The sequence below is a fragment of the Kitasatospora sp. NPDC002543 genome (assembly GCF_053594915.1).
In genome coordinates this window covers 1-56581 of sequence record NZ_JBSFWR010000011.1, presented here as the reverse complement: position 1 = coordinate 56581, position 56581 = coordinate 1, and the positions used below count along the sequence as shown (strand labels likewise).

The following is a 56581-nucleotide window of genomic DNA, read 5'->3' as shown; positions in this document are numbered from 1 at the left end:
CCAGCGGCTCGCCACCAGCGGCGGCCGGGTGCCTTGGCAGAGCCCGGAGTTGGCGCTCGGAGGCACCGGCACCCCGGCCTTCACGGAGGCGGTGACCGCCCTCGCCGCCGCGCTGGCCGCGGAAGCCGCCCCGACCGCCGAAACCGAAGCCGATGCGGCGGCCGAGGCCGAAGCCGAACCCGCGGCCGGGGCCGAGCCGTCCGCCCGCCCCGCCACCGTCCACGTGGTGCACGGGGGCCGGGCCACCTGGTCCACCCACCGCGTCCGCCCCGTCGGTGGCTGCGAGGTCTGCCACCCGCTGCCCGCCGACACGCCCGAAGCCGCCCGGCTGCCCGCCACCCCCCGCCCGCTGCCCGACCCGGCCGTCCTGCGCGGCCCCAACGACCGCACCGGAGCAGGGCGGTTGCGGGCCGAACTGTACGACGAGCGGTTCGGCCCGGTCCGCCGGCTGTTCCGCACCGAGGACTCCGCCTTCGCCCTCACCACCGCCTGGGTGACCGACGGCCGGGCACTGGACGACGGCGGGTACGGGCGGGCCGCGGACTTCCGCTCCAGCGAACGGGTCGCGCTGTTCGAGGCGGTGGAGCGGTACGCGGGCATGCGGCCGCTCGGGCGCCGCACCGCGCTGCGCGCCTCCTACGCCGAACTGGCGGACCGGGAGGGCCCGGACGCCGTCCTCGACCCGGTCCGCCTCGGCCTGCCCGACGACACCCGGCCGGGGCGTCCCGCCGTGGCCACCGTCCCGTACACCCAGGAGCTGGCGCTCGACTGGGTGTACGGCTGGTCGCTCACCCACCGCCGCCCGGTCGCCGTCCCGGAGCACGTCGCCTACTGGGACGTGCCCGGACGCGACCGGCCCCGGGTGGTCTACGAGTCCTCGAACGGCTGCGGACTCGGCAACAGCCCCCAGGAAGCCGCGCTCTACGGCCTGTTCGAGGTCGCCGAGCGCGACGCCTTCCTGATGGCCTGGTACGCCCGCACCCCGCTGCCCGGCGTCGCCGTCCCCACCGAGGACCCGCGGATCGCCGAACTCGCCGACCGGGCCCGGCTGCTCGGCTACCGGCTCACCCTGCTCGACGCCACCAACGACCTCGGCGTCCCCGCCGTGATCGCCCTCTGCCGCCACCGCGGCGACCATCCCGACGCCCCGCGCACCTTCCTGGCCGCGGGCGCCCACCACGACCCGCGGACGGCGATCCGCTCCGCCGTCGCCGAGGTGGTCACCAACGTCCAGGAGGCGCCGCACCGCGCCGCCGCCCCCGGCGGGCCGCGCGACCCGCGTCGGCTGCGGCCGATGCTGGACCGCCCCGAGCTGGTCGTCACCCTGGACGACCACGTCGGCCTCAACGCCCTGCCCGAGGCCCAGCCCCGCCTCGACTTCCTCTTCGCCGGCCCGCCGCCGGTGCCGTGGCGGGAACGCTGGCCCGGAGCGCCCGAGCCGGTCACCGACCTCACCGGGCTGCTGGAGCGGACGGTGGACCGGCTGGCCGGGGAGGGCCTGGAGACCCTGGTGGTCACCCAGGACGAGCCCGGCGCCCGCGGCCGGCTGGGCCTGCACTGCGCCAAGGTCGTCGTCCCCGGCACGCTGCCGATGACCTTCGGCCACGCCAACCGCCGCACCCGCGGCCTGCCCCGCCTGCTGGACGTCCCGCACCGGCTCGGCCGTACGCCGGCGCCGCTGCGCCACGACGAACTGCCCCTCCACCCGCACCCGTTCCCCTGACCCCCGGAGAGCACGCGATGACCACCCACGCGCCGTCGGTCGCCACCTGGCGCAGCCTGCACCTCGCCCTGCCGCTGTCCGCCCGCGAGGCCGACGCCTTCCTCACCGAGGATCTCGCCCCGCTGATGGACGAACGTGTCGGCGCCGACTGGTTCTTCATCCGCTACGGCGAGGGCGGCCCCCACCTGCGCATCCGCTACCGCGACCCGGGCCGGGGCCGGGCGCCCGCCTCCCCCGCCGCCGAGCTCACCCGCCTCGCCACCCGCCGCACCCCGCTCGACGCCCCGTTCGCGGCCGGGCACGGCGAGGTCACCGAGGTCCGGTACGAGCCCGAGACCGAACGCTACGGCGGCGCGGCCCTGCTGCCGATCGCCGAGGAGGTGTTCACCCACTCCACCCGCACCGCCCTGCGCGCCCTGCACGCCCTCGGCGCCCGGGGCACGCAACGGCTGCCGCTCGCCCTGGACCTCGCCCACACCACCGCCCACGCCCTCGGCCTCGACGAACTCGAAGCCTCCCGCTGGCTGCGCGGCCACGCCGCCTCCTGGCGATGGGTCACCGAGTTCCGGCCGCTGCCCGGGGCCGCCGTGCACGTCCGGGTCAACACGGTGTTCGCCCGCCAGCGGACGGCCCTGGCCGGGCGCGCCCGGGAACTGCGCACCGCGCTGGACGCCGGAACGGCCGCCCCCTGGCTCGCGGCGTGGGCGGCGCGGGTCGCCGAGGCCGCCGCCCGGATGCGGGCCGCCGCGCCCGACGGGGCCGAGGAGCGGCTCTCCTGGGTCTGGGCCTCCCAGCTGCACATGCTGTTCAACCGGATCGGCGTCGGCCCGGACGAGGAACGGGCGGTCTGCCGGCTCGCCGCCCGCACCCTGCTGGAGACCGGGCGGCCGTTCACCTTCTTCCCCGCCGACCACCACGCCCCGGACCACCAGTACCTGGAGCGCAGCAAGTTCCAGATCGGCCGCGGCGAGGACACCGCCCTGCGCGACCTGCCGCACCACCCGGTCCCCGCTCCCCGCCCCGGCGACCACCCGCTGCCCGCCGACCCGCTGCCGGCCGTCACCCTCGCCGACGCCCTGCGCACCCGCCGCTCCACCCGGGGCCCGCTGACCGGCCCGCTCACCGCCGGCGCCCTCGGCGGCCTGCTCTGGCACGCCTTCGCCCCCGACGCCGCCACCGGCCACCGCCCGTACCCCAGCGCCGGCGCCCTGCACACCGTGCGGCTGCGGTTGCTCGCACTCGCCGTGGACGGCCTGCCCGCCGGCACCTACCAGTGCCTTCCGGAACACCGCAGCCTGCGCCCGCTCGGCCCGGCCCCCGCCCTGGACGACCTCAAGGCGCTCTCCTCCTACCTCTCCCGCCCGGCCGAGGACCCGGACGCCGTCGGCATCGACCGGGCCCCCGCGGTCCTCGCCGTGTACGTCGACCTCGCCCACCTCCGCCGCCGCTACGGCCTGCGCGCCCTGCGCCTGGGCCTGCTCGAAGCAGGCCACCTGGCGCAGAACCTGCTGCTGACCTCCGCCGCCTTCGGCCTCGGCACCACGCCCCTCGGGGGCCTCCAGGACGACCTGGCCCACGAACTCCTCGGCCTGGACGACCTCGGCGAGCCGATCCAGTACCTGCTGCCGCTCGGCCGCCCCGGGGCCGCCCCGGCGGTCACGGGGTGAGTACCCTCGCCCCGTGACCGACCGCGGCATCGCCGCCCCTGACCGGCCGGGGGACCGGAGTCCCTAGGAGATCCGTCCGCCGAAGAAGACCTGCACCTCCCGGATCAGCCCGTCCCGCACCGTGATCGCCTCGACGTTGCGGTAGCGCTCGCCGGTGGTCAGCTCGTACTCGTAGTGGACGAAGACGAGTTCCCCGTCGGCGGGGGTGACGTGCAGCAGCCGTTGCTCCGTGAAGCGGTCGGCGGTGGGGAAGCACCGGGCGAAGAACGCCTCCTTGCCGATGCGGTCGTCCTGGGGACTGGTGAAGGTGAAGTCCTCGGCGTACAGCGGCAGGGCGGCCGCCCGGTCCTGCGACCGGTAGCAGCGGAACGCCGTCTCGACGACGCTCGCGGGGGTGCCGTTCATGTGCTCTCCGGGGTTCGGGCTCAGTCCGCCAGACCCAGTGGGTCCGGTGCGGGGCCGAGCAGTTCGGGGCCGTTGTTGCGGACGCTGTTGACGGTGGTGGGGACGGCGCGGACGCGCAGGGCGCCGTCGGCGGGGCGGCGCAGCAGGTGGTGGAGTTCGGCGGGGTCGGTGTGGGCGGGGGAGAGCCAGGTGGGGAGGTCGTCCGGGGCGATGGTGAGGGGCATCCGGTCGTGGACGCGGCCGGCGGAGTCGGTGGCGTCGGTGGTGATGACGGTGGCGGTGGCCAGCCAGGCGAGCGGGTCGTCCTCGGGGCGGGTGCGGTCGCGCCAGAACTCGTAGAGCCCGGCCATCAGCATCACACCGCCGGTGCTGAGGAAGTACGGCTGCTTGTACTTCTTGTGCTCGGCGGTGGCGGGGACCTCGCGCCACTCGAAGTAGCCGTCGGCGGGGATCACGCAGCGGCGGGCGGTGAAGGCCTTGCGGAAGGCGGGCTTGGTGTCGACGGTCTCCGAGCGGGCGTTGATCATGCGGGCACCGCCGGACGGGTCCTTGGCCCAGGACGGGACCAGGCCCCAGCGCAGCGGCCGCAGTTGACGCAGCAGCTCGCCGGTCTCGTGGTCGAGGCGCTCCAGGACGGCCGGGACCGGGTCGGTCGGGGCGACGTTCCAGCTCGGCGCGAAGGTCTCGGCCGGGTCCCACCGGAGCTCTCCGAGCAGTGAGACGAGGTCCTGGGGCGTGGTGGTGGAGACGAAACGGCCGCACATGCCCCCAGCCTCGCACGCCGCACCGACAACAGGGGTCGGCGCGTCCACCGGTACCCGGGTCGGGATCTCCGGTATGACGATCATCCAAGTTCTTTCATATCTGCTACGGTCGTTTTCAGAACGAACGATTGGTGAGTGAGCGATATGAGGATCTTCGGCAGGCCCCGCCGCCGACTCTGGGTGCCGCTGCTGGCCGTGGCCGTCCTGCTGGCCGGCGCGGGCGGCTGGGTGGTGTACCAGAACGAGTACGACCTCAGGGAGGAGCGGGTCGTCGTCACCGGCGGCAAACAGCCGCTCCAGGGCGTGCTGGCCCGTCCCACCGGCGGCCGCGGCCCGTACGGACTCGTGGTCTTCGTCCACGGCGACGGGCCCACGGACGCCACCCACGACACTTTTTACCGGCCGCTCTGGGAGGCCATGGCGAAGGCCGGGTACGCCACCCTCTCCTGGGACAAGCCAGGCGTGAACAACGCCCCCGGCAACTGGCTGGACCAGAGCATCCAGGACCGCGCCGACGAGACCCTCGCCGCGATCCGCTGGGCCAAGTCCCAGGCCGGCATCGACCCGGACCGGATCGGGCTCTGGGGCGCCAGCCAGGCCGGCTGGGTGATGCCAAGGGCGGCCCGGCAGTCCCCGGACGTCAGGTTCCTGATCGCCGTCGCACCCGCCGTCAACTGGCTCCAGCAGGGCCGCTACAACCTGCTCGCCGAACTCCGGGAACGGCACGCCTCGCCCGAGGAGACCGCGGCCGCCGTCGCCCGCAGCGACCGCGACCTGGCCGCCCTGAAGGCGAGTTCGACCTTCGAGCAGTACCGCGCCGCCGGCGGCGACACCGAGGGGCTGACCCCCGAACGGTGGGCGTTCAACAAGCGCAACCATTCCTCCGACGCCACCGAGGACCTCGCCGCCCTCCGGGTTCCGGTGCAACTGGTCCTCGGCGGCCGGGACGTCAACGTCGACAGCGACGACACCGAGGCCGGCTACCGCCGCCTGGTCACCGCCCCCGGCCTGCTGCGGGTCCTGCGCTTCCCGGACTCCACCCACAACATGGTGCCCAAGGACGTCGAGGACTCCGAGCTGCGCAGCACCCTCCTGGCCGTGGCCGCACCCCGCTCGCTGTTCACCCCCGGCTACCTCGACGGCATGCGCGACTTCCTGGCCTCGCTGGACCACCGCTCCCCGACCACCGCTCACCCGACCACCGGAAGGGCTGACCCGCGATGAGACTGCTCGCCCTCGGCGGCGCCGGCGCGATGGGCCGGGTCGCCGCCCGGGTCGCGGCCGCCCTGCCCGGTGTCCACGAACTGGTGGTCGCCGACCGCGACCTCCACGCCGCCCGCCGCGCCGCCGCCCTGCTCGCCGCCGGCTCACCGGTGCCCGTGCGCGCGAGCCGGGTCGACGTCACGGACGGACGGGAGCTGCACGCCGCCCTCGCCGAGGCTGACGCCGTGCTCAACACCGTCGGCCCGTACTACCGGCACGGCCCGGACGTGCTGCGCGCCGCGATCCGCACCGGCACCCACTACCTGGACATCTGCGACGACTGGGAACCCACCGTCGCGATGCTGGAGCTGGACGGCGAGGCCCGCGCCGCCGGGGTGCGCGCCCTGCTCGGGATGGGCGCCAGCCCCGGCGTCAGCAACCTGCTCGCCGCCCGCGCCGCCGCCCGCCTGGACACCCTGACCGACGTGCACACCGCCTGGCCGGTCGACGTCGGCCCCCAGCCCGACACCTCCCTCCGGGACGCCGCCGGCACGGTCTCCGCCGCCGCCGTGCACTGGATGCAGCAGCTCAGCGGCACCGTCGCGGTGGTCGAGGCCGGCCGGCCGGTCCGCCGGCCGCCGCTGCGCCCGGTCGCCCTCGACCTGCCCGGCGGTCACCGCGGCACCGCCTACACCGTCGGCCACCCGGAGCCCGTCACCCTGCACCGCAGCCTGCGGCCCGGCGGCGACGCGGCCTGCCTGATGGTGGTGTCCGCCGGCACCGCCGCCTACCTGGACGTCCTGCGCGAGGACCTCGACGCCGGGCGGCTGACCAACGAGAGCGCCGCCGCCGACCTCGACCGCCCCACCGTGCGCCGCACCCTGCGCGCCGCCGCCCGCGCCCCCCGGCTGCGCGGCCCGGGCACCCTCCCGCCGTTCTTCGCCGCCGCCACCGGGACCCGGGACGGCCGCCCGGCCGCGGTCCTGGTCCGGCTGGACGGCGCGGACCGGCTGCTCGCGGACATGGCGGAGGCCACCGGGGTCCCGGCGGGGCTGGGGCTGGCCCAGCTGCTGGACGGCACGGTGCGCCCGGCGGGGGTGCACCCACCGGAGGCCGTGGTCGACACCGAGCGGTTCTTCGCCGACCTCGCGCGCGCGTGCCCCGGGGTGGAGGTGGTGGAGGAGCTGTAGGAACGGCGGCCCGGGGCGTGCGCGGCACGGGGGTTTCAGGACGTGTCGCCCGCCGTCCACGGGCGCAGCTTCTCCGGGTTGCGGACCGCCCAGATGCGGGTGATCCGGCCCTGGGAGAGTTCGAACGCCGCCACGGTCGCGGTGCGTCCGCCGCTCCGGGCGACCAGGCCGGGGCGGCCGTTGACGGAGCGCTCCAGGAGCGTCAGCCCGGGCGCCCGCTCCGCGAAGTGGACCAGGTACCGGGCGATCCGCTCGCCGCCCACCACCGGCCGCAGGGCGGCGCCGGCCAGCCCGCCGCCGTCGGCGGTCATCGTGGCGTCGGGGGCGAGCAGGCCCACCAGGGCCGCGATGTCCCGGGCCTGCCACGCCTCCTTGAAGCCCCGCACCAGGGCGGCCCGCTCGCCCGCCGGCACCGCCGGGGCCCCGGCGGCCCCGACCCGGCGGCGCGCCGAGGCGGCCAGCTGCCGGCAGGCCGCCGGGGTCCGGCCGACGATCCCGGCGATCTCGGGGAACGGGTAGCGGAAGACGTCGTGCAGGACGAACGCCACCCGCTCGGCCGGGGTCATCGTCTCCAGGACGACCAGGAGGGCCATGTCCACCGACTCGTCCAGGGTGACCCACTCCGCCGGGTCGGCCGGCCCGCCGCGGCCGGCCCACTGCGTACGGTCGGGCAGCGGCTCTGGCAGCCACTCACCCACGTAGCGCTCCCGCCGCACCCGCGCCGAACCGAGCAGGTCGAGGCAGATCCGGCCGGTCACCGTGGACAGCCAGGCGCCCGGGGAGGCGACGGCCGCCCGCCGCGGCCCGGACAGCGCGTACCAGCGGGCGTACGCCTCCTGCACCGCGTCCTCGGCCTCGGCCAGCGAACCGAGCAGCCGGTACGCGAGGTTGACCAGCTGCCGCCGCTCGCCGAGGACCACGCCCGGGTCCGGCGCGGCCGCGCCGCCCGCGGCCGGGGCCGCCACCCGCGTCTGCTCGTCCGTCATGGAGCCTCGCCTCACACTTCGCCGCGCTGTGTCGTCGGATCACCGGACACTACCGATCAACCGCCGCGAGGCAGAAGAGGAGACCACCCATGGCGATCGGAACGACCGCGGGGACGACCGGGACGGCGGAGACCGGAGCGCGCACCCGCGCCTTCCTCAGGGTCTCCGTGGTGCTCCAGACCGTCGCGGTCCTCTTCCAGGCGGCCACGGCCGGCCTGCTGCTCTCCACCTCCTACGGCGAGACGCTGCACGGCGTCGGCGCGCGGGTGATGTACGGGGCGTCGATGCTCTACCTGCTCGCAGCCGTGCTGGCCTGGCGGCCCGGGGGCGGCTCGCTCCGACCGGTCCTGCACGCCTCCGGCTTCCTGGTGCTGGCCTCGGCGCAGGTGGTCCTCGGCATCGCGCACGTGCCGTCGGTCCACGTCCCGCTGGGCGTGGTGATCTTCGGCCTGAGCGTGGCGGTGCTGGTCCGGATGCCGGCCGCCCGCTCTGTGCGCCGGACGGCCGGCACGGGAGCCCGCCCCGCTTCCGCCCGGAGCGAGCGGGGTGAGCGGGGCGGCGCGGTTTGACGGTGCGGCACGGACGGGCTGGGCGGGGTCAGCAGGCCACGGTGGTCGAGACGGTCGAGGTCGATGGGGCCCAGCCCGGCTGGCTCACGCTGAACGCGGCCGTCACGTGGGTGCCGCAGGGCACGGTGGCGGTGAGGGTGCCGACGCTGGTCTCGCTCGCTGTCACCAGGACGGTCGCGCTGAGGTTGCTGACGTTCGGGGCGCCGATCCCGGTGCCCGACAGCGTGAAGCCGATCTGCTGGGCCTGCCAGGTCGCCGGGCTGGTCGGGGTGGCGAGCCCGCTCAGGTACACCTGGTTGCCGGAGACTCTGACACAGGCCCGCAGTGACAGGTGGCCGGGCGCGCCCGGCGAGCCGCAGACCGGGCCGGTCGGCTCCGTCGCGGGCTGGGCGGCGAGAGCACTCGGGCTGCCGGTCAGGGCCAGCAGGGCAGCGGCGCCGGCCAGCACGGTGGCAACACGTTTCATGGGTTCCTCCTGGGTCTGCTGCCCTCGGCGATCACCGAGGGAGGGTGTGAGGTGTCACACCTCACACCCCACGCCTCGCAGCATAGGCAGGCGGGTGGAGCGGGGCCAGGGGTCCGGGCGGGGAGGCCGGTGCCCGACCCGGAATGGCGCGAACGGCCTGTCATGGCCGGTCCGGAACCGAACTCGCCCGGGGCGCACGGTGATCAGTGTGTCCATGGCGCGACGTCCCGGGAGGGTGCCCGCACCCGGGCCCCCGGGCCCCCGGGCCCCCGGGCCCCCCCGGGACCGACGGTGCCGACCGGCGCCGTCCCTCGCCGGGGTCCGGCCGAGGTGTCCGCGAAACCCACATGTCGGGCGCATCGACCGGGAGACTCACGGACGGCGGCCGTTCTCTCGTGCTTCGTGACTCGACACCTCGAAGCGCGGAGAACGGCCGCCTCCGCTGTCTCGGGAAGAACCGCAGATCAGCGGGTCGGGTGACCCGTGAGGTCGAACGCGAGGCTCAGGACCCGAGGGTCCAGCGCTGGCCGGTGGCCGGGCGGGTGGTGACGGGGGTTCCGGCGGTGCCGGCGCCCGCGTCGAGGGCGAGGCCGGTGGCGACGTTGGTGACGGTGACGGAGCCCGTGGCCTGGTCCTGGGTCAGCTTCCACTCCTGCCAGGGGTTGCCGGGCGACGGGTCCAGCAGGTAGGCGCTGTAGCCGGACGAGTTCCCGGCGGAGAGCACGGTGTGGCGGTGGGTGGCGGTGTCGCAGCCGTCGCTGATCCGGACGGTGCCGTCCGGGTTGCTGGTGAAGGTCCACCGCTGCGCCGGGTCACCCGGGCGCACGGCCTCCAGGTCGGTGATCGAGCCGAGCGGCGCGGTGCAGGAGCCGAGCAGGGACAGCGCGAGGCCGCCGCTGCTCAGGGAGTGGTACGCGCCGTCGTCGACCACGCCGGAAGGCCCGCCGGTGCCCTGCTTGGCGAGCCGGTAGAGGGCCGCGCCGTGCGGCGGGAGGGAGGCGCTGATCGGGCCGGTGATGGTCGAACCCGCCCCCGTCCACAGCTCCTTGGCCTGGTAGCCGGATCCGCCGAGGCCGAGTTCGGCGAGGCTGGTGGCGACGGTGCGGCCGGCCGACGGGTCCTGGTTGACCAGCAGCACGGCGGTGTCGCCGTTGGCGAGCTGCCGCTTGAGGACCACCGGGGCGTGCCCGTCGGCCGGCTTGGCGCCGACCAGGGTGGCGGGCTTCGCCAGGCCGTCCTGGTCGACGGCGATGACGTCCTTGTTCTTGAGGATCGCCAGGCTGGTGTCGCTGATCCCGGTGGACCAGGTGTAGCCGCGGTCGCTGTGCTGGGACTGCGCCGCGGTGCGCAGGTCGGCCCCGGAGATCAGCGGCGCGGCGAGCATGGCGAGGACGGAGGCCTCCGTCCTCGACTCGTCGTCGGTGAACGGCTTGTGGCAGACGCACGTGTCGGTGGTGCCCCACAGGCCGTAGACGTCCTGCCAGCCGGTGAACATCATGTCGAGGTCGTTCCAGCTGCCCGGGCGGACGTTGCCGGGGTACTGCAGCGCGGTCTGCAACTGCCCGTTCCAGAGCACCCCGTCGAGTTCGCTGTCCCGGTCCCCGCCGATCCGGCACAGGTTGGCGACCTGGCCGCACCAGACGCCGGTGGGCGCGTACCCGGGGGCGTGGAAGGGCGGCGTCCCGGCGGTCTGGACCACCGGGTCGGTGCGGGCCGGGTCGTCGGCGGCGAGCAGGTACGGCAGACCGGTGTGGACGGGCTGGGCCGAGACGCTGAGGGTGACCTTCGGCCGGCCCTGGGCGGCGGAGGCGGCGTCCAGGGCGCGCTGGAAGGTCTGCACCCGGGCGTAGACGGAGCGGGTCAGCTCCTTGCCCTCGCCCTGCGTCCCGTAGTCGTGCCCGTCCGGGCCGGTGATCGCCGGGCCGTACGGGCAGTCGTCGTACTTGACGAAGTCGACGCCCCAGGAGACGAAGTCGGCCGCGTCGGTGGACTCGTGGCCGAGGCTGCCGGGGTGCATCTGGCAGGTGAGGTAGGTGTCGGTGGCGTACAGACCGAACTTCATGCCCTTGCTGTGCGCGTACTGGGCCAGGTACGCGATGCCGTTGACGGTGTGCCCGCCCACGGTCTGCGACGGGAAGTGGTCGGGGCGCGGGATCAGGTGGCCGGAGGTCGGGTCGGCGCCGGTGCCGTCGGTGCCGCTGACCGGGTTCCCGGCGGCGTCGTACAGCTGCAGGCCGCCGTCGGCGTTGCGGACCAGGTCGGTGCTCTGGCCGTCGCGGTGCCAGAGCGACCAGCCGTCGTCGATGGTGACGGTGTCGTACCCGGCCGCCACCAGGCCGTTGGCGGCCATGAAGTCGATGGTCTGGACGACCTGCTCCTGGGTGACCTCGGTGCCGAGGGAGTTCCAGGAGTTCCAGCCCATCGGCGGGGTCAGGGCGTTGCCGTTGCCGAGCGCGGCGGCCGGGGCGGCCGTGGTGAGGCCGGCGGCTCCGAGTCCGGCGGTGGCGAGGGCGAGGGAGAGCAGGGATGCCGCGAGACGGCGGCGGGTTCGGCGCATGTGCGCCCTCCTGGGGGTGGTGGGGGATGTGACGACACGTCAGGAAGCCTCGTGGGAGAGGGGAGTGCGGCCGGCCGGGGTGGGGCCCGGCCGGCCGCGGTGGTGCGGTGTGGGGGTCAGTCGGTGACGGCGACGGTCGCGGAGCGGCCGGGCGCCAGGGTCACGGTGGTGAGGGTGTGGGTCGTGCCGTCGACGGTCGCGGTCCGGGCCTCGCGCGGCTCGCCGTCGACGGTGAGGGCGGCGTGCGCCCCGGGGAAGCGGGCCTCCCAACTGATGGGCTCGGTACCGGTGTTGGTGACGGTGCTGCGCCGCGCGCCGTCGTGCCGGACGGTCACCGCGCCGCCGCCCACCGGGATGCCCGCGACCTGGAGCCAGCCCATCGAGGCGGGCAGCCGCGGGGTGGTGGCGAGCGCGTGGCCGGCGGCGTCCGGGGCGACGCCGAGCAGGCCCTGGACGGTCTGGGAGAGCAGGGTGAACGGCACCTCGGGGTAGTCGCCGTTCAGCATCGCGCCGCTGGTGTGCGGCTCGCCGGTGCTCTCGTAGACGTGCCGCATCCACTTCCAGGCGGTGGTGGGGTCGTGGCCGGCGAAGAAGGCGTCCGGCAGGTAGGTGTAGGCCTCCAGGTTGGCCGAGCGCTCAGGGCCGGAGTCGGCGGCGTCGATGGCGGCGAGCTGGCCGTCCAGGCGCGGGCCCGGGTCGAGCAGCCGCTTGACCGGCATCAGCACGCTCGCCTCGTAGCCCCAGCCGGTGACCGGCTTGCCGGCGGTGTCGTAGCCGTGGACGATCTCGCCCGGCTGCGAACCGTCGACGCTCCAGGTGGAGTTGACGTATGCGTGCAGTCGGTCGGCGGCCGTCCGGTAGTCGGCGGCGGAGGCGGCGTCGCCCCGGGCGTCGGCCAGTACGGCGGCGGCGAGGTAGGCCTGGTACTGGGAGCCGACCGCGTCCCCGGCCTCGGCGTAGGTGCGGGTGGCGTTCTCGGCGTAGCTGGCGGTGCCGGCGAAGATGGAGCGGCTGGTGGCCTGGGGGATCGGCACCCCGCCGTTGTCGACCGGGCCGGGGCGGGCGGTGATGAACGGGCCGAGGGTGTTGCGGACGTACCGGCCCAGGCCCGGGTCCTCGGCGTAGTCGCGGTCGCCGGTCCAGCGGTAGGCCTCGCCGGCCTGCTGGACGAGCTCGAACGGCGCGGGCAGCTCGCGGACGAAGCGGTCGGGGCCGCGGTAGTCGATGGCCAGCGGGTTGCGGGCGTCGAAGTCGAGCGCCCAGACCGGGTAGAGCTTGTTGACCTCGGTGGCGGAGGCGGCGAAGCCGCGCAGCATGGTCTTGTTCTCGGCGTCCAGGCCGAGCAGGTGGGCGCCGACCAGCTGGTGGGCGAAGTCACGGCTGTAGAAGCCGGAGCGGAACGGGTAGCCGGCCCAGTAGGTGGCGTCGTAGGTGGTGGTGCCGGTGCCGCCGGGGTGGTTCTCGTCCTGGTCCAGCACGCCGGTGGAACCGGCCTGCTGCACCCAGCTGTTGGCCTTGGTCTTGGCCCAGTCGAAGAGCGCGACGAGCTCGGGGTCGGAGGAGTCGGCGACCGGGTCGTTGGGGGCGGACGGCGCGACGGCGGCGTCGTCCACGTTGACCCAGCCGGTCGGGGAGGACCCGATGGTGAGGGTCAGCCGGTCGCCGGGGGCGACCGCGATCCGGGGCAGGGTGTACTTCGCGTAGGTGGACTGCTCGGGCAGCGGGAGGGAGCGGACCCGGGCGCCGTTGACGCTCACCGAGAGGCTGCCGCCGGCGCCGCCGGTCGCGATCCAGGCGGACAGGTCGTAGGAGCCCGCGGTGACGGCGGTCACCTGCTGGCTCACCGCGTACCCGGGGCCGGCGTCGAGGTAGGCGAGGCGGGCGCCGCCGTGCGGGTTGTTGCCGGCGGTCCCGGTGTGGGCGGTGAAGGTCCAGCCGCCGGCGCCGTTGCCCTGCTCGAAGCCGGGGTCGGCGAGCACCAGCGGTTCGGTGCGGGTGAGCGTCCAGCGGTGGGCGGGGCGGCGGTCGCAGTGGCGGTCCGCCGGGGCCGGGTCGGCGGTCAGACAGCCGCCGGTGGCGCGGGTGGTGAGCGTGTAGGTGCCCTGCGGCGCGCGGGAGACGGTGAAGCGCTCGGCGGCGGGGTCGCTGCCGCAGTCGGCGGTGGCCGGGCGCCGGCCGGGGCCGTCGAGGGTGAGGCAGCGGCCGCTGGCCGCGTTGACCAGCAGGTAGTCGGTGCCGCTGCGGCGCAGCTGCCAGCGCTGGCTGAGCAGCCGCCCGCAGGCCGCGCCGACCACCGGGGTGCCGGCGGCGGGCTCGGCGTACCGCGGGCCGAGGCAGGAGCCGTCCAGGGCGGAGCCGAGCCGGTAGGCGCCGCCGTCGACGAGCGCCGTTCCGGCGGTGGCCGGGGCCGGGGCCGGGGCGGCGGCGAGGGCCTGGCCGGCGAGGACCGCGTGGGTGGTGAGGACGGCCAGGAGGGCGAGACCGGCGGGTAAGGCGCGGGGGCGGGGCGGCATGGCGGAGCTACCTCCGGTCGGTGGGTGGGGCTGGGGGATGTCGGGCGGGGTTTGAACGTTCAAATGCGGCTGTGGCAGGCTATGGTGAGTCGCATGTGATGGGTGACATTTCACATGGTGAAACCCGGGCTCGTCAACGGGTCGTGCGGTGACGGCTTCCGGGAGGGTTCCGGGAGGCGGCCGGGAGAAGCGGTGAAGGCCCCCGCCCGACGGGGGTGGGCGGGGGCCTTCACGGACGAGGTGCCGGCTCGGCCGGGGGCGCCGGGCTCAGCGCCGCAGGGCCGCCAGCGTGTCGTCCAGGCTCGGGGCGCCCGGGCGGGGCCGGTTGTACGGGAGCTTGGAGAGCATCGAGCCCATCGCGCAGGTGTTGGACAGCGCGGAGAAGGCCAGCCCGCCGCCGACGGCGGCGGAGAGCCAGCGGGCGCCCGGCAGCGCGAGGTCGACCAGCACGCCGGCCAGCACCAGCGAACCGGCCACCAGGCGGACCTGGCGGTCCAGCGCCCACACCCGGCGGGCGCCGGCCACCTGCTCCAGCGGCCGTCCGGCGCCGGCCCAGGCGTTGGTGCCGCCGGTCAGGGTGAGGGTCGGGATGCCGGCCTCGGCCAGCCGGCCGCAGGCGTTGGCGGCGCGCGGCCCGGCGGCGCAGACCACGGCGATCTCGCCCTGTCCGGCGGTCTGGCGCAGTGCGGGCAGGGCGCGGTCGAGCTGGTCGAGCGGGACGTTCAGCGCGCCGGGGATGTGCCCGGCGGCGTACTCGCCGGGGGAGCGGACGTCGATGAGGGTGAGCTGCCCGAGGCGGGGCTGGAGCTGCTCGACGGTCAGCGGCGTGGTCATGGGGTACGGGTCCTCTCGGGTGGGGCGATCAGTGGGGGAGGGGAGTCGGGGGTGCTTCGCGATCGGCTCGGCGTGCCGGCCGGGCGTGGTGATCGGCGTGGTGGGCGGCGGCTGCGCGGGGCGCGCGGCTCGGTGCGGCGGTCAGCTCAGCGTGGTGACGAGCATCAGGGCGGCGACGGCGAGCAGGGCGATGGCGAAGGCCTTCCGGAGGGTGCTGCCGCTGAGCTTGTCGGCCAGCCGCTTGCCGTCCCAGGCGCCGAGGATCGCGGCCCCGGTGAAGGGCGCGGCCACGGCCCAGTCGATGGCGCCGGTCGCGCCGAGGCGGGGCAGCAGGGCGGCCAGCGAGTTGGCGGTGATGACCAGCAGGCTGGTGCCGACGGCCTCGGCCATGGTGAAGGCGAGCACCGAGACGAGGGCGGGGACGGCGAGGAAGCCGCCGCCCACGCCGAGCAGGCCGGTGACGGCGCCGAGCCCGGCGCCGGCCGCCGTGGAGCGGCCCGGTCCTGTGGCGGAACGTTCCTGCGCCTGCGGCTTGGGCGGCATCAGCATCCGCCAGGCCGCGAGCGCCGCCAGCACCGCGAAGGCGCCGGTGAGCAGCGCGCCCGGTACGTGCGCCGACAGCGCCCCGGCGGCCATCGCGGCGGGTAGTCCGGCGGCGGCGAACAGCGCGCCGGTGCGCCAGCGGACCCGGCCCGCCCGGGCGTGGGCGAGCAGCCCGGTCAGCGAGGTCGCGGCGACGATCACCAGGCTGGCGGTGGTGGCCAGCGCCGGAGTGAAGCCCAGCAGGTAGACCAGCGCGGGGACGGCGAGCATGCTGCCACCGCCGCCCAGTCCGCCGAGGGCCAGGCCGACCACCGCGCCGGCGGCGAGCGCCAGGAGCAGGGTGGTCATATGACGTGCCCGGTGCCACCGCCGGGCGCGGCGACCGGAAGCCCGGCCAGCGCCCAGGCGTTCATGCCGCCGATCACGTTCAGCGCCTCGACGCCGCGCTGCGCCAGCAGTTCCGCCGCTCGCTGGGAGCGGTGGCCGGAGCGGCAGATGGCCAGCACGGTGCGCCCGGTGGCCCCGTCCGGCAGCGGGACGCCGGCGACCAGGGCGATCAGCGGCTGGTGCAGTGCGCCGGGGGCGTGCCCGGCGGTGAACTCGGCGGCCTCCCGGACGTCGAGCAGGACGGCGGCGCCGGTGCGGGCGAGCTCCTGGGCCTCGGCGGGGGTGGTCCGCCCGGGGGCGCCGGGGCCGTGGGGCCCGTGGGCGTGCGGCGGCAAAGGCATGTGGTGTCTCCAGTGGTGCGGACCGGACGGTGGTGTCCGGCGGATCGGGGGCGGCGCGGGCGCTCGTACGGGCTCGATGGCCCGGAACGGCGGCCTGACCGGCGCGTTCTCGGCCCCGCCCGTCCCGGTTCGGTGCCCGGTGCGGTGGCGGCGGCTGTCCCCCTCGATCTCCACCATAGTACCCCGGGGGGTATTATCGAAATCGTTCGGCATACCCCCGCCCGTATCGGCCTCCGTGGCCGTATGCTCGTAAATATACCGAGGGGGGTATCACGATGGCGCTGTGGCGCCCGACGTCGCCCAGGAGGGTTCCCCGTGTACTTCGCCCAGTTCTACCTCGACTGCCTCTCCCAGGCCTCGTACCTGATCGCCGACGAGCGCACCGGCCGTGCCGTCGTCGTCGACCCGCGCCGTGACGTGGACGAGTACGTCGCCGACGCCGCGGCCCGCGGGTTCACCGTCGAGGCGGTCGTCAACACCCACTTCCACGCCGACTTCCTGGCGGGCCACCTCGAGCTGGCGGACCGCACCGGTGCCTGGATCGGGTACGGGCAGCGGGCGGAGACCGACTACCCCATCCGCAAGCTCGCCGACGGCGAACGGATCGAACTCGGCGACGTCACCCTGGAGATCATGGAGACCCCCGGGCACACCCCCGAGTCGATCAGCATCCTGGTCTTCGAGCAGCCCGACGACACCGTCCCGTACGGCGTGCTCACCGGCGACGCCCTGTTCATCGGCGACGTCGGCCGCCCCGACCTGCTCGCCTCCGCCGGCGTCACCGCCGAGGAACTCGGCACCATGCTCTACGACAGCGTGCACCGCAAGCTGATGGGCCTGCCCGACGAGACCCTGGTCTTCCCGGCCCACGGCGCCGGCTCCGCCTGCGGCAAGAACCTCTCCACCGACCGCCAGTCCACCATCGGCCGCGAGCGCGCCACCAACTACGCCTGCGCCCCGATGGACGAGGCGACCTTCGTGGCCCTGGTCACCGAAGGCCAGCCCACCGCGCCCGGCTACTTCGGCTACGACGCGGACCTCAACCGGCGCGAGCGCGAACTCTTCGACCCGGCCGCCGTCCGCGCCCTGACCGGCGCCGAGTTCCTGCGCCTGCGGGCCGGGGGCGCCCTGGTGGTGGACGGCCGCGACCCGGCCGCCTTCGCCGCCGGACACCTCGCCGAGTCGCTCAATGTCCCCGCCGACGGCCGCTTCGCCGAGCAGTCCGGCACCGTCCTCGAGCCCGACCGCGACCTGCTGGTCATCGCCCCCGAGGAGCGCGGCCCGGAACTCGTCACCCGCCTGGCCCGGATCGGCTTCGACAAGGTCGCCGGCCACCTCGCCGACCCGGAGGACGTCTTCGTCGCCCACCCCGAGCTGATGCGCCAGGGCGCCCGCCTCACCGTCCACGCCCTGCGCGCCGAACTCGCCGGCGCCCGGCCCCCGCTGGTCGTCGACGTCCGCGGCGCCGGCGAACGCGAGAACGGCGCCATCCCCGGCTCCCTCCACCTCCCGCTCGCCGAACTCCCCACCCGCCACGGCGAACTGCCCACCGACCGCCCCGTCGTCCTCCACTGTGCCGGCGGCAGCCGCTCCTCCATCGCCGCCAGCCTCCTGCGCCACCACGGCCACCCGCACACCTACGACCTCATCGGCGGCTACGGCGCCTGGGAGGCCGCCCCGGAGGAGGCCTGACCCCACCCGCACGGCCCGGCCCGGCGGCCGGCACCCACGTGCCGCGGGGCCCGGCGCCGCTCCGCCCGTGAGGCGAGGACCCCACTCCGGTTCCCGGCCGCGGCGGCGTGTGCGCACCGGGCTCCGGGCAGGCGGTGCCGGACTCCCAGGACGCGCCCCCTCTCGTCACCGGCCCTTCGCCGCTCCCGGGCCGCGCGTCACCGCTCCTCGCGCCACGCGGCCCGCCCGCCGGCGGCGGGTCGGTCGGGAAGACGCGGCCCCGCGGCGAGCGGGACGCCGAGGCGCTCGGACTGGGCGACCGAGGCGGGCGAGTCCTGGCTCCGGGCCGCCTCCGTCGGGATCCGCGGAGGGGAGGCCGGCCCGTCCGGGGGCGGGGTGTAGCCGGGCAGGCGGACGGTGCCCCACACGTACGGGTCGGCCTGGGCGCTGCCGAACGGGGACCAGGCCAGACGGCTCTTGCCGACCTTGTCCGTGGTGTCGGAGTCGTAGACGAGGACGTTCGCGGTCATCCGCTCGGGGTCGACGACGGCCGGAAGGCCCGACAGCGGGATCCGCACCTCGACGGTGTAGCCGCGGTAGGGCGCGGTGACCCGGGAGGCGACGGCCAGCCCGGGGGAGGTGACGTCCGCCGGGCCCTGGTGGTTGTCGCCGTCGCGCTCCGCGCAGGGGCCACCGCCGTTCGCGGTGAACGGCAGGACGCCGGTCTTGAACGTGGTCGAGGTGTCGTCGGAGTCGCCGCGCGGATCGATGCCGATCTCGACGGCGTCGGTGCGCCAGTGCCGCTTGCAGTCGTTCCGGGCGTCCAGGGCGCTGCCCATCAGGTCGTCGTCGACCTGGACGAACACGTAGAGGCCGTCCCCGTGACGGGAGAGCCGGGCGGTCGCGGAGCAGTCGCCGGGGGCGCAGTCCGGGCCGGCCCAGTGCCGCAGCGGGAGTTCGGGCCCGGGATACTCGCCGGGGCCCGCGGTGCCGTCGACGACGGGCGGACGGTCGAGTGCCGGGACCTCGGTCGCGGGAGCGGCGGGGTAGTCGGGCTGGGCGCCGTTCGCCAGCCAGGGCATCCCCACCCGCCGGGTCCAGTCGCGGAACTCGGCGTACAGCGGCTTCAGTCCCGACTGTTCCCGGACGGTGGCGGGGAGCGGTGCGCCGGCGCGGGCGAGGACGGTGAACCACTCGCACGGCAGCCGTCCGGGCGGGGTGTCGACAGTGGCGGGCAGCGAGCCGAGACCCTGGGTCACGTACCTGCGGGCGGCGTCGCGCTCCACCTGCGCGAAGGTCTTGCCCGAGGAGCGGGAGCGCGCGCCGGTCCACACGCCCTCCACGGGCAGCCCCGTGTGGGGATCCGTCAGCCGGGCGGTGGCGCAGGACGGACCGACGGGCCCGTCGAACCCCCAGTTCTGGGCCAGCAACCGGGAGGGCCGCCACGGCCTGTACCCCTCATCGGTGATCTGCCCGGGGAACGCCCTCGGGTCGCCGGCCAGCCGGAACGCCTCGACGGCCAGGCGGGCGGCCTCCTGGTGCCCGCCGTGCTGGTCGAAGGGACGCGGGTCCATCGTCACCACGGTGGCCGGGGTGGTCGCGCGGAGCAGCCGGACGATCCGCTCGAGCGTGTCGGTGGGCGGTCCCGGTGCCCGGTTCCAGACGGAGGAGGTCAGGGGCGCGGAGAGGGTGTACCAGAAGTCCGGTTTGTCGAGGTAGAAGACGTTGTCGATCCCGGCGAGGCCGACGGCCTCCCGTTCCTCCGTCTCACGGATCAGGCCGAGCCGGGCGCCCTCCTCCGGCCCGACGGCGTTCCCGCCGCCCTCGCCCCGCGTGACGGTCACCAGCCCGGTGCGCCGCCCGTCGCGCTCCCGCCACTGGGCGAAGGTGGCCAGCGACTGGAACTCGTCGTCCGGGTGGGCCCCGATGAACACGACGTCGGTGTGGGCCGGATCCCGTGGGACGGGAGCCGCGCCATCGGCGGCGGAGCGGCCCGCCGCGTCCTGCGCCGGCACGGCGAAGGCGCAGGCGCAGGCCATGGCCGTGGCGACGAGGGCGGCCGACCAGGACCGCCGGAACAGGTTCTGGGTCACGGTGCGTGCGTTCCTTTCCCTGCGGCCGTCGCGACGCGGCCGGCTCGTGGACGGGTGGGCCGGACTCCTCGCCGACGGCTTCACCGACGGGCGACCATTTCGCAAGCCTGATGTGTCGTCAAAAACCTTACGGGAAGAAGGAGTCAGCCCGGGCGGCGCCCGGACGCGCCTACCCCGGTTCGACCAGCCCGCACGCGTACGCGAAGATCACCGCCTGTACCCGGTCCCGCAGATCCAGCTTGGCCATGACCCGGCCGAGATGCTTCTTCACCGTGGGTTCCGCGAGACCGAGGGCGGCGGCGAGTTCCGTGTTGGTCAGGCCGCGGGCGGCGCCCAGCAGGACCTCCCGCTCGCGCGCGGTCAGCACGCGCAGCCGCTCCGCGGTGCCCCCGCCACCGTCGCCGCCGGCGGGGAGCCGGTGCGCGAAGCGGTCCAGCAGCCGCCGGGTCACCCGGGGGGAGACCACGGCGTCCCCCCGGGCCACGTCGCGGATCGCCCGCAGCAGCTCCTCCGGCCGGCTGTTCTTCAGCAGGAAGCCGGATGCCCCGGCCCGCAGCGCGTCGAAGGCGTACGCGTCCAGGTCGAAGGTCGTCAGCACCAGCACCCGCGTCCCGGGCAGCTCGCGCAGCAGCTGCCGGGTCGCCGCGATGCCGTCGGTGCCCGGCATCCGCACGTCCATCAGCACCACGTCCGGCCGCAGCCGCCGCGCCAGTTCCACCGCCGCCGCCCCGTCGGCCGCCTCCCCGACCGGCTCCATGTCCGGCTCGGCGCGCAGGATCATGCCGAACGCCAGCCGCAGCAGCTCCTCGTCGTCCACCAGCAGCACCCGCACGCTCACGGCGCGCCCCCGGGATCCAGCCGTACGAAGACCCGCCAGCCGCCGCCCGGCCGCGGGCCCGCCTCCAACACCCCGCCGAAGGCCGCGGCGCGCTCCCGCATCCCCGCGAGACCCCGCCCGGACCCGGCGGATCCCGGTCGCCCCGTCCCTCCGGCCCGCCCGTCGTCGGTCACCTCGACCGTGACCGCCCCCGGCGCGCAGGACACCCGCACCTCGGCGCGCGCCCCCTCCGGCGCGTGGCGCAGCGCGTTGGCCAGCGACTCCTGGACGAGCCGGTGCACCGTCAGCTGCGCCGCGGCCGGCACCCGGGCGGCCTCGCCGTCCACCCGCAGCCGGGTCACGAGGCCTGCCGCCTCCGTCCGTTCGCACAGCGCCCCGAGCTGCTCGATCCCTGGTGGCGACCGCCGCTCGTCCCCGGGCCCCGCGTCGGGACCGGCGTCGGGACCGGCGTCCTGGAGCAGGCCCAGCGCCCGCCGCATGTCGGTCAGCGCCTGCCGTCCGGTCTCCGCGATCCGGGCCGTCACGGCGGAGGCGTCGGCCGGCCGCGCGTGCCCGAGCGCGTCCGCCAGCGCCACCACCACCGACAGGCCGTGTGTCACGCTGTCGTGCAACTCCCTTGCGATCCGGGCGCGTTCCTCCTCCACCGCCCGACGCTCCCGCTCGTCGCGGTCCCGCTCCAGCCGCGCCAGCCGCTCCGCCCGCGCGGCCCGCCGGATCCGGGCGTTGGCCCCGATCAGCGCGCTCGCGGCAACCGCCGCCGTCATCGCGGCGGCCGAGGCGAGGAACCGGCCCTCGGGTGCCCAGCGCGCCGCCGCCGGCACCGTCCCGGCCACCGCGACCAGCGCCGCCGCCCACGCCGACCGGTGCGGCGCCCGCGCGGCCACCGTCCCGAGGGCGACCAGCAACGCCGCGTCGGCCGGCAGCTGAACACCCAGCAGCCACTGCGCGAGCGCCGCGGCGGCGATCACCCCGAACACGGCCCGGGGCGCCCGCCGCCGCCACACCAGCGGCAGCACCAGAGCGGTCTGCAGCGCGAAGCCCGTACCATCCGCCACCCGCCCCGGGCCGAGCGTCACCAGGAACAGGGCCGCCGCGAGCGCGGCGTCCGCCACCAGGGGCGGCACCCGCCCCGGCAGCCGGGCGAGGGCGCCCGGCGGGCCCGTCCGTACTGCGCCGGTCTCGGCCATCGTGTCCGTCCTCGCCTCCGCGTCGTCCGGCGTCCTCGCCGGAGCACCACGGTAGGGCCCCCGCGCCCGCCGCAGCGTCCGCCCACCGGGGGAGACCGGGGGAGACCCCGGAACACCGGGGGCTCCTCCGCGCGGAGGAGCGGAGGAGCCCTGGGGCGACCCGCGTCCACCGCCGGGATCGTCCCCCGGCAGGGCGCCCCGCACCCCCGGCGGCGGAATCCTGGTGGCGACCCCGTACCCGCACTGCCCGAGGAGCCCGCCCATGCCCCCGACCCGCCGCGCCCTGCTTGGCACGCTCGGCGCCGCCGCGCTCGCCACCGCGGCCGCCGCCCCCGTCCCGGGACGCCGCCCCGCCGGCGCGGCCGGGGGACACGGCCCCGCGCACGCCCCCGGCACCCCCGTCCCGCTGCGCCTGCCCGCGCCCACCGGGCCCTGGCCCGTAGGCACCGTCGCGCTGCACCTGGTCGACGACAGCCGCCCCGACCCCCTCCTCCCCGCCAAGCCCTACCGGGAGCTCATGGCCGGCCTCTGGTACCCGGCGGAACCCGGCGCCGGGCACCCGACGGCCCCCTGGCTGCCCCCGGCCGCGGCGGCCGACTGGGACGCGCACTCCGCACCGGCCCTCGGTGTCCCCGCCGGCGCCGCCGACTGGCGGGGGATCAGGACCCACGCCCGCACCGGCGCGCCCGTCGCCCGCCGCGCCGGCCGGCTGCCCGTGGTGCTGTTCTCCTCCGGCGACGGCGGCTCGCGTGCCCTCGGCACCACCCTGGTCGAGGAGCTGGCGAGCCGCGGCCACCTCGTCGTCGCCCTCGACTCCACGTACGAGGCCGAACAGGTCGAATTCCCCGGCGGCCGGGTCGAACGCGCCCTCCCGCTCCCCGACGACCTCACCCCGGAGGTCATCGCCGTCCTCCTCGCCGGGCACTCCCGGGCCCGCCTCGCCGACGCCCGCTTCGTCCTCGACGCCCTCGACCGGCTCGCCCGCGGGGACCGCCCCGACAGCGGCATCGGCCCACTCCCGGACGGGCTCGCCGAAGCCGCCGACCCGGCCAGGACCGGCGTGCTCGGGCAGTCCCTCGGCGGCTCCGTCGCCGCCGGGCTCGCCCACGACGAGCCCCGCGTCCGCGCGGCGGCCGACCTCGACGGCGCCCTCCTCGGACCCGCCGCCGACAGCGGCCTCGCCAAGCCCTTCCTGCTGATGGCCTCCGGCACGAAGACCCTGCGCACCGAACCGAGCTGGGCTTCCTGCTGGGCGGCGTCCACCGGCCCCCGGCACGCCCTGCGGCTGCGGGGCGCCGCCCACGGCTCGTACAGCGACCTCCAGGTCCTCCTGCCCCAGCTCGTCCGCCGCCTCCCCGTCCCCGACGCGGCCGGACTCATCGGCACTGTCGACCCCCTGCGCTCCCTGGCCGCCCAGCGCACCGCCGTCGCCGCCTTCTTCGCGCGGTACCTGACGGGGCGCCCCACCGACTTCCTCGACCGGCCCGGCGACGACTGGCCGGAGCTGGAGGTGCTGCGCTGAACCGGCCCGTCCGGCACCCCTTGTGACGCCGGACGGGCCGGCCGTCCGGCGGGCAGCAGCAGCGTGTCGCGGTCGCCCGGGGCGTCGTTCCCGTGCGCCGGGCGGCGGCCCTCAGCCCGCTCGAAGCCGTGGCCGAGGGGTGGCGGCCCGCGCCTTCCCGGTGGGAGGAAGCGGTGATCACGCCCGGAAGGACGACAACTCTTCAGTCTGCGGCCGAACCGGTCGGAAGGCCATGACAACTATCAGCCCCTACCGGCACCCGGGGCGCCGCGACGAGACTCTCCATCACCCGGGCCGCGGAGGCATCACGGTCCGGGCGCGCGCCGGCCGCCGGCCGGTGCGCATCCCACCCTTGTTGCGCGTCCCGCGCACGTGATCTCCCAGGAGACGACCCTGATGAGTGTCCTCAAGCTCCAGAACATGGAGGCCCGCGTCAAGTTGAGCGCCGTGGCCATCGTCAGCCTGACGAGCAGCAGCGGCCGCTGCTGCACCCCCCCGCCGAAGCCCGGCGAGTCGTAGCCCGACGGGTCCGTGCGGGGGTGCGCCGCGCCCCCGCACGGACCCCGCCGCTCCCACCGGCTGCCCGCGGACGATCACAGAGGCTGACATGCGCAACGAACGATGGGTCTACCGCTTCCTCTTCGCGTGGAACGACACGCTGTTCTTCGACCCGCTCGACGTCTCGTACGAACCGAGCGCGGATCACTTCCTCGCCGGGCTCGACGAGCCGCTGCGGGCGCGGTTCGTCCGCAGCGGCATCTGGTGGAGCCATCGGCCCAGTCCGGACCTGCCGGCACAGGGCTGGAAGATCCACGTGTCGGCGAGCTGCCGTCACGTGCGCGAGATCGCCGCCTCGGTGGTCGGATACCTGACGGAACGCGGGACCGATTTCAAGATAGCCCTCGACATCAACGTCTTCGAGATGCTCAACTCCAAGGCCATGTCGCGGGGGAGCGGCGGCAAGCTCGTCACCGTCTACCCGCGCGGCGACGACGAGTTCAGGAAGGTCCTGGCCGACCTGGCCGGACTCCTGGAGGGCTACGAGGGCGCCTACGTCCTGTCGGACCTGCGCTACCGGGACAGCAGGGCGCTGTACTTCCGCTACGGCCAGTTCCTCGACACCCACACCGTCGACGTCCTCGGCCGGCGGCACCCGCGGATCCTCGGACCGGACGGTCCCGTCCCCGACGACCGGAGCGTGGGGAACGCCCGGCCCGACTGGGTGCCCTGGCCCTTCGACGACTGGAAGCCCGAGGACGAGGACGAGGACGACGGCCTGGTCGGGGGCCGGTTCCGGGTGACCGGGGCGATCCAGTTCTCCAACAGCGGCGGCGTGTACACGGCCGAGGACACGGCGCACGACGACCGGCCGGTGCTGCTCAAGGAGGCCCGTCCGCACACCAACATCAACCCCCGTCGGAACCACGACGCCGTGGACATCCTCGACCGCGAGTGGATGTTCCTGAACCGGCTGGCGGACACCGGCTCGTACCCGGCCCCGATCGCGAAGTTCCGCCACTGGGAGCACCACTTCATCGCCGAGGAGTTCGTCGACGCCTCCGACCTCCGCTCGGTGCTGCTCGAACGCAACCCGCTCGCGCGGCCGGGGTTCGACATCGAGCAGTCGCGGGAGTACCTGCGGATCTTCCTCGCCGTCTTCCGCGGGCTGGCCCGCGCGATCCAGGCCGCGCACGACCGCGGGGTGATCCTCGCCGACTTCACCGCCTCCAACCTGCTCGTCGACCCGGACACCCACGAGGTGACCATCGTCGACCTGGAGGCCTGCCGGCTGGCCGGGACCGACAGCCGCGGCGGGAGCGGCGAAACGGAGTTGGAGCAGCCCGTCGAGCTCTACACACCGGGGTTCAGCCTCTCGCGCGACGGTTTCAGGGAATTCGGGCCGGAGGGCGACCGGTACGCCCTGGCGTCCACCATGGCGTACTTTGTCTTCCCGATCGCGGCGATGTCCTACCTGCGCGAGGACGTCCTCGACCTGTACCGGATCCACATCACCGAGGGCCTGGGCTGGCCGGAGCGCGTCCACCGGTTGATCACCGACCTGGCCGGGGACCGGATCGGCCTCACTGACGTGCTGGACGCCCTGGAGGACGAGGCGGAGCTGCTCGACCAGGTCGAGGCCCTCCCGGCGCGGCCGGTCGTCGAGGAACGGCTCGGATTGGTGGAGGCGGAGGACGGAGTGGCCGCGTTCGTCGAGGCCGTCGCCGACACCGGCCGGGACACGCTCTTCCCCGTGGACCCCTTCGCGCACGTCACCAACCCGCTGAGCCTCGGCTTCGGGGCGAGCGGCGTCCTGTGGGCGCTGCAGTCATCCGGCATCGCGATCCGGCCCGAATGGCGCGACTGGCTGGGCGGCGAACTGGCCGGCATCGACAGCGCGGAGTACCCGGACGGCCTCATGAACGGCCTGGCCGGCATCGCCTGGGCGGCCGACTCGCTCGGGTTCGGGACCGAGGCCAGGCACCTGCTGGCCCGGGCCAACCGGCGCGCGCTGGAGAAGGGCGACTACACCTTCTACTACGGCCTCGCCGGCGTCGGGATGACGAACCTGCGCTTCTTCCTGCAGGGCCGCGACCCGCGCGATCTCGCGGCGGCACGGGACTGCGCGCAGGTCCTGCACGACACGGTGCGGCACGACGGCGGGCGAGCCCACTGGGTGAACGAGTTCGCCACCGAGGGGCCGCTGACCGGCCTCGGATTCGGACAGGCCGGCGTCGCCGTGTTCCTGCTGCGCATGCACCAGGTCACGGGAGAGGATCACCACCTGCGGCTCGGACGGCAGGCGCTTTCCTGGGAGATGGCCCACGCCAAGCCCCTGAACGACGGGGGTCCGGTCATGTTCGAGCACGAAGGGACCATGGAGCCGTACATCGAGGTGGGGTCCGCCGGCGTGGCGCAGGTGCTGCTGCGCTACGGGGACCTGGACGCGGCGCGCACCGTCCTGCGCGGGCTGGACGTCCGCTACTCGGTGCTGCCCGGGTACGGCTTCGGCATGACCGGGATCGCCGACGCGCTGCTCGACGCGGCCGAGTTCACCGGGGACCGCTCCTACCGCGACAGGGCGCTGACGCAGCTCGACACCGTCCGGAGGGTGTTCCTGTTCGAGCCCGCCGAGCGCTTCGGCCTGCCGCGCCAGGACGGCCGGACCCTGCTGGGTCTTCCCGGCGAGGGGCTGCTGCGCTGCTCCTGCGACTACCTGACCGGGTCGGCGGGGCTGCTGCGGGTGCTCCACCGCGTGAACACCGGAGGCACCGCCGACTTCCTGCTGGACGAGGCGGCGCGGTGACCAACCGGCTGTGGCGTACGCTGCGGGGCCACCGGGCCCCGTTCGTGGTGGTCCTCGTCGCCGAGGCCGCCACGGGCGGGCTCGAGGCCCTGCTGCACCCCCTGCTGCTCAAGGCCCTGTTCGACCAGGCGATCCTGACCGCCGACTTCCGCAGGTTCCTCCTCCTCGGCCTCGGGTACCTCCTGCTCGGACTCACCCTCAACATCACGGGCTACGCCGTCGCCTGCCGGCGCAAGCGCCTCGAGAACGCGTTCACGCTGGTGCTGGAGACGGAGCTGCTGAGCCGCACGCTCGGCCTGGACGGCCGGGAGGTGGCGAAGGCGGGGAACGCCTCGTACGTCAGCCGCATCCACAACGACGTCGCCCAGGGCGTCCTGCCGGCCATCGACGTCTCCCTGCGCATCGCGCGGCAGTCGGTCGCGTCGGTCGCCTTCCTCGGCGTGCTGTTCTACCTGTCCTGGCAGGCCAGCCTCATCCTGCTGGTGATCGTGCCGCCGCTGGTGCTCGTGAGCAACCGGCTCGGCGACCGGATCGAGAAGAACACCGGCCCCGAGCGCGAGGCGGAAGCGCGGTACATCAACACGCTGACCCGCACGCTGGAGTCCTTCCCCGCCCTGCGCGGTCTGCCGTCACTGCGGCCGGGCACCCGCGCGGTGAACCGGGACGCGTTGCGCGGCTTCCTCGACACCACCTTCGTCAACTTCCGGCTGTCGCAGCGGCAGCGAACCCTCAGCGACCTGGTGATGAACCTGTCGGACACCGCCTCGATGATCATCGGAGCCTTCTTCGTCCTCGCCGGTCGGATGACGTTCGGAAGCTTCCTCGCCTTCGTGAACTCGCTGTGGCGGGCGGTGACCGGAATCTTCGAGCTCGTCAACATGATTCCGCAGGCCCGACGGAGCGGCGCGGTCCTCCAGCGGATCGAGTCCCTGCGGGAATCAGGGCAGGCCCCGTACCACGACGAGGGAGCCCTGGTGCGGGTCCGCGGAGTGCGGGTCGGGTACGGCGAGGGGGCCGAGGTGTCGATCGACGCGTTCGACCTGCGCGTCGGTGAGCGCGTGCTGCTCCGCGGCCCCAACGGCTGCGGGAAGACCACGCTCCTGCACGTCATGGCCGGGACCCTCGCCCCCGATGCCGGGACGGTCACCCTGCCGCCCCGGGTGGCGAGCCTGACCGCTCCGGTGCACCTGCCCCCGCTGCCGGTACGCGAACTGGTCGCGGACGAGCGGCTGCGCGCCGCGATGGACCTGGACGGCCTGGCCGACCAACTGCCCTCGGACCTGTCGTCCGGCCAGCGCCAGCGGGTCGGGGTCGCCGTGCTCCTGCACGAGGACGCGGACGTGTACCTGGCCGACGAGCCGTTCGCGAACCTCGACGACGGCGGCAGGGAGCTGGTGTTCCGGGTGCTCCGGGAACGGACCGAGGGGCGCGCCCTGCTCGTCGTGCACCACGGGGACGGGGCCATCGACGGCCGCTTCGACCGGGTGGCGACCCTCGCGGCGCTTCGTTAGACGCCCCGGGTGGTCGCGGATGTGACGGCCGGGCGGTACGCGGACCGGTCGACCTGGAAGCCGAGTTGGTGCACCCAGCCGGCGACGCCGACCCGCGAGGAGCACTGCAACCGCCGCATCGCCTCGCGGAGGTGGTTGACCACGGTCCACTCCGAGATGCCCAGGCGACGGGCGATCTGGTGGTTGCTCAGTCCGTCGGCCACCAGGAGCGAGACCTCGAACTGGCGGTCCGTCAGCTTCCTCCTCGATGGCGTCCCGGTGGAGTCCGGCTCGCCGAGGGAGCAGAGGAGGTCCAGGAGTGCGGTGGCCGCGCCGGTCGCCAGTGCGTGGGTGAATTCCTCCTCGGTGAGCCGGCGGCGGATGCCGGGGAGCAGCCGGGCGGTGGCCAGGTCGGGATCCGCCGGGTCGCCGGGAATGCCGGCGCGCCCGGGATGGAAGCTGCCCAGCAGCCGGGCGGCGTCGGTGGCCCGTGCCGGTGCGGGGCGCAGCGGACTCGCGACCAGGCCGATCAGCGCGCCGAGCGTGGCGACGGCGCCGAGCGGGCGCAGCCGGGTCAGCCCCTCGGCGTAGTGGGCGCGGGCCGCCGGGGGATCGCAGGCGGCGGCGAGCAGGCCCAGGTGGAGCAGGGCCGTACCGGTCAGCAGCGCGTCCCCCCGGCGCCGCGCCGCCGTCAGCACCCGGGTTGCCAGCGCGCCGGCGTGAGCGGTCCGGCCGAGCCGAAGCCCGGCCAGGGCGGCCTCCAGCTCGACGCGCAGGGCCGCCGGTTCGTCGTCGGCCGCGCGGAGGAGCTCCGCTGCCCGGGTGAGCGCGGTGAGTGCCCGGGCAGGGTCACGGTCGAACCCGGTCAGGGCGCGCAGTCGCAGGAACCGGGCCGCCGTGGAATCGGCATCGGGCGCGGTCCGACATCGCTCCGACCCGGCTGAGGCCGCCTCGGCCTCGTCCAGGAGGGAAGCCGCCGCCTCGTGTTCGCCGTCGAGCAGTCGGGCATCGGCGCGCATGAGCGTGAGCCGTAGGAGGGTCCGCCCGCCGGTGTCATCGGTGGAGGCGAGCAGCGTGGCGTCCCGGTCGGTCCAGGCCGGGCCGCGGCCGGCGACGCGGGCGCACGTGAGCAGCCGCTCCATCAGGTCGAGGGCCTCGACGGTGAGCCCGTGACCGGTGAGGGTGTTGGCCGCCCGTCGGAGGTTGGCCTCCTCCACGCGCAGGGCGAGCAGGGCCGTGCGCTGGTCACCGGTGACCAGCCGACCGCCGGCCCGGGCCGCGAGCCTGGCGTAGTAGCGCGCATGGCGGAGGGTGGGGGCCGCCGATGTGCCGCCGACGGGCCGGGCCCTGAGCAGGCCGTCGAACGGCACGTGAAGTCGCGTTTCGGCGGCGCCGTCCAGTCGGCCGGACGGCCGCTCCTCGAGGGTCAGCGACTGGCGGGCGAGGAGGGCTTCGAGCGTCGCCGGGAAGGCGCTCGGCGAGATCCCGGACACCGCCCGGAGCGCCTCGGGCCCGAACCCGCCGACGAACAGGGGCGCGCAGGCCATCAGCCGCGCCTCGTCGGCGCCGAGCGGGCCGCCCCGCCCCGGTGGTCGCCTCGTCGCTCCTCCCGGCGACCCGTCCGCCGGTGGGACGCGCGGCCCGGCGCAGGAGGCCGGCGGGCGGCCCGGTTCCGCCTCCGCCCCGCCGCCCGGAAGTCCGCCTCCCGGAAGCCTGCCTCCTGCGGGGTCGATTCCCGCGGGGTTGTGTCCCGCGGGGTCGCTTCCTGTGGGGCCTGCTTCCCCCGCCCCGCCGAGTGCGGCCAGGACGGTGCCGGTGCCCTCCAGTGCCGCCACCCGAGCCGCGAGCACCAACGCGCCCGGCAGGCCCCGGAGTTCCACGCAGATCCGGCCTACGGCCTGCTGACATCGGGAGGTCACCGTGAAGCCCGGGCTCCAGGTACGTCGGGCGGCCGTGAAGAGCTGCACCGAGGGGATGCGGCAGAAGGCGTCCAGGCCGATCGGTGACCAGTCCACCGGAACGGCCAACGGGTCCACCTGGAAGGCCACGTCGGCGCCCGCGGACGTCAGCCGACCGGTCGCGAGCAGCTTCGCCCCACTCGCGCGACATCGGGCCAGCAGCGTCCGGTACTCGTCCGGTTCGACCTGATCGGCCGTCAGCAGCGGAGCCTGGAGGGAAGTTCCGGCCACGGCGCCCGCCGCCCGGTACCGCTCGGCGACCGCGGACGCCAGCCGGCTCTTGCCGCTGCCCGGTAGGCCGTGCAGCAGCACGCCGGGGACGGCGGGGTCGGCGAGCAGCCGCAGCAGCTCGGCCGTCTCACGTTCTCGCCCGAACAGCTCGCCCACGAGGGCCCGGTGCTCCGCGGGCTCCCGCTGAGGGACGGGGGACTCGAACGAGAGGGTCATGGACGGCTCCAGGGCTGGCTCCACCCACCCGGCGCCCGTGCGCCGACGGGATCGTCCGTACCGATTCTGGTTGTCGGCGGTTGTCGGCGGTATCCCAGATTTCTAGGATGCCGCCGCCGGGGACGCGGACCCCGGAGGTGCCCGCCGGGCGTTCGAGGGCGAGGCGCACGGGCTGCTCCGGCGTTGTCGTCCGCGCGACGGCGAGTTCCTGCCCGGAGAGCGTGGCCGCCGCGGATGCGGTTGCGGATGCGGACGCGGACGCGGTCGACGCCGACAGCGGGCCGGGAGGGGTGCCCTCGGCCGGTCCGGAGGCTGGTACCGAGGCCGGTCCGGAGGCCGGGATCAGGACGCGGGCCACCAGGGCGGCGCCCGCCGGCACGGGTATGGCGAAGGCTGTCCGGTGCTTCATGCGGGCACTCGCTTTCCGATGTCCGGGCATGCGGACATCGCCTGGGGGCCGCCACCAGCCCGCCGTAGAAGCCGGCTCGCGGCTGCTGCGGGCCGTGCGGGAGGGCGGGCGTGCGCATCCCCTGGTGCGGTGCTCGTGCGGCCGGTTGGGGGGAGGCTCGAACGGCCTTGCCTGTTCAGGGAGTTCGCGCCTTCTCCCCATACCGGCGCGAGTACGGTGTGGGTGTGGCCGCCGGGGGGCGGCGTTGAGGGAGGGGCGAGATGGGGCAGCAGTTGGCGCGGGTGCCGTTGGACGGCGGGGGTTCGATCCTCGTCGAGGCGGTGGACGGGGCGGCCGGGCCGGTGAAGGCGGGCCGGGTCGGTGACGCGGTCCGGGATCTTCCGGCGAGTCTGGGGTCGGCGCTGGAGCCGGTGACCGACATGGCGCGCACGGTGCTGCGGCGGTTGCGGGACGCGGGGCCGGCCGAGGTGGAGGTGGAGTTCGGGGTCGATCTCGCCACGGAGGCCGGGGTGGTGATCACGAAGACCTCGGCCAACTGCCATCTGACGGTGCGCATGGTATGGCGCAAGGGCGAGGCCGAAGCCCCCGCAGGCCAGGCCCCCGCGGGCGAGGCCCCCGCAGAAGCCGAAGAGGCTTCCGTGGGCGACGACGAACCGACGGCCTGAACGGATGGCCGCCGAGCGGGACACGGCGCGGGCCGGGGCGGCCGGTGGCGTGCCGGCGGCCGTCGCGCAGGTCCGCGACGGGGCCGATCTGGTGGTGGGCGCGGGTTTCCTGGTCGCGGGGGACCTGGTGGTGACGTGCGCGCACGTCCTGGCGGACGGCGGCTACGGGCCCGGCGCGACGGTGACGCTGGTCTTCCCACACGCGCCCGGTGCCCCGATGGTCACCGGCCGGGTGCTGGAGGCCGCGTGGCGCGAGCCGCACGAGCAGGACGTCGCGCTGGTGCGGCTGGAGCGCGCGGTGGGGGTGGCGCCGTTGGCGCTGGGGTCGGCGGCGGGCTGCCGCGGGCACCGGGTGCGCTCGTTCGGGTTCCCCGTACAGGCGCCGCCGGGCGGGCACTTCGGGTTCGCCACGGCGGGCGGTCTGCTGCCGGCCGCCGACAGCGCGGGTGAGCTCCTGCAACTGACCGACGCCAACGATCTGACGCAGGGGTTCAGCGGCGGGCCGGTCTTGGACGAGGCGACCGGCCTGGTGGTGGGGATGCTCACCGCGATCACCGCGCCGGACGGCCACGACCGGGGCCTGGGCATCGCCTACGTCACCCCGACCGCCGTCCTGCGGGAGGTCTGGCCCGCCCTCGGCGAGCGCGACGTGTCGCCCTACCGCGCGCTGGAACCCTTCACCGCCGAGCACGCCCGCTGGTTCCGGGGCCGTGAGGAGGCGGTGCGTCAGGTCCTGGCGGGTCTGGCGGGCGGGCGCCGGGTGGTGCTGCTGCTGGGCCCGTCCGGTTCGGGGAAGTCCTCCCTGGTCCAGGCGGGGGTGCTGCCGGCGCTGGCCGCGGGGCGGCTGCCGGGCAGTGACCGGTGGCTGCCCGTGGTCGTCCGTCCGGGCCCGGACCTGCCGGCCGCCCTCGCGCGGGCGGGCCAGCCCGGGGCCGACGACGGCGATGTGGCCGGTGCCGTCCCCGGGCCCCGTACCGTGCTGGTCGTCGACCAGTTCGAGGAACTCCTCGCCCCCTCCGCCGGGCCCCAGGCCCTCCGGACGCTCGCCCGGATCACCGCCGTGATCCGTTCCGACGCGGCTGTCAGCGTCGTCCTGGTGATGCGCGACGACTTCTACTCCCGCCTGTCCGCGCTCGCCCCGGACCTGCTGGACGTCGCGCTGCGGGCGAGGGGCGTCCTCAACATCCCCGCCACCCTCACCGCCGCGGACCTGGACGCGATCGTCACCGGCCCCGCCCACGACCTGGGCACGCGGTTCGACCCGGGCCTCGCGGAGCGGATCATCGCCGACGTCCTGGCCCTGAACCCCCGGACCGCCGGCAGCTCCGAGGCCCCCGTCACCGTCCTGCCCCTGCTCGAAATCGCCCTCACCCGGCTGTGGGAACGCCGATCGGAGCACGACGGCCGCCTCACCCACGACGCCTACCGCCGCATCGGCGCCGTCACCGGGGCCCTCGCCGACTGGTGCGACACCGCCCTGCGCGAACTCACCACCCGGCAGCGGCACATCGCCCGCAGGATGCTGACAGCCCTGGTACGGCCCGCCGACGAGTCCCTGAACGTCCCGGCGGTGCGCCAGCGGCTCCCGCTCGGCGAGCTGCGCGAACTGGCCGCCGAGGATGCCGCGCCCGACTCGCTGCGGGCCGTCGACGAGGTCCTGGCGGTGCTCTCCCGGCACCGCATCGTCACCACCGACCGGATCCGCGAGGATGCGCGGCCGGACGGCCCGGACGGCCCGGACGGGACCGCGGTGGCAGAGCTGGTCCATGACGCGCTCATCCGCGACTGGGACACCCTGCGCGGATGGGTCGAACAGGACCTGCGCTTCCACGACTGGCTCCACCGCGCCCGCGCCCAGCACGCCCGCTGGCAGGAACGCGGGGACCCCCAGGACCTGCCCTCCGGAAGCCTCCTCGCGGAGGGCACCGACTGGTCGGGCCGCCGCAGACTGCCCGGCGGCCTCGACGACTTCCTCGCCGCGGGCCGCCACCGCCAGCAGGCCGCCGCCCGGCGCAGCCGGCGCCTCAACACGGTCCTGGCCGCCGCCCTGGCCCTCACCCTGGTCGCCTCGGGGGTGGCGTTCTGGCAGCGGCAGACGGCCGTCACCGCCCGGCAGGCCGCACAGTCCCGGCAGCTCGCCGCCCAGTCCGCCTCCCTGATCGGTACGGACCCCGAGCTCGCCGCCCTCCTCGCGGTGGCCGCCTACCGCACCAGCCCCACCCTGGAGGCCGCCGCCGCCCTCCGGGACGGCGCGCGCCTGCCCCTGCGCCATCGCCTCACGGGCCACACCGGCCCGGTGTCCTCGGTGGTGTTCGGTCCGGACGGGCACACCGTGGCCATCGGCGGCGGCACCGCTGTGCGGCTGCGGGACGTGGACACCGGCAGGAGCACCGCCGCCCTCACCAGCTACACCGGCCCGGTGTCCTCGGTGGCGTTCAGCCCCGACGGACGCACCGTGGCCACCGGCACCACCACCGCTGTGCTGCTGTGGGACGTGGCCACCGGCAGAACCGTCACCCTCACCGGCCACACCGGCCCCGTGCGGTCGGTGGCGTTCGGTCCGGACGGGCGGACTCTCGCCACCGGCGGCAACGACGCCACGGTGCGGCTGTGGGAGGTGGCCACCGGCCGGACCACCGCCACCCTGACCGACCACACCGGCCCCGTGTCCTCGGTGGCGTTCAGCCCGGACGGGCGGACCCTGGCCACCGGCGGCAACGACGCCACGGTGCGGCTGTGGGACGTGGCCACCGGGAAGACCGTCACCGCCGGCACCGGCCACATCGGTTCCGTGAACACGGTGGTGTTCGGTCCGGACGGGCGGACCTTCGCCACCGGCGGCGACGACGGCACCGTGCGGTTGTGGGACGTGGCGACCCGCAAGACCGTCAGCACGCTCACCGGCCACACCGGCCCCGTGCGGTCGGTGGCGTTCGGTCCGGACGGGCAGACCCTCGCCACCGGCGGCGACGACTCCACCATGCGGCTGTGGGACGCGGACACCGGCAGGAGCACCGCCGCCCTCACCGGCCACACCGGCCCCGTGAGCGCGGTGGCGTTCAGCCCGGACGGGCAGACCCTCGCCACCGGGGACTCCCCCCTCGACCACGACGCCACGGTGCGGCTGTGGGACGTGGCCGGCGTCAGGAACGTCACCACCCTCACCGGCCACACCGGGGCCCTGGACACGGTGGTGTTCAGTCCGGACGGGCACACCCTCGCCACCGGCAGCCACGACGCCACGGTGCGGCTGTGGGACGTGGTCACCGGCCGGACCGTCACCACCCTCAGCGACGCCGATGTCGTGCACTCGGCGGCGTTCAGCCCGGACGGGCGGACCCTGGCCACCGGCGGCAGCGCCACGGTGCGGCTGCGGGACGTGGCCACCGGGAAGACCGTCACCACCCTCACCGGCGCCGATGCCATGTCCTCGGTGGTGTTCGGTCCGGACGGGCGCACCCTCGCCACCGACAGCGAAGACGGCACCGTGCGGCTGTGGGACGTGGCCACCGGCACGACCCTCACCACCCTCACCACGCTCACCGGCCACACCGCTCCCGTGCGGTCGGTGGCGTTCGGTCCGGACGGACACACCCTCGCCACCGGCAGCCACGACGGCACCGTGCGGCTGTGGGACGTGGCGACCCGCAAGACCGTCAGCACGCTCACCGGCCACACCGGCCCCGTGCGGTCGGTGGTGTTCAGTCCGGACGGGCGCACCCTGGCCACCGGCGGCAGCGCCGCGGTGCGGCTGTGGGACGTGGCCACCGGCAGGACCGTCACCACCCTCACCGGCGCCGATGCCGACGCCGTACCGCCTCCGGCGTTCAGCCCGGACGGGCGCACCCTCGTCACCGTCGGCACCGACGCCACCGTGCGGTTGTGGGACGTGGCCACCGGCAAGGCCCTCGTCACCTTCACAGGCCGCACCGGCCCCGTGCGGTCGGTGGCGTTCAGCCCGGACGGGCGAACCCTTGCCACCGGCGGCGACGACGGCAGCGCGCGGCTCTGGTTCTACATCGCACCGGACGCCGCGATCGGCGCGATCTGCGGTGCCGTCGCCCGGGACCTCACCCGCGCCGAGAAGGAGGTGTACCTCCCCGGGTCCTCCGAAGCCGTCTGCCACCCGTGACCGGCCGCAGGCGACCGCCGCCCGCCGCCGTCGCCCGCAGCCTGCCGTCCGTCGCCCGTCGCCCGTCGCCCGGGCTTCGACACGCCCCTGGCTGCCGCCGCGGACCCGATCATCCGATCGAGGCGCGGCGCGATGGCGCCGGCGGCCGGGCGTCCACTCGGCCGTCCTGTCCACTCGGCCGTCCTCGTCCACTCGGCCGTCCTCGTCAACGCGCCCCCCAGAGCGGGGGATTCACGGCCGAGCGCGTGCGGGAGGGAGCACGCGCCGTTGCACGCCCCGATGGTGTCCGGGCGGGCGGCTACTCCGCCGCCCAGGGGGAGGTGGCGGCGGCGAGCTCCAGGCCGGTGATGCCGTCGGCCCGGCGTTCGCGGAGCAGTTCGCCGCCGAGCGAGTAGCGGGGTGCGGCGGCCTTCGAGCGGGCGGCCCGCTCCACGATCGCGTCGACGAGCGAGCCGACCATGGTCAGCCGGGGGTAGGCGGCGTGGATCCGCCGCGCGTGCGGGGCGACGACGTCCGCGTTGCGGCCGAAGTCGGTGCTCACGCCTTCGTGGGTGAGGTAGCTGAGCAGGCCGCGACGCTCGGCGATGCCGGTGGAGGCGTGCAGGGCGATCGCCTCCCACACACGGTCGACGTCCGGCTCGGGAACGTGGTGCTGCCGCAGCAGGTCCGCCGCCAGGTCCGCGCCCTCCACCTCGAAGCGGGCGTCGCCCTTCGCCAGGGTGCCGGTGCCGATGTCGTGCAGGACGGTCGCGGCGAACAGCAGGTCGCGGTCGTAGGCCGCGTCGTCCAAGCAGCCCTCGTGGGCGGCGAGGAGCTGGGCGAAGAGGAAGCTGCGCACGCTGTGGTTGGCCACCGCCGGGGTCTCGGTGGCCTGTACGGCGGAGAGGACGGCGTCGGCCAGGGGGCCGGTGGGGAGGTCGAGTGGGATGTCCATGGCTCAAGGCTAGGAACCGGAGTCCTGCCCGCGACAGTGGCACGGGGGCCATGGGTCGCTAGGATCGTGCCATGTCGATCACGCCGACCGCACCGACCGCACCGACCGCACCGCGCCCGCCGACCACGCCGGGCCCGCCGGTCACCGAGGGACACCGGGTCGCGGTGCTGGCACTTCCGGGGGTGCTTCCGCTGGACCTGGGCATCCCGGTGCAGACCTTCGGAACGGACTCGCACTACCGGGTCACCGTCTGCACCGATCCGGCCGCCGGACCGGTCGACAGCGGCGGCTTCACCGTCGCCGCGGCCGCCGGGCTGGAGGCGCTGCGGGACGCCGGCACCGTCGTCGTCCCCGGCTACCAGGACCCGGACAGCCCGCCGCCGGCCGCGGCACTGGCGGCGATCCGCTCGGCGCACGCGCGCGGCGCCCGGCTGGTGTCGATCTGTACGGGCGCGTTCGTCCTGGCGGCCGCCGGGCTGCTGGACGGGCGCCCCGCGACGACCCACTGGCAGGATGCCGCCGAGCTGCAGCGCCGGTACCCCCGGATCGACGTGCGGCCCAACCAGCTCTACGTCGACGACGGCGACGTCCTCACCTCGGCGGGCGTGACCGCCGGCATCGATCTCTGCCTGCACATCATCCGGCGGGACTTCGGCGCCGCGGCCGCCAACGCCCGCGCCCGGGTGCTCGTCGCCCCGCCCCAACGCCCCGGCGGGCAGGCGCAGTTCATCGACCGATTCCGGCCGTTGGCCCGCGGCGACGGCCTCGGGCCGGTGCGCACCTGGATGCTCGGCAACCTCGCCCACCGGCAGACCGTGGACGACCTGGCCCAGCGCGCGCACATGTCCCGCCGGACGTTCATCCGCCGTTTCCAGCAGGAGACGGGCACCTCGCCGATGGCCTGGCTCACCGCGGCCCGCATCGACTGGGCCCGCGAACTCCTGGAGGCGACCACGACGCCCGTCGAACAGGTCGCCCGGCTCAGCGGGCTGGGCAGCCCCGCCGCCTTCCGGGCGGCCTTCCACCGCCACGTCGGCACGTCCCCGGCGGACTACCGGGGCACCTTCAGGACCGTCAAGGCGTAGGGCCCAAGTGGGCTGCGGGGCAGGGGAATCCGGAGCGGCGGCCCGACGGTGCCGTCCACCGTGACCGAGGACAGGCCGACCCGGGCGGGCGGGTTCTCCGGGAACACCAGCGGCTTGGCCCCGAACAGGCCGGCGGTTGCGGCCAGCTCTCGAGGGAGGGTCGAAGAACATCCGAAATCCTGGCTGATCTGCCAGATCGTCGACGCGTACCCGTGCCTGAGCGCCAGCATGGCCCGGGACCTGCCGAACCGCAGGCGCATCCTGCCAGTGCTCGACGGTCTGGACGAACTGCCTGCCGCCGAACGGCCACTGGCCCTGCGGAAACTCAACTCCGGCTACCCGGCGCATGAGCCGCTGGTGCTGACCTGCCGGACCCACGACTACGCCAAGGCGATCAGGAAGGGGCCCGTGCTGCGCTCGGTCCCGGTGGTCGAGGGCCGGCCGCTGACGACGGAGACGGTCGTGGGCTATCTGCTCCACAATGCCCCCCCGCAACAGCGAGACCGTTGGCGGCCGCTCACCGACGCCGTGACCGGGACCCGGACCAGGACAGGAATCCCGGCGATCTCGCAGGCCGGGACGACTTCCCGACCGCCGAGAGGATCGAGCGGTACCTGCTGGACTCGCTCGTGCCGGCGGTCTACCCGAGTGATCCGCAGGATTCTCCGCACCCCGACCGCAGGGCGCCGCGAAGGTGTGGCCTGGCGAGCCGCCGTTGCCGCCGTTGCCGCCGTTCTGGCCGGGGTAGCCGGAGCGGGAGGCGTCTCCGTCCTCAACCCTTCCGCCGGAGGTTCCGTCACTGCCATTGCCGCCGCCGACGCGGACGGCCGGAGCGGCCCGGGTGAAGCGGGCCGCGGTGGACGAGCTCGCCCGGGACCTGGCCGATCTCGCCGACGGCGGACCCGTCGCGCCGAGCCTGCCCGGTCCTCCCGGCGCACCGGGGCCCAGGGCTGGTCGCGTGACGGTGCTCTACCAGGAGCTCCAGGCCACAGCCCTGTCCCGCCTCGCGGCTCAGCACCCGCTCATCGTCGCTCTGCGGCAGGAAGTCGGGTCCGCCCCACATGCCACGGTCCACATGCTCCCGGCTCGGTGAGCCCATTGGACCAGCGGATCCCACCGGTCGCCGCTTGACCTTGTCACTGGCGGCAGGGTTCGACGATCACGGCATGGACACCAGCACCGCACCGCAGAGCAACAGGATCGTCGCCGTCACCGGGGCCGGCACCGGGATCGGTCGGGCCACCGCCCGGGCCTTCGCAACGGAGGGCGCCCACGTGCTCGCCGTCGGCCGGCGGGTCGAACCGCTCCACGAGACCGCCGCCGGTCACGAGCGGATCACCCCGTTGGCCGCAGACGTCACCTCCGCGGGAGAGCCCGAGCGGATCATCCGCACCGCACGGGAGCTGCACGGCCGATTGGACGTGCTGGTCAACAACGCCGGCATCGTGCGCAGCGGTGCCCTCGGCACCCTCACACCGGAGACGATCACCCCGCAGATCGCCACCAATCTGATCGCACCCATCCTGCTGACACAGACCGCGCTACCCCTCCTGGAGGCGGCCGGCGGGGTGATCATCAATGTGAGCACATCGGTGGGACAGCGGGCCTGGCCCGGCAGCTCGGTCTACGCCGCGACCAAGACCGCGTTGGAACTGCTCACCCGTAGCTGGGCGGTCGAACTTGCACCCCGCGGCATCCGCGTGGTCGCGGTCGCCCCTGGCGCGATCGACACCCCGATCGGCGAACACCAGGGCCTGACGCCGGAGCGGAGCGCCGCGGTGCGGGAATGGCAGCTGGCCCACACTCCGCTGGGCCGGATCGGTCAGCCGGAGGAAGTGGCCTGGGCCATTACCCAGCTCGCCTCACCGGCCGCTGCGTTCGTCACCGGGATTGTGCTCCCGGTCGACGGCGGCGCGGTCGTGGCGTGATAGGAGTGGCCCCGGAGGTGGAACGGGTGAGGATCGGCGAGCTGGCCAAGGCGACCGGGACGAGCCCCCGTGCGCTGCGACACTACGAACAGGCCGGGCTGATCTCCTCCGAGCGGGCCCCCAATGGCTACCGCGTCTACGACGAACGGGCAGTGGTGCGGGTCCGCAACATCCGCTACCTGCTGGCCGCCGGACTCACCCTCGACGACGTGCAGGTGTTCCTGCCCTGCCTGGATGGTGATGTGGCCGCCGCGCCGCCGTCGGACAATGGTCTGCGGGTCGCACTGGAACGGCTGGCGGTTCTCAACGAACGGATCGCTGCCCAGACCGAGGCTCGCGATCGGCTGGAAGCCGCACTTCGATACAAGACCGGCGGCCGGATCCGCCCGGTGGCCTGACCCGGTTGTCTCACTGCGGAGGCCGAAGAACTGACGGAGCATGATGAGACAGCCCCGCCTGGACATGTCTCATGCCTGGCTACCGTGCGTATCCGATGCGGATCTCGGTACGGACGGCGGGCTCGGTGACCAGGAGTTCGAACCGGGCGTCTTGAAATGGCGTGCTCACGCCCGGAATCGGCTTTCAGCGGTCCGGCGCGTTGCGCTCAGGCAAGCCAGTCGTTGCCTGCGTGCCAGTGCAGGACCCATCCATCGAAGCTCCTGGCTTCGGAGACCGGCACCGGGGCGGCTCCGACGTCGGACACCATCCGGACCTCACCGCGATGAGGTCCCGTCGTCACCAGCAGCCAGAACGATGGTCCGTCCTCGGCGCCGAGAACGACCGACCCGTGGTTGAAGACGGCATCGACGCGTGGATCGTAAGCATCGATCGTCTCGCCGTCCTCCCACATCCACGCCTCTTCCAGGGGGAATGGCTCTCCCGGGCGCCGCGGCCCCGTGCCCGGCCGGCATTCCGGCAGCCATCCCAGCGGCTGAAGACCCTCATCCTCCGGGGGACCGAGGCTGCTGCCGTTGCCGATCTCCGCAATGAAGGTCCGGTAGGGCTCCGGAAGCGTCACCCGGTTCTCGGCCTCCCAGGCCGTGACTCCATCACGGCCCAGGATCGGCTCGCGCCACTCGGCTGGGAACACCGAACGCAGGAAGTCGAGCGTGGCCTCGTTTGGACGGTCGTCAGGTGTGGTCATCACACGAGCATGCTGGCATAAGCGTCCGACATCCTGCTGTTCCTCCTCGCCACCTCGACCCGGCCCACCGACGAGCTGCGATGCGAGCTCCGTTCGATTCCTGACCTGGGAAAACACTGCTAAGACTTTTGAACACAGGCACTGACCCGGTGATCTATCCACTCGTCTTCGTCGGCGGAACGGGTGATCGAGCTGATCTTCCTGCGGAAGACTGTGTGCGTGACCCTTCCTACATCGCTTGCCGCTGCTGAGGAGATCCGTGATCACCTCATTGATCAGCTCAACCTCGCCCTGCGCCGGCCCGGGTTGCACGGGGGCGAGGTGGCGTTCCGGATCCTGATTGACCATTTGCTGTTCGTCGAGCGCCAGTCCGAGGCGTGGAATCAGCTGAAGCAGAGCTGGGAAGAGCAGGGGCTCTGGACCTCCATCGGTCCCAGCGGGGCCTTCCAGGAGGTCTTCCCCGCGCAGGGTGACTGCTACGAAGTCGCCTCGGTATACGCGGAGTTCGCGCAGCGACGCGGCTGGCTCGGGCCCGATCGGGTTCTCACAGCCGAGGAGTACGAGGCTGTCACAGGCCGGGTGCGAGGGTGGGCTGCGGCTGACCGCACCTGGGCTGACGTGACGGCGGAGTTCGGCCCTCCCTCTGTGCTGTTCGGAGGGAACAACCCCTTGTACGGGAAGACGCTTGGCTACCTCTCGGAGGATCCGCAGCAGCCGATGGTGGTCTTCCATCTGTGGAACGGCAGCGAACCGGGGAGCGAACCGTGGCCGCCCGAGCATGCGCAACCGGTGCTTCTCGCAGTGCGTTTCGGCGCCGGCTCGTTCCGCGGATCGTTGACCTTCACCCCCGAGGGTGATCGGAGAAGGCCGACGGTCGAGGATCCTTACCTGCCGCGGTAGCGGTCCGACGGCGAGCGCAGGTCACCCACATGGGGATTTCCAGGACAGCGGACCCGGCCCCGGTGCTGTGCACCGACGGGCCGAGCTGGCCAGTCTGCCGCTGCCCCGTGCCGCCAGTGGCCGCCTGGTGCTGGCGGTGGGCGACCTCCCGCTGCACCACGGTGGCGACGGTGCTCCCGCTGGTCACGGCGTTCAGGGGTGACCGCGGTGATCCCGAGGTTCTTGAGCGTTGGCGGATCGCGCGGGAGGAGTACGCCTTGTCCCCGAGCAGCACGGTCGGGGACGTGCGCGGACGTCCCGCCCCAGAGCGCGGAACACGCAGGTCGCCCAGCGGCAACGGCAGGGACTGTCCGTCGTGTGCCTGCCCGGATGTCACGACGACGGCCAGAGGCCGACCCTGGCCGTCCACGGCGTGATGGACCTTCGTGGTAGACCCTCCACGACAGCGCCCGATCGCGTGCCCGGCCGGCACGCAGTGGGCACCGGGACCGCGGGCGTGGGCCGCAACACGGCACGAGTCAGGACGACGGGTGTTTGTAGCGTGCTGGTGGGCCCGGTTGATCGTGGAGTCCACCGAGACCCGCCAGTCGACCTGCCCGGCAGCGTCCGCAGCAGCGAGCAGTACGCCCAGGATTCGGTCCCAGGTCCCGTCGGAGGCCCACCTGCGGTGGCGGGCCCACACGGTCTTCCACGACCCGAACCTGCTGGGGAGGTCTCGCCAGGGGATGCCGGTGCGGTATCGGTAGGCGATCGCGTCCACGATCCTGCGGTGGTCGGCCCCCGGCCTGCCGCGGCGACCATAGCTGGTGGGCAGCAGGGGCCGGATACGGTCCCACTGCTGGTCGGTCAGTCGGGCGTGACGGGGTATCGCATCAGACCGCAGACGTGCTGCCCGGCCCGGCCGGGCTCAGTCGATCGTCTTGATCACCCGGGCGGGGACTCCAGCGACCAGGGTCCCGCCAGGAACATCATGGGTGACCACAGCGCCGGCAGCGACCACCGCGCCGGCACCAATGGTCACGCCCTGCGTGACCACGGCAGCCGTCCCGATCCAGACGTCGTCCTCGATGACGATCGGGGCGAAGGAGAGGTATTCGCGGCGCTCGGCAAGGGGCAACGGGTGCCCCCCGGTGATGAGGCTGACCTTCGGGGCGATCATGACACCGTTGCCGATGCGGATCCCGCCCCTGTCCATGAACGTGCATCCCTGGTTAACGAAGACGTTCTCCCCGAACGTCGTGTTCAGCCCGTACTCGGTGAAGAACGGCGGATAGATCGTCACCGACTCCGGGAGCGGGCCACCGAACACAATGGAAAGCAATTCGGCGCGACCTTCGCGGTCGCCGAACGGCAGCACGTTCAGCCGGGACGTCGCGTCGGTCACCTCCACGATTCGCTCCACATGGCGCGCGAACTCGGGCGTCTGGACATACATGACCTGGTCTGTGCGGGTGGACATGCGCTGATCCCACCACCCTCCAGGGCACGCGATCAAACAACCTCACCGCCCATCAGACACAACCAATCGTTGTGGAAGTAAGGTGGAGGCGTGGATGCCGAAGCGCTGCGGACGTTCGTGGCCGTTGCCGAGACCGGCCGCCTCCAGGCAGCGTCGGACGAGCTGGGGATCAGCCAGCAGGCGGTCTCCAAGCGGATCGCGGCCCTGGAGAGACACCTTGAGGTCACGCTCCTGGTGCGGACCTCCCGCGGCTCGCGGCTGAGCCTGGACGGGCAGGCCTTCCTGCCCCACGCCATCAAGGCCCTCACGGCTCTCGAACAGGCCGAGCAGGCTGTGCGCCCCGGCAGCCGGCCATTTCGTGTCGACGTCCTCAACCGGCGCATCGGTCCCGCCCAGGTCGTCTACCAGTTCTACCGCTCCCGCCCCGAAATGAACCTGGACGCGGTCACGTTGGGCAACGAGAACGCCGCCCAGGCCGCCCGGGCGGTGCTCGAAGGAAGCGTCGACGCTTCCTTCCGTGCACTGCCGGCACACCGGGTCCCGGCCGGGATCAGCGCCGAACGACTTCTGGACGATCCCCTGGAGCTCCTGGTCGGGCCCGGCCACCCGTTGGCCCACGCACCCTGGATCAGACCTGCGGACCTGGCCGGTCACCGCATCTGGGTTCCCGGGATCACGCCGGGCACGGAGTGGGCGGCGTTCTACCAGGCACTGGCCGAGACCTTCGGTTTGAACATCGACGCGCTCGGCCCGCACTTCGGTGACGAGGCCCTGATGGACGCGCTGGCCGACTCGGCCTCGCTGGCTACCCTCGTCGGCAGCAGGGACCGGTACCTGTGGCCCCAGAGCCACGACCTGCGGCGCATCCCGTTGCACGAACCGACCCCGGTCTACCCGCACGTGCTTCTGTCCCGCAGCGGAGACCAGCACCCCGTGTTGACTGCGCTACGCGACCATTTGCGCGCCTCAAGGCTGCGAGCCCCCGACGACGTGTGGGCACCTCGGTCCTTCTGACGTGTCTTCACGGACGCTCCTCTCCAGGCGGACCAACGAAACGGTCAGGTGGTCGCGTTCCCCGCTCTGTGCGCGTCCACGGCGCCAAGCGCCGATGGATGCGGTGGGCGGCCGTGCGGTCGTGATCGACTTATCGGTGCGCCGCCTGTACTGGGAGAACCCCTCCTGCGAGAAGGTCGCCTTCGCCGAGCAGGTCACCGGCCTGACGCGGCGTTACCGGCGTCGGACTCCGGCCCTGCGGACGGTGGTAGACGCGGTCGCCGACGCGCTAGCCGGCTCGGCCGGGGCCCGGATGCTGGGCGTGCTGCACCACGTGCTGTCCTGGGCGTGCGTGCTGAACTACGGCCGCGCCGGACACCGCCTCCTACGCCAGCGCATTCTCCTCAGCTGACACCAGAGCCCAGGGCGATCAACAGCTACGAAAATCCTGTAAGAGCCGTTCTTTGTACGGACCCTGAACCGGGACCCGCGGTGCGACGGGTTCGTCACGGGGCCGTCACAGCTCTCCGCGCACGCTTGCCCGGGCCCGGCGGTTCCCGGGAGCGTGGAGCCACGCGGGGGCACACGGAGGGGGCGGGATGCGGACGGTACGGCTGTCGTTCATGCGGCGGTGGGGGAGCAACATCGGGATCGGCTGCGTCCTGGGCCTGGTGGTGTCGATCGTGCTGGTCGGAGCCGCTGCCACCGCCCCGGGGGAGGCCACCTTCCTCGGCCTGCTGGTCGCCGTCGCGGTGGCCGTCGCCGTGCCGCACACCTTCCGGCTGCGGGAGGAGGAGGACGGCCTCGCGCTGGTCCGGCTGCTGGTGCCGCGCCGCTACGCCTGGTCGGAGATCCGCGGGTTGCGGATGGAGTTCGGCGAGGAGATCGAGACCGGCGGCCACCACGTCACCTTCCGGCTGTGCCTGGTGGACCCGCCGGGCCGGTTCTGGGGCCCGCAGCTCGGCCGGATCGACGTGACCGAGGACGACCGGCCGCGCGGCGTCGAACCGCGCGCCCTGGCCGAGCTGTTCGCCGTCTTCGGCCGGCACGGCCTGCCCGTCGACCGGCCGGAGTTCGCGAACGAGGTGCTCCACGTCTACGGCCTGCCGCGGCTGCCGTCCGAGCCGGTGCGGGCCGTGCCGGCCGGTCCGGCGCCCACGGCGGAGGAGGCGTACGCGCACGCCCCGGGCCTCGACGCGGAGGAGAGGTACCTCGACACCCGCCGGACCACCGACAAGAGCCCGCCCCGCAAGCGGCGCGAGCACCTGCTGCGCGCCGCCGCCCTGGCGGACCGGATCGCGCTGGCGGGCGGTGACGCGGACCACGCGGAGGTGGTGGCCGCATGGATCGCGGCCGAGCGTCTGACCGAGCACGACGGCGTCGCCGCGGTGCGCGAGGACGGGCGCGACTACGTCCGCCGGCAGTACCTGGACCGCTCCCCGACCTCCGGCGACCGCTGACCGGCGGGCAGGGCGGCCGGGCGGCAGGGCGGCCGAGGCGGCCGCTGACCGACGGACCGGCGGGGCCCCGGGTTGGCCTCGGCTTCGCGGGGTAGGCGCGCGCCATGGAGGACATCGGACCCCCGGCCGGCGGCCCTGCCGACGACGCGGAAACCCTGGACCTGTGCGACCACTGCGGTCGGGCCGTCGCCCGGGCCGAGCTGCTCGGCGCCCTGGTGCCGGACTCGTCCGTCCTGCATTCCGCCGAACCCGAACTGGACGGGAGACGGGTCGTCCTCGCCTGCTCCGCGGACCACCTGGCCGCTCTGGTCGCGGACTACCGCCGCCGCCCCTTCGTCCCCGAGGAGCAGTGGGCCGCGAAGGTCTGCCGGACCCTCGCCGACTGCGACGAGCCCGTGCCGCTGAGCGTGGTCGCCCGCCTGAGCGGCCTCTCCGAGCACGAGGCGGTGGAGGGCGTGCAGTGGCACAACGCCCGTGCCCGGGAGTGGCGGCGCCGCTACGGCGACCACGGTGAGGACTGACCCGCCCGTGGCGTAGTGGCCGGTGCGTGGCGGGCTCCGTCATGTGCCGTAGGGGAGGGCACCGGGGTGTCCACGGCGGGTCGGCGTTCGTCGCACCCGTCCGCCGAGGCCCGGGGACGCTCCCCGGCCGCCCCGTACGCTGGCGCCCGCCGATGCGAACGCGTTGTGTGGCGAAAGGGAGGAATGCGTGAAATCGCTCATGAGCGGGGCCCGTTGGCTGGGAACGGTGGCGACGGCCGGACTGCTGCTGGCGCTCGTACCCGGGGCCGCCACCGCGGCGCTGCCGGTGCCCGGCGCGGCCGACGTGGCGGCCCTGACGGCCGGCACCGCCCGGTCGCTCGCGGTCGGGTGGACGGCCCCGGTCGTCGCCGTCAGCCCCGACGGCGCCAAGGCCTACGTCGGGGTCATCGACGACGACGGTGCCCGCACGACCGTGCTCAAGGTCGTCGACACCGCGACCGGCACGGTCACCACCGCACTCACCCTGTCCACCACTCCTGGGACCTACGTCAACTCGCTGGCCCTCGGCCCGGACGGCACCCGGCTGTACGCGGTCGTCGGCTCCGCGCGGCTGGTCACCGTCGACACCGCCGCCGGTACCGTCCTCGCCGACGTCCCGCTCCCGGCCCAGCCGCGCCCCGACGGCTACCTGGAGGGCGTCGTCGGCTCCCTCGCGGTCGCCCCGGACGGCGCCGGCGTCTACCTCGCCCAGGCCGGACCGCGGCAGCGCTTCGGCGCCCGGCCGGGCCGGGTCCTCGCGTACTCCACCGCCACCGGGGCGTTCACCGCGACGATCGAGCTCCCCGGCGACGGCGTCGGCTCGATCGTCCTGCGCCCCGACGGCGCGGACGCCTACGTCACCACCTCGGCCGGCCTGGTCCACCTGGGCGTCACCCCCACCGCGCTCACCGTCGTCCGGACCTTCACCGACGGCCACGGGGCCTCCGGCAGCGCGGTCCTCAGCCCCGACGGCGGCACGCTGTACGGCTTCGGCAACTCCGCGTCCGACTACACCGTCGACACGGCGACGGACACCGTCACGTCGGGCTTCCACTTCGCGCCGGGCCACGGAGACCTCCGGTCCCCGGTGATCAGCCCGGACGGGCACCGGGTGTACGTGGTCAGCCAGAGCTCCGGCGTCATGGGGCCGGGCGCGCCCTACCCCCAGGGCCCCTACTACTCCAGCGTGATCCTCGCCTACGACACCGAGGCCGGGGCCCTCGTACCCGCCGAGAGCGTCTATCCGCCGAGCGTCGGGCTCACCCACAACCTGGTGCTCGGCCCTGACGGCCGCACCTTCCACCTCGCCGGAAACGTCTCCCCGAGTGCCGGGGTGGTCGCGGGCCTCGACATCATCACCCGCTGAAGCCCCTGCCGAAGTCCCTGCCGAAGCGCCTGCCGAGGCCCTCGCCGAACCACCCGCTGACGCGGCCCCGACCCCTTCGCCGGGGGTGGGGTCGCCTCGGCGGGCCGGGCGTGCCCGATCCGGGCCGGTCGGCAGTGGTCCCGGGGCCCGCCCGCCCGTGCCGCTACGCCGTCAGCAGGTGGTCCAGTACCCGGCCGAAGACCAGGCGCCCCGCCTGAGCGAGCGCGGGGTCGAACAGCCGGGGCAGGCCGACGACCGTCAGCTCCTCCGTCCAGAGCGCCGCACTGCCGCCGTCCGCCGCCGCCCGGACCCGCAGTTCGGCGCGGCCGTGCACCGGGTCGCCGCGCTTGACCAGCAGGCACCGCCCGTCCCAGCCGGGGCCGGGGGCGACCAGCTCGGCGATCTCCATCGGGTCGTCGAAGCGGAGTGGCCCGAGGGCCGTGCGGGCCAGCACGACGCCGCCCGCCTCCCGGCCGGTTCCGCGGACGACGGAGACCCGGGTGAACGGCACCCGGTCGCCGTGCCGGGGCCAGGCCGTCAGCCGCTCCCAGCACTCGGCGGGCGGCAGCGGGGTTCGGCGGATCAGGACGAAGCGGGCCACGGCGGCCACTCTAGGCCTCCGACGGCCTCCGACGGCCTCCGCGGGCTTCCGACCGCCTCCGCAGGCCTCCGCAGGCCTCACCGACGTGACGGCAGCCCCGCCAGCAGGCCCGCCACCGCCGCCAGGTCGCCGTCCCCGTCGAGCAGCACCACCAGCGGCGGGTGCGCCGGCGTCCCCAGCCGGGCGATCGCGAAGGCGGCGGCCCCGAGCCCCGGCGGGGCGACCAGGGCGACCGGCGCGCGGGACTCCAGCAGCGGGCCGAGCACCGGCCGGTACGCGGCCGGCGGCGGGCCCTCCGCGCGGTCGCCCCCGGCACCGTCCGCGCGCCCGTCCCCGCCGCCGCCCGCCGGGCCGTCCGTGGCGGGGCGCAGCACGCCGAGGGCCTGCGGGCCCGGCCAGCCGCGCGCGGCCCCGGGGTAGCGGGTGTGCGGCGCGCCGGGCGGCGGAAGCAGCAGCACCCAGCCGGCCCCCGGGCGGGCTGCCCGGCGCAGCACGTCCAGCCGTACCGCCGGGGCGGCCGGCCACGCGCCCCCGGCGGCGCCCGCCGGCTCGCCCAGCCGGGGCGCCGGCTGCCCGGCCAGGGTGGTGCGCAGCACCTCGGTGGTGCCCAGTCCGCTGGGCAGGTCCGGGAAGGAGCGCAGCAGGTGGGTGCTCTGGTCGAGGAGCTCGACGGCGTCCCGGTCGGCGAGCAGGGCGCGGTCGTGGGTGGTGGTGAGGACCAGCCCGCCGGTGGCGTCGTAGTGGGCGGCGAGCGTGATCGGGTAGGAGGTGAGGGTGCCGGACGGGGCCGGGCTCTCCACGTGGATGCCGTGCGCGGCCAGGTCGGTCTCCAGCCGCAGGTGGTGCGCCGCGGTGGGCCGGTGCTCCAGCACGACCAGGCTGTTCGGGCGCTGACCGCGCGCGCCGGGGGTCCACCGGTGGGCCTGGCCGGGGGAGACCCATTCGTACCCGGCGAGGTCGAGCACCCCGTCGCGCAGCGCCGCGAGCAGCTGCGGCAGGGTGGTGCCGGGCTGCACCCGGACGGAGATCGGCAGCGGGTTGCGCAGGGCGCCGGGCAGCCGGTCGATGCCGTCCAGCGGGATGCCCCGGCCGGAGACCGTCACGGCGAAGCCGACCCGCACCGCCCTGGCCGGGCGGCGGGGCCGGTCGGTCTGCTCGGCGCGGTACAGCAGCAGCGCCCAGGCCGCCTGGAGCGCGCTGCTCTCGCCCGCGCCCCAGGCGGCCGCCCAGCCGCGCAGCCGGACGGCCTCGTACGGGGTGAGCCGGCGCCGGGCCCGGCCGCTGCCGCGTCGGCGCGGGTCGGGGGCGAGCGGCAGCACCGCGGTGGCGGCGGGCCGGGTGGACCAGAACTGCCGGGCCGCGTCGGTGTCGCGGCCGGCCAGCCAGCGGGCGTGGTCGCGCAGGTCGGGGCGGCGTTCGCCGCCGGGCAGTACGCCGCCGGTCAGGTAGGCGCGGTAGAAGGACTGGAGCAGCAGCCGCACGCTCCAGCCGTCGAGCATCGCGTGGTGGTAGGTGAGCAGCACCCGGGTGGCGGGGCCCTCGTCGGCGTCCGGCGGGGCGTCGATCAGGGTGGCGCGCAGCAGGGCGGGGCGGCGCAGGTCGAAGCCGCGGCGGCGGTCGGCGGCGAGCAGGTCCTCCCAGTCGGTGGCGTCGTGCCGGTGCCTGGTCACCTCGGGGGCGGCGTGCTCGTGCAGCACCATCCAGGGGTCGTCGGTGCCGTCCTCGTCCCAGTCGAAGGCCGCGCGGAGCACCGTCTCGTGGTCGAAGACGGACTGCCAGGCGGCGGTGAAGCGCTCGGTGTCCAGCGGCCCGTGCCAGTTCCAGGACAGCTGCTCGACGTGCCGGCCGCCGGGTTCGGCCTCCCCGATGACCTGGCGCAGGAGTTCCCGCTGGAGTGCGCTGGTCGGCACGGTGACCGGCTCCGGCGGGTGCGCCAGTGCCTCGCGCAGCTCGGCGAGCACACCGGCGGCGTGGCTGAGCGGGCCGCGGGCGATGCCGAGGAACAGCCGCCGCGGGCCCGCCCGCGGGCCGTCGTGTGCGCCGTCGACCAGTACCGCGCGCAGCCGGGGGCCGGCGGCCAGGCTGCGTCCCAGCTCCACCAGGACCCGGTCGAGCCCGTCCGGGCCGTCCACCGTGCGCTGCCAGAGCAGGTCCGTCGCGGGCCCGGCGGCGTGCCGGGGGCCCTGCTCGGCGACGACGGTCCGCAGCGCCGCGCGCAACTCCTCCGGCGGATAAGACCGGTTGAGCTCGGCCAGGGCGAACTCCGGTATCCGGCGGGGCCGTTCGGTATCCCTCCGGGGCCGGGCGGTGGCGCCGGCCGGAGCGGCGCGCACCGCCCCGGCGTCCAGCGGCCCGGGCGGCCGGGCGGCGGGCAGGCACGGCTCGGGCGCGGGGGCGCCGGCCACCAGCAAGGTGACGGGTGCGCTGGAGAACTGACGGTTCGTCATGGCTGATCAGCGGGCACCGGAGCCCTTGTCCTTCCCGTGGGCCGGCCAGGATCGCGCCGGGGTTACTGGGTGGCGAGCCCGCCGCAGACGTTCAGCGCCTGGGCGGTGATGCTGGCCGCGGTGGGGCTGGTGAGGTAGCCGGCCAGCGAGGCGACCTCCTCGGGCGTGGTGTAGCGGCCGAGCGGGATGTGCGTCTGGAAGTGCTGGTGGATGGTCTCGGGGGTGGTGTTGTAGGCGGTCGCGTACTCGTGGTGGATCCTCGCGGTGTGCGGGGTCTGGACGTACCCCGGGCAGATGGCGTTGACGGTGGTGCCGGTCGGGGCCAGTTCCTTGGCCAGCGCCCGGGTGAAGCCGATCACGGCGTGCTTGCTCGCGGTGTACGGGGCGCCCAGGGTGACGGCCTGCTTCCCGGCGGTGGACGCGATGTTGATGATCCGCGGGTGGGCGGTGCTGGTGATGTGGCCCTGGCGGAGGGTCTCCCGGGTGACGAGGAAGACCGCGTTCAGGTTGGTGTCGATGACGTCGTACCAGAGGTCGTCGGTGGTGGTCGCGGTCGGGCCGCCGCCGGTGCGTCCGGCGTTGTTGACAAGGACGGTGATCGGGCCGTGCTCGGCCACGGCGTGCCGGATCAGGTCGCCGACCTGGGCCGGGTCGCGGACGTCGCAGGTGGCGCCGTCGGCCTGGTGGCCCTCGTCGCGCAGGGTGGCGAGGGCCTGGTCGATGTCCTTGGCGGTGCGGGCGCAGATGAAGACGCGGTGGCCGCGGCTGCCGAGCTCGCGGGCGATGGCGAGGCCGATGCCGCGGGTACCGCCGGTGATCAGGGCGAGGGGTTTCTCGGGTGCGGTGGTCATGACGCGTCCTGTGGGTGAGGGCTGGGAGAGGTCTGCGGGGACGGCCGTCCGGACGGGGCTCAGGCCGAGTACAGGTTGTAGGTGGTCGGGTGGGCCGTGGTGGGCGTGTTGAGCGTGGGGTCCAGGGTGAGGATCGCGTGCTGGAGGTGCTGGAGGTGCGGGGAGGGCTGGATGCCGAGCTCGGTGGTCAGCCGGTGCCGCAGGTGGTGGTAGGTGGTCAGGGCGCTGGTCTGCCGGCCGGCCCGGTAGAGCGCGACCATGGCCTGGGCGTGCAGCCCCTCGTGGTGCGGGTGCTGGTGGGTCAGGTGGGTGAGCTCGGGGATCAGTTCGTTGTGCCGCCCGAGCCGCAGGTCGGTGTCGATGCGGCGCTCCAGGGTGATCAGCCGGCTCTCCTCCAGACGCATGATCTCGATGGTGAGGATCGGCCCGGGCCGGACGTCGACCAGGGCCGGGCCGTGCCAGAGCGCGAGGGCCTGGCGGAAGTGGGTGGCGGCCTGGTGGTCCTGGCCGTGGTTGAAGGCGTGCTGGCCCTGGGTGGTCAGCACGTTGTAGGTGTGGACGTCCAGGTTGTCCGGGTGGGTGCTGAGCTGGTAGCCGCCGTGCCGGGTGGTGAGGATGTCCTTGGCGGTGGTATGCGGGGTCGGCCCGAGGGCCTGGTTGATCCGGCGGCGCAGTTGCAGGATGTACGTCTGCATCGTGGTGAGCGCCTGTCTGGGCGGGTCGTCGCCCCAGATCTCCTCGATCAGGGTGGCCGTGGGCAGGATCCGGTTCGGGTAGAGCGCGAGGAGGGCGAGGATCTGGCGCTGCTTGGCGGCCGAGGGGACGACGGAGATGCCGTTGAGGTCGGCGGTGAGGGGGCCGAGGACCCTGAGGTGCATGGCGGTTCTCCTCTCGTACGTGGGACGGGGGCGCGTGCTTGCGGGGCTGGGTGGAGGTGGCGGTGCGCCGCGGGGACGGCGGTCGTGCGGGTGGGAAAAAGTGTTCGAATCGGGGGGATGGTGGGGTGGATGCGTCGCACCCTAGTTCCGCCGGAAGGAGGGGGCCGGATTCCTCAAGTGCCTGTCGAGCGGGGTTCCGGGCGCTCTGGTGAGGGCTTCCGGGCAGACGGGGGCGACGGGGCGCGCCCCGTGCGCGGGAGGGGGCCGCCCGCCGTGCGCGCGGCCGGGAGCGCCGAGCGAAAGCCGCCGGGAGCCGCTGGGGAGCCGCCGGGGCTACTTCTTCCGCAGGTCGCCGGTGAAGCCGCCGACCAGCAGGTGCAGGCTGCCGTCCGGATTGCGGGTGTACACCTGGTCGTACGGGACGGCGGCGCAGCCGCTGAGCGCGCTCATCGGGGCGGTGCGCAGGACCACCCGGTCGGCGGTGGCCTGGACGAGGTCGGCGACCGCGTCGCAGTAGGGCGTGCCGGGCCCCTCGTTGTTGTGGATCTGTGCGACCGGGTCGTTGATCCGGCCCTGGGCGATGGTGATCGCGAAGTCGGCCTTGACGTAGGTCTGTTGGCTGCCCAGGACACCCTGCCAGGAGCCGAGGAAGGCGGCCGGGACCTCGCCGGCCGGCGTCGGGGCGGCGGAGACGGGGGCGAGTGGGGAGGCGGCGGAGGCCGGGGAGGAGGAGGGAGAGGAGGAGGGGGAGGCGCCGTCGGGGTGGGCGCCGCCGGTGCCGTCGTCGCGCAGGGCCAGGAACACCGCGGTGCCCGCCACGGCGACCGCCAGCGCGGAGGCGATCAGCAGCACCCCGGTGCCGGGTCGGCGGCGGGCCGGCCCCGGCGGCTGGGGGTACGGGGGCCCGTAGGACGGGGGCCGCGCCGAGGAGTACGGCGAGGGGGAGGGCGGGGTGGGCGTGCCGGGGGTGGGCGCGCCGGGGGCCCGCGGTCCGGTGGGCCACGGCTGCGCGGGGCCGAACCGCCCGGTGGGCGCGGCGACTCGGGCCGGGGAGTCGCCGTCCAGGTCCAGCAGCTCGACGGCGAGCGAGGCCAGCGCGGCGGCGATCGCGGGCGGCAGCCAGTCCCGCCGGTCCAGCCGCCCGCCCGCCGCGGGGTCGGCGGCCGTCAGCCGTTCGAGCAGCTGCTCCGGGGTGGGGCGGCGGGCCGGGTCCTTGGCCAGGCAGTCCGCCACCAGGGCGTGCAACTCCCGGTCAGGTATGCCGAGTTCGGGCTCCTCGTGGAGCACCCGGTAGATCAGCACGGCCGCGCTCACCCCCGAGCCGAACGGCGCGGCACCGGTGGCGGCGTGGGCGAGCACGGCGCCCAGCGAGAAGACGTCCGAGGCGGGCCCGGCGCCCCGGCCCTCGGCCTGTTCGGGGGAGAGGTAGCCGGGGGAGCCGACCACGAAGCCGGACCGCGTCAGCGCGGTCGCCGCGTCCAGCGCCCGGGTGATCCCGAAGTCGATCAGGCGCGGCCCGTCCAGGGCCAGCAGCACGTTCGAGGGCTTGACGTCCCGGTGCACCAGGCCCTGGGCGTGCACGGCCCGCAGCGCCTCGGCGAGCCCGACCCCGAGCGAGCGGACGGCGGCGACGGGCAGCGGCCCGAAGTCCCGTACGGCGGTGCCCAAGGAGGGCCCGGCGACGTACCCGGTGGCCACCCAGGGCTGGGCGCCCTCGGTGTCCGCGTCCAGCACCGGGGCCGTCCACCGGCCGCCCACCCGCCGGGCGGCGGCCACCTCGTTGCGGAACCGCACCCGGAACTCCCGGTCCGCGGCGTACTGTTCGTGCACCAGCTTGACCGCCACGGTGCGGCCGCCCGCCGTCCGGCCCAGGTAGACCCGGCCCATCCCGCCCGCACCGAGTCTCCGCAGCAGGCGGTACTCGCCCACCTGCCGAGGATCCCCGTCCCCCAGCGCCTCCACGCCGACTCTCCCCTCGCCGCACCCGCCCGTACTCCACGCCAGACGGTACCGCCGGGACGGCCGGTTCCGGTTCGGGCCGCTGGTGTGGATCGGGTGACGGGCGGGTGCGCGGCGGCGCGGCGGCGTGGGGACGGCGGGAGGCCCGCGGGCCGGCTCAGCTCCGGGAGATCCCGGCCTGGGTGTGGCCGGCGGCGGTGCCGCCCTCGGGCGGGACGCTCCCGTTCGCTCCGGCCCCGTTCGCTCCGGCGGCGCTCGTACCGGCGCCGTTCGCGCCGTGCCCGTTCCGGTCGGCCGCCGGCGCACCCGGCAGGTGCGCCTGCTGGTCCGGCGGGTAGAACTGCCGGGCCCAGTGCCGCATCGCGCCGATCGGCCCGTCGCCCTGGGCGAGCCGGGGCGGGGACACGTACCGCTTGGTGGACCAGATCGGGAAGTCCGCCGAGGTGAACTCGAGGTTGCGCTTGAACATCAGGCCCGCCGTGAGCCTGGTGACCGCCCGGCTGACCATCCGGGCGGCGGCCGGCGGCAGCCCGGACGGGGCCGACATGACGAAGCGGCCCGCCTGGCGCAGCTGCATCCGGCCCGGTTCGACCTGGGTGGCCATGACCAGCGAGCAGATCTCCAGGCCGAGCGAGGGCGTGTGCACGTCGGTGTGCAGCGCGGTGAGGCCGTACCCGTCCACCTCGACGTGGACCTCGCGCATTCCGAGCAACGGGAAGGTCTCCCGGACCAGCATCGAGATGTGGAAGCCGGTGCCGTCGAACTCCACCGGCGCCGCCAGCTCGCCCTGCGGCCAGCCGTGCAGGGTGATGAAGTGGCCCAGGTCGAAGGAGTTCTCCATGACGTCCTGGGCGTGGCCGGGCATCTCGAAGGAGGCGTACCGCAGCGGCTGCCGCCCGTCGCCGATCCGGTGCCAGGCGGGGATCTCCCAGTCCGGCTCCCGGCCGTCGTGGTGGCGCCAGACGAAGACCGCCTCGTTCACCTCGCGCACCGGCAGCTGCGTCAGCGCCGCCTTCGGCGACTGGGTGCCGTACCCGGTGCGCACGCAGCGGCCCTCGGCGTCGAAGGCGAAGCGGTGGAAGGGGCAGACCAGCTCGTTGCCCTCGACGGAGGCGAGGCCGAGGTGGGCGCCCAGGTGGGGGCAGTACGGGCGGATCGCGCGGAGGCGGCCGTTGCGCAGGCGGTACAGCACGACGTCCTCGCCCGCGAGCCGGCGGGTGAGGACGGTGCCGGGCTTGAGCTCGGCGGAGAAGGCGAGTGCGGACCAGCCGTCGGGATAGGGGAGCGCCGGTGGCAGGGCGACGTCGGCCGCGCTCGGGCGGCTGCTGACGGGGTGGACGTGCTTGGACACGCGCATGAAGTCTCCTGTCGGACTGCCCGGCGCCGCCCCTCCCAGGCGATTAGCGCTCGAACAGAATGGAATTCAGATGCTATCCATGGATCGGGAGCACGTGCACGGACAATCTCCCTAATTCCTAAGAACTCCGATGATTCATTAGATATGAATTAACCGCGCTGCGACGGGCCGGTGTCCGCTCGCCCGGCCCGGTGTCGCAGGGGTGTTCGGGTGCGTCGCAGGGGCTCCGGCGTCCGGGGCCGGCCCGTCACCGAATGCCCTCCCGGTCCCTTCGGGCCGCAATTCGAACGGCGAAATCCGTCAGGCGGTCGAGGAGGGGTCGAGAGGTGCTGGAAAGGGCTTTCGAGCGGAGGTGGCGTGTGTTGTGGTGGGTGGCGGGGGCACCCTGGCCACGGGCGGGCTCGAAGGCCGTGGGCGGGCGGAGTACCGCCGGCCGGCGACGCGTCGGAGGCGTAGACGCTCGCGCATGGAACTGAGAGCGACGGCCATGGATCGTTCGGCCAGGGGGGATTTGAATGGTGCCACGACGACGAACCGATCGGGCGCAACCGGCGCCTCCGGCGATCGGTCGTCGGTGATTCCTCCGACTCATGGAATGAGGGTGTTCGTGATGGCTGGTGTGGTGGATCTGGCGGTCGAGTCCGGTGTCGTGCTGGTGGTCGGCGGGACGGGGAAGACGGGTCGCCGGGTGGCGGATCGTCTGTCGGCCCGGGGCTACGAGGTGCGGGTGGGTTCGCGCTCGGGTGCGGTGCCGTTCGACTGGCATGACGAGGGGACGTGGGCGGGGGCGTTGGAGGGTGTGAGTGCGGCGTACCTGACGTACTACCCGGATCT

The 56581-nt window shown here is 74.7% G+C and carries 44 protein-coding genes and 2 pseudogenes (1 of these 46 cut by a window edge); 22 read left to right on the top strand and 24 right to left on the bottom strand.

Features of this window, described 5'->3' with window-relative positions; all coding sequences use genetic code 11:
• Both ACWD4P_RS07735 and ACWD4P_RS07730 read left to right on the top strand, forming a co-directional pair.
• On the top strand, positions 1 to 1723 hold the 3' portion of the coding sequence (locus ACWD4P_RS07735) for a TOMM precursor leader peptide-binding protein (protein WP_449778931.1). Its footprint begins 224 nt before the window's first position; 1723 of the gene's 1947 nt are visible here — the last part of the coding sequence; the start codon falls outside the window, past its left edge; the stop codon is at positions 1721 to 1723.
• Positions 1724 to 1740: 17 nt separating this feature from the next.
• The gene (locus ACWD4P_RS07730) at positions 1741 to 3390 is read left to right on the top strand and encodes a thiopeptide-type bacteriocin biosynthesis protein (RefSeq protein ID WP_449778930.1); all 1650 of its coding nucleotides are present in this window, start codon (positions 1741 to 1743) and stop codon (positions 3388 to 3390) included.
• A 63-nt stretch (positions 3391 to 3453) separates the two neighbouring features.
• Here ACWD4P_RS07730 and ACWD4P_RS07725 read toward each other — a convergent pair whose 3' ends face one another.
• Both ACWD4P_RS07725 and ACWD4P_RS07720 read right to left on the bottom strand, forming a co-directional pair.
• On the bottom strand, positions 3454 to 3795 hold the full coding sequence (locus tag ACWD4P_RS07725; protein ID WP_449778929.1) for a nuclear transport factor 2 family protein: 342 nt from the start codon (positions 3793 to 3795) through the stop codon (positions 3454 to 3456).
• A 20-nt stretch (positions 3796 to 3815) separates the two neighbouring features.
• Entirely contained in the window at positions 3816 to 4559 is a 744-nt protein-coding gene (locus ACWD4P_RS07720; RefSeq protein ID WP_359831472.1) for an SOS response-associated peptidase, read from the bottom strand.
• 144 nt (positions 4560 to 4703) lie between these two features.
• Between ACWD4P_RS07720 and ACWD4P_RS07715 the strand changes: the two genes are divergently transcribed.
• Both ACWD4P_RS07715 and ACWD4P_RS07710 read left to right on the top strand, forming a co-directional pair.
• The gene (locus tag ACWD4P_RS07715) at positions 4704 to 5783 is read left to right on the top strand and encodes an alpha/beta hydrolase family protein (protein ID WP_449778961.1); all 1080 of its coding nucleotides are present in this window, start codon (positions 4704 to 4706) and stop codon (positions 5781 to 5783) included.
• Positions 5780 to 6952: a saccharopine dehydrogenase family protein gene (locus tag ACWD4P_RS07710; RefSeq protein ID WP_449778928.1), complete on the top strand. Its 1173-nt coding sequence runs from the start codon at positions 5780 to 5782 to the stop codon at positions 6950 to 6952. Before ACWD4P_RS07715 ends, ACWD4P_RS07710 begins: the two co-directional genes overlap by 4 nt.
• A 35-nt stretch (positions 6953 to 6987) precedes the next feature.
• On the opposite strand, the gene sigJ is transcribed toward ACWD4P_RS07710, so the two are convergent.
• The gene (gene sigJ, locus ACWD4P_RS07705; RefSeq protein ID WP_449778927.1) at positions 6988 to 7938 is read right to left on the bottom strand and encodes an RNA polymerase sigma factor SigJ; all 951 of its coding nucleotides are present in this window, start codon (positions 7936 to 7938) and stop codon (positions 6988 to 6990) included.
• 89 nt (positions 7939 to 8027) lie between these two features.
• Between sigJ and ACWD4P_RS07700 the strand changes: the two genes are divergently transcribed.
• Positions 8028 to 8507: a hypothetical protein gene (locus tag ACWD4P_RS07700; RefSeq protein WP_449778926.1), complete on the top strand. Its 480-nt coding sequence runs from the start codon at positions 8028 to 8030 to the stop codon at positions 8505 to 8507.
• Positions 8508 to 8535: 28 nt separating this feature from the next.
• On the opposite strand, the gene ACWD4P_RS07695 is transcribed toward ACWD4P_RS07700, so the two are convergent.
• The 6 genes from ACWD4P_RS07695 to ACWD4P_RS07670 form a co-directional block, all read right to left on the bottom strand.
• A complete protein-coding gene (locus ACWD4P_RS07695; RefSeq protein ID WP_449778925.1) occupies positions 8536 to 8973 on the bottom strand; it encodes a hypothetical protein in 438 nt (145 codons plus the stop codon).
• A gap of 502 nt (positions 8974 to 9475) precedes the next feature.
• Positions 9476 to 11530 (bottom strand): alpha-galactosidase, encoded by a 2055-nt coding sequence (locus tag ACWD4P_RS07690; RefSeq protein WP_449778924.1) that lies wholly within the window; start codon positions 11528 to 11530, stop codon positions 9476 to 9478.
• A gap of 116 nt (positions 11531 to 11646) precedes the next feature.
• Positions 11647 to 14043, bottom strand: a complete 2397-nt coding sequence (locus ACWD4P_RS07685) for an RICIN domain-containing protein (RefSeq protein ID WP_449778923.1) — start codon at positions 14041 to 14043, stop codon at positions 11647 to 11649.
• Positions 14044 to 14310: 267 nt separating this feature from the next.
• A complete protein-coding gene (locus ACWD4P_RS07680; RefSeq protein ID WP_449778922.1) occupies positions 14311 to 14877 on the bottom strand; it encodes a rhodanese-like domain-containing protein in 567 nt (188 codons plus the stop codon).
• A 141-nt stretch (positions 14878 to 15018) separates the two neighbouring features.
• Positions 15019 to 15768 (bottom strand): sulfite exporter TauE/SafE family protein, encoded by a 750-nt coding sequence (locus ACWD4P_RS07675; RefSeq protein WP_449778921.1) that lies wholly within the window; start codon positions 15766 to 15768, stop codon positions 15019 to 15021.
• Complete coding sequence (locus ACWD4P_RS07670) at positions 15765 to 16148, bottom strand: rhodanese-like domain-containing protein (RefSeq protein ID WP_449778920.1); 384 nt, start codon at positions 16146 to 16148, stop codon at positions 15765 to 15767. The genes ACWD4P_RS07675 and ACWD4P_RS07670 overlap by 4 nt, the downstream gene beginning before the upstream one ends.
• A gap of 315 nt (positions 16149 to 16463) precedes the next feature.
• Here ACWD4P_RS07670 and ACWD4P_RS07665 point away from each other — a divergent pair, with 315 nt between their 5' ends.
• The gene (locus tag ACWD4P_RS07665; protein ID WP_449778919.1) at positions 16464 to 17840 is read left to right on the top strand and encodes an MBL fold metallo-hydrolase; all 1377 of its coding nucleotides are present in this window, start codon (positions 16464 to 16466) and stop codon (positions 17838 to 17840) included.
• A gap of 197 nt (positions 17841 to 18037) precedes the next feature.
• Here ACWD4P_RS07665 and ACWD4P_RS07660 read toward each other — a convergent pair whose 3' ends face one another.
• The 3 genes from ACWD4P_RS07660 to ACWD4P_RS07650 form a co-directional block, all read right to left on the bottom strand.
• Complete coding sequence (locus tag ACWD4P_RS07660; protein WP_449778918.1) at positions 18038 to 19912, bottom strand: sugar-binding protein; 1875 nt, start codon at positions 19910 to 19912, stop codon at positions 18038 to 18040.
• Between the two features lie 169 nt (positions 19913 to 20081).
• Positions 20082 to 20750 (bottom strand): response regulator transcription factor, encoded by a 669-nt coding sequence (locus ACWD4P_RS07655; RefSeq protein ID WP_449778917.1) that lies wholly within the window; start codon positions 20748 to 20750, stop codon positions 20082 to 20084.
• A complete protein-coding gene (locus ACWD4P_RS07650) occupies positions 20747 to 21937 on the bottom strand; it encodes a sensor histidine kinase (RefSeq protein WP_449778916.1) in 1191 nt (396 codons plus the stop codon). The genes ACWD4P_RS07655 and ACWD4P_RS07650 overlap by 4 nt, the downstream gene beginning before the upstream one ends.
• 262 nt (positions 21938 to 22199) lie before the next feature.
• Between ACWD4P_RS07650 and ACWD4P_RS07645 the strand changes: the two genes are divergently transcribed.
• From ACWD4P_RS07645 to ACWD4P_RS07630, 4 genes are all read left to right on the top strand, one after another.
• Positions 22200 to 23459, top strand: a complete 1260-nt coding sequence (locus tag ACWD4P_RS07645; protein ID WP_449778915.1) for an alpha/beta hydrolase family protein — start codon at positions 22200 to 22202, stop codon at positions 23457 to 23459.
• A gap of 396 nt (positions 23460 to 23855) precedes the next feature.
• Positions 23856 to 23978, top strand: a complete 123-nt coding sequence (locus tag ACWD4P_RS07640; protein WP_359824552.1) for a class III lanthipeptide — start codon at positions 23856 to 23858, stop codon at positions 23976 to 23978.
• A gap of 88 nt (positions 23979 to 24066) precedes the next feature.
• Positions 24067 to 26763 (top strand): class III lanthionine synthetase LanKC, encoded by a 2697-nt coding sequence (lanKC, locus tag ACWD4P_RS07635; RefSeq protein WP_449778914.1) that lies wholly within the window; start codon positions 24067 to 24069, stop codon positions 26761 to 26763.
• Positions 26760 to 28274, top strand: a complete 1515-nt coding sequence (locus ACWD4P_RS07630; protein ID WP_449778913.1) for an ATP-binding cassette domain-containing protein — start codon at positions 26760 to 26762, stop codon at positions 28272 to 28274. The genes lanKC and ACWD4P_RS07630 overlap by 4 nt, the downstream gene beginning before the upstream one ends.
• Here ACWD4P_RS07630 and ACWD4P_RS07625 read toward each other — a convergent pair.
• Positions 28271 to 30658, bottom strand: coding sequence for a LuxR C-terminal-related transcriptional regulator (locus tag ACWD4P_RS07625; protein ID WP_449778912.1), 2388 nt, complete (start codon positions 30656 to 30658; stop codon positions 28271 to 28273). The two genes, ACWD4P_RS07630 and ACWD4P_RS07625, sit on opposite strands and share 4 nt — an antisense overlap.
• Before the next feature lie 669 nt (positions 30659 to 31327).
• Between ACWD4P_RS07625 and ACWD4P_RS07620 the strand changes: the two genes are divergently transcribed.
• Complete coding sequence (locus tag ACWD4P_RS07620) at positions 31328 to 31732, top strand: CU044_2847 family protein (RefSeq protein WP_449778911.1); 405 nt, start codon at positions 31328 to 31330, stop codon at positions 31730 to 31732.
• Positions 31733 to 31736: 4 nt separating this feature from the next.
• A complete protein-coding gene (locus tag ACWD4P_RS07615; protein ID WP_449778910.1) occupies positions 31737 to 35864 on the top strand; it encodes an nSTAND1 domain-containing NTPase in 4128 nt (1375 codons plus the stop codon).
• A gap of 298 nt (positions 35865 to 36162) precedes the next feature.
• Here ACWD4P_RS07615 and ACWD4P_RS07610 read toward each other — a convergent pair whose 3' ends face one another.
• On the bottom strand, positions 36163 to 36798 hold the full coding sequence (locus tag ACWD4P_RS07610; protein WP_359824566.1) for an HD domain-containing protein: 636 nt from the start codon (positions 36796 to 36798) through the stop codon (positions 36163 to 36165).
• A 71-nt stretch (positions 36799 to 36869) separates the two neighbouring features.
• Here ACWD4P_RS07610 and ACWD4P_RS07605 point away from each other — a divergent pair, with 71 nt between their 5' ends.
• Entirely contained in the window at positions 36870 to 37883 is a 1014-nt protein-coding gene (locus ACWD4P_RS07605) for a GlxA family transcriptional regulator (protein WP_449778909.1), read from the top strand.
• On the opposite strand, the gene ACWD4P_RS07600 is transcribed toward ACWD4P_RS07605, so the two are convergent.
• The gene (locus ACWD4P_RS07600) at positions 37850 to 38113 is read right to left on the bottom strand and encodes a hypothetical protein (protein WP_449778908.1); all 264 of its coding nucleotides are present in this window, start codon (positions 38111 to 38113) and stop codon (positions 37850 to 37852) included. The two genes, ACWD4P_RS07605 and ACWD4P_RS07600, sit on opposite strands and share 34 nt — an antisense overlap.
• Positions 38114 to 39049: 936 nt before the next feature.
• On the opposite strand from ACWD4P_RS07600, the gene ACWD4P_RS07595 reads away from it, so the two are divergent.
• Together ACWD4P_RS07595 and ACWD4P_RS07590 are read left to right on the top strand one after the other, a co-directional pair.
• Positions 39050 to 39811 carry an SDR family NAD(P)-dependent oxidoreductase gene (locus tag ACWD4P_RS07595; RefSeq protein WP_449778907.1) on the top strand — a complete coding sequence of 254 codons (762 nt, stop codon included), beginning with the start codon at positions 39050 to 39052 and terminating at the stop codon, positions 39809 to 39811.
• Between the two features lie 26 nt (positions 39812 to 39837).
• Entirely contained in the window at positions 39838 to 40209 is a 372-nt protein-coding gene (locus ACWD4P_RS07590) for a MerR family transcriptional regulator (RefSeq protein WP_449778906.1), read from the top strand.
• A gap of 206 nt (positions 40210 to 40415) precedes the next feature.
• On the opposite strand, the gene ACWD4P_RS07585 is transcribed toward ACWD4P_RS07590, so the two are convergent.
• Complete coding sequence (locus ACWD4P_RS07585) at positions 40416 to 40955, bottom strand: SMI1/KNR4 family protein (RefSeq protein WP_449778905.1); 540 nt, start codon at positions 40953 to 40955, stop codon at positions 40416 to 40418.
• 183 nt (positions 40956 to 41138) lie between these two features.
• Between ACWD4P_RS07585 and ACWD4P_RS07580 the strand changes: the two genes are divergently transcribed.
• Complete coding sequence (locus ACWD4P_RS07580) at positions 41139 to 41855, top strand: hypothetical protein (protein WP_449778904.1); 717 nt, start codon at positions 41139 to 41141, stop codon at positions 41853 to 41855.
• A gap of 137 nt (positions 41856 to 41992) precedes the next feature.
• Here the strand turns inward: ACWD4P_RS07580 and ACWD4P_RS07575 are convergent.
• Positions 41993 to 42723, bottom strand: a pseudogene (locus tag ACWD4P_RS07575) (IS5 family transposase); the annotation flags it as partial.
• 39 nt (positions 42724 to 42762) lie between these two features.
• Positions 42763 to 43290, bottom strand: coding sequence for a DapH/DapD/GlmU-related protein (locus ACWD4P_RS07570; protein ID WP_359824603.1), 528 nt, complete (start codon positions 43288 to 43290; stop codon positions 42763 to 42765).
• Positions 43291 to 43404: 114 nt separating this feature from the next.
• Here ACWD4P_RS07570 and ACWD4P_RS07565 point away from each other — a divergent pair, with 114 nt between their 5' ends.
• From ACWD4P_RS07565 to ACWD4P_RS07545, 5 genes are all read left to right on the top strand, one after another.
• The gene (locus tag ACWD4P_RS07565; protein ID WP_449778903.1) at positions 43405 to 44328 is read left to right on the top strand and encodes a LysR family transcriptional regulator; all 924 of its coding nucleotides are present in this window, start codon (positions 43405 to 43407) and stop codon (positions 44326 to 44328) included.
• Positions 44329 to 44449: 121 nt separating this feature from the next.
• Complete coding sequence (locus tag ACWD4P_RS07560) at positions 44450 to 44719, top strand: hypothetical protein (RefSeq protein ID WP_359824586.1); 270 nt, start codon at positions 44450 to 44452, stop codon at positions 44717 to 44719.
• Between the two features lie 187 nt (positions 44720 to 44906).
• A complete protein-coding gene (locus ACWD4P_RS07555; RefSeq protein ID WP_449778902.1) occupies positions 44907 to 45767 on the top strand; it encodes a hypothetical protein in 861 nt (286 codons plus the stop codon).
• 104 nt (positions 45768 to 45871) lie between these two features.
• Positions 45872 to 46288 carry a hypothetical protein gene (locus ACWD4P_RS07550; protein ID WP_449778901.1) on the top strand — a complete coding sequence of 139 codons (417 nt, stop codon included), beginning with the start codon at positions 45872 to 45874 and terminating at the stop codon, positions 46286 to 46288.
• 187 nt (positions 46289 to 46475) lie between these two features.
• Positions 46476 to 47654, top strand: coding sequence for a WD40 repeat domain-containing protein (locus ACWD4P_RS07545; protein ID WP_449778900.1), 1179 nt, complete (start codon positions 46476 to 46478; stop codon positions 47652 to 47654).
• Between the two features lie 163 nt (positions 47655 to 47817).
• On the opposite strand, the gene ACWD4P_RS07540 is transcribed toward ACWD4P_RS07545, so the two are convergent.
• The 6 genes from ACWD4P_RS07540 to ACWD4P_RS07515 form a co-directional block, all read right to left on the bottom strand.
• The gene (locus tag ACWD4P_RS07540) at positions 47818 to 48255 is read right to left on the bottom strand and encodes an SRPBCC family protein (RefSeq protein WP_449778899.1); all 438 of its coding nucleotides are present in this window, start codon (positions 48253 to 48255) and stop codon (positions 47818 to 47820) included.
• Positions 48256 to 48332: 77 nt separating this feature from the next.
• Positions 48333 to 50702 (bottom strand): condensation domain-containing protein, encoded by a 2370-nt coding sequence (locus ACWD4P_RS07535; protein ID WP_449778898.1) that lies wholly within the window; start codon positions 50700 to 50702, stop codon positions 48333 to 48335.
• A 62-nt stretch (positions 50703 to 50764) separates the two neighbouring features.
• Positions 50765 to 51553, bottom strand: a complete 789-nt coding sequence (locus ACWD4P_RS07530) for an SDR family NAD(P)-dependent oxidoreductase (RefSeq protein WP_359828853.1) — start codon at positions 51551 to 51553, stop codon at positions 50765 to 50767.
• A gap of 59 nt (positions 51554 to 51612) precedes the next feature.
• A complete protein-coding gene (locus tag ACWD4P_RS07525; protein ID WP_359828851.1) occupies positions 51613 to 52431 on the bottom strand; it encodes an AfsR/SARP family transcriptional regulator in 819 nt (272 codons plus the stop codon).
• Between the two features lie 333 nt (positions 52432 to 52764).
• A complete protein-coding gene (locus ACWD4P_RS07520; RefSeq protein WP_449778897.1) occupies positions 52765 to 54360 on the bottom strand; it encodes a serine/threonine-protein kinase in 1596 nt (531 codons plus the stop codon).
• A 187-nt stretch (positions 54361 to 54547) separates the two neighbouring features.
• Positions 54548 to 55747, bottom strand: coding sequence for a Rieske 2Fe-2S domain-containing protein (locus ACWD4P_RS07515; RefSeq protein WP_449778896.1), 1200 nt, complete (start codon positions 55745 to 55747; stop codon positions 54548 to 54550).
• Positions 55748 to 56213: 466 nt separating this feature from the next.
• Here ACWD4P_RS07515 and ACWD4P_RS07510 point away from each other — a divergent pair.
• Positions 56214 to 56581: pseudogene (locus ACWD4P_RS07510) on the top strand (hypothetical protein); the annotation flags it as partial.

What these genes read in the sequence shown, in the direction of transcription:
- ACWD4P_RS07670 (WP_449778920.1), bottom strand. Translation starts at nt 16,148, where the DNA reads ATGCCTTTGCCGCCGCACGCCCACGGGCCCCACGGCCCCGGCGCCCCC.
- ACWD4P_RS07680 (WP_449778922.1), bottom strand. Translation starts at nt 14,877, where the DNA reads ATGACCACGCCGCTGACCGTCGAGCAGCTCCAGCCCCGCCTCGGGCAG.
- ACWD4P_RS07730 (WP_449778930.1), top strand. Translation starts at nt 1,741, where the DNA reads ATGACCACCCACGCGCCGTCGGTCGCCACCTGGCGCAGCCTGCACCTC.
- sigJ (WP_449778927.1), bottom strand. Translation starts at nt 7,938, where the DNA reads ATGACGGACGAGCAGACGCGGGTGGCGGCCCCGGCCGCGGGCGGCGCG.
- ACWD4P_RS07620 (WP_449778911.1), top strand. Translation starts at nt 31,328, where the DNA reads ATGGGGCAGCAGTTGGCGCGGGTGCCGTTGGACGGCGGGGGTTCGATC.
- ACWD4P_RS07700 (WP_449778926.1), top strand. Translation starts at nt 8,028, where the DNA reads ATGGCGATCGGAACGACCGCGGGGACGACCGGGACGGCGGAGACCGGA.
- ACWD4P_RS07715 (WP_449778961.1), top strand. Translation starts at nt 4,704, where the DNA reads ATGAGGATCTTCGGCAGGCCCCGCCGCCGACTCTGGGTGCCGCTGCTG.
- ACWD4P_RS07615 (WP_449778910.1), top strand. Translation starts at nt 31,737, where the DNA reads ATGGCCGCCGAGCGGGACACGGCGCGGGCCGGGGCGGCCGGTGGCGTG.
- ACWD4P_RS07555 (WP_449778902.1), top strand. Translation starts at nt 44,907, where the DNA reads ATGCGGACGGTACGGCTGTCGTTCATGCGGCGGTGGGGGAGCAACATC.
- ACWD4P_RS07725 (WP_449778929.1), bottom strand. Translation starts at nt 3,795, where the DNA reads ATGAACGGCACCCCCGCGAGCGTCGTCGAGACGGCGTTCCGCTGCTAC.
- ACWD4P_RS07675 (WP_449778921.1), bottom strand. Translation starts at nt 15,768, where the DNA reads ATGACCACCCTGCTCCTGGCGCTCGCCGCCGGCGCGGTGGTCGGCCTG.
- ACWD4P_RS07610 (WP_359824566.1), bottom strand. Translation starts at nt 36,798, where the DNA reads ATGGACATCCCACTCGACCTCCCCACCGGCCCCCTGGCCGACGCCGTC.
- ACWD4P_RS07530 (WP_359828853.1), bottom strand. Translation starts at nt 51,553, where the DNA reads ATGACCACCGCACCCGAGAAACCCCTCGCCCTGATCACCGGCGGTACC.
- ACWD4P_RS07625 (WP_449778912.1), bottom strand. Translation starts at nt 30,658, where the DNA reads ATGACCCTCTCGTTCGAGTCCCCCGTCCCTCAGCGGGAGCCCGCGGAG.
- ACWD4P_RS07710 (WP_449778928.1), top strand. Translation starts at nt 5,780, where the DNA reads ATGAGACTGCTCGCCCTCGGCGGCGCCGGCGCGATGGGCCGGGTCGCC.
- ACWD4P_RS07525 (WP_359828851.1), bottom strand. Translation starts at nt 52,431, where the DNA reads ATGCACCTCAGGGTCCTCGGCCCCCTCACCGCCGACCTCAACGGCATC.
- ACWD4P_RS07640 (WP_359824552.1), top strand. Translation starts at nt 23,856, where the DNA reads ATGAGTGTCCTCAAGCTCCAGAACATGGAGGCCCGCGTCAAGTTGAGC.
- lanKC (WP_449778914.1), top strand. Translation starts at nt 24,067, where the DNA reads ATGCGCAACGAACGATGGGTCTACCGCTTCCTCTTCGCGTGGAACGAC.
- ACWD4P_RS07515 (WP_449778896.1), bottom strand. Translation starts at nt 55,747, where the DNA reads ATGCGCGTGTCCAAGCACGTCCACCCCGTCAGCAGCCGCCCGAGCGCG.
- ACWD4P_RS07685 (WP_449778923.1), bottom strand. Translation starts at nt 14,043, where the DNA reads ATGCCGCCCCGCCCCCGCGCCTTACCCGCCGGTCTCGCCCTCCTGGCC.
- ACWD4P_RS07690 (WP_449778924.1), bottom strand. Translation starts at nt 11,530, where the DNA reads ATGCGCCGAACCCGCCGCCGTCTCGCGGCATCCCTGCTCTCCCTCGCC.
- ACWD4P_RS07695 (WP_449778925.1), bottom strand. Translation starts at nt 8,973, where the DNA reads ATGAAACGTGTTGCCACCGTGCTGGCCGGCGCCGCTGCCCTGCTGGCC.
- ACWD4P_RS07595 (WP_449778907.1), top strand. Translation starts at nt 39,050, where the DNA reads ATGGACACCAGCACCGCACCGCAGAGCAACAGGATCGTCGCCGTCACC.
- ACWD4P_RS07535 (WP_449778898.1), bottom strand. Translation starts at nt 50,702, where the DNA reads ATGACGAACCGTCAGTTCTCCAGCGCACCCGTCACCTTGCTGGTGGCC.
- ACWD4P_RS07570 (WP_359824603.1), bottom strand. Translation starts at nt 43,290, where the DNA reads ATGTATGTCCAGACGCCCGAGTTCGCGCGCCATGTGGAGCGAATCGTG.
- ACWD4P_RS07720 (WP_359831472.1), bottom strand. Translation starts at nt 4,559, where the DNA reads ATGTGCGGCCGTTTCGTCTCCACCACCACGCCCCAGGACCTCGTCTCA.
- ACWD4P_RS07645 (WP_449778915.1), top strand. Translation starts at nt 22,200, where the DNA reads ATGCCCCCGACCCGCCGCGCCCTGCTTGGCACGCTCGGCGCCGCCGCG.
- ACWD4P_RS07550 (WP_449778901.1), top strand. Translation starts at nt 45,872, where the DNA reads ATGGAGGACATCGGACCCCCGGCCGGCGGCCCTGCCGACGACGCGGAA.
- ACWD4P_RS07600 (WP_449778908.1), bottom strand. Translation starts at nt 38,113, where the DNA reads ATGCTGGCGCTCAGGCACGGGTACGCGTCGACGATCTGGCAGATCAGC.
- ACWD4P_RS07650 (WP_449778916.1), bottom strand. Translation starts at nt 21,937, where the DNA reads ATGGCCGAGACCGGCGCAGTACGGACGGGCCCGCCGGGCGCCCTCGCC.
- ACWD4P_RS07585 (WP_449778905.1), bottom strand. Translation starts at nt 40,955, where the DNA reads ATGACCACACCTGACGACCGTCCAAACGAGGCCACGCTCGACTTCCTG.
- ACWD4P_RS07605 (WP_449778909.1), top strand. Translation starts at nt 36,870, where the DNA reads ATGTCGATCACGCCGACCGCACCGACCGCACCGACCGCACCGCGCCCG.